56 protein-coding genes and 1 tRNA gene (2 of these 57 cut by a window edge) are annotated in these 57,671 nt (G+C 49.8%); 4 read left to right on the forward strand and 53 right to left on the reverse strand.

The features are described from left to right. Positions 1-195: the 5' portion of a DNA polymerase I gene (gene polA, locus AC9UFE_RS00560; protein WP_509544628.1), read on the reverse strand. 2,484 nt of this gene lie to the left of the window's left edge; only the first 195 of its 2,679 coding nucleotides appear in the window; it begins with the start codon at positions 193-195; its stop codon lies off the left edge, out of view. Positions 196-245: 50 nt separating this feature from the next. Here polA and AC9UFE_RS00565 point away from each other — a divergent pair, with 50 nt between their 5' ends. Next, complete coding sequence (locus AC9UFE_RS00565) at positions 246-692, forward strand: PaaI family thioesterase (protein ID WP_509544631.1); 447 nt, start codon at positions 246-248, stop codon at positions 690-692. On the opposite strand, the gene AC9UFE_RS00570 is transcribed toward AC9UFE_RS00565, so the two are convergent. Beyond that, positions 667-1,248, reverse strand: a complete 582-nt coding sequence (locus AC9UFE_RS00570; RefSeq protein ID WP_509544634.1) for an ANTAR domain-containing response regulator — start codon at positions 1,246-1,248, stop codon at positions 667-669. The two genes, AC9UFE_RS00565 and AC9UFE_RS00570, sit on opposite strands and share 26 nt — an antisense overlap. A gap of 70 nt (positions 1,249-1,318) precedes the next feature. Here AC9UFE_RS00570 and AC9UFE_RS00575 point away from each other — a divergent pair. Further along, positions 1,319-1,404 (forward strand) — tRNA-Leu (locus AC9UFE_RS00575). 7 nt (positions 1,405-1,411) lie between these two features. Here AC9UFE_RS00575 and pyk read toward each other — a convergent pair. The 39 genes from pyk to AC9UFE_RS00770 all read right to left on the reverse strand — a co-directional run bounded on the left by pyk (position 1,412) and on the right by AC9UFE_RS00770 (position 43,723). Beyond that, positions 1,412-2,833: a pyruvate kinase gene (pyk, locus tag AC9UFE_RS00580; RefSeq protein ID WP_509544637.1), complete on the reverse strand. Its 1,422-nt coding sequence runs from the start codon at positions 2,831-2,833 to the stop codon at positions 1,412-1,414. 27 nt (positions 2,834-2,860) lie between these two features. Continuing rightward, on the reverse strand, positions 2,861-4,321 hold the full coding sequence (locus AC9UFE_RS00585; protein ID WP_509544640.1) for a glutamate synthase subunit beta: 1,461 nt from the start codon (positions 4,319-4,321) through the stop codon (positions 2,861-2,863). Further along, on the reverse strand, positions 4,314-8,867 hold the full coding sequence (gene gltB / locus AC9UFE_RS00590; RefSeq protein WP_509544642.1) for a glutamate synthase large subunit: 4,554 nt from the start codon (positions 8,865-8,867) through the stop codon (positions 4,314-4,316). The genes AC9UFE_RS00585 and gltB overlap by 8 nt, the downstream gene beginning before the upstream one ends. Positions 8,868-8,971: 104 nt before the next feature. Beyond that, a complete protein-coding gene (gene lgt, locus AC9UFE_RS00595) occupies positions 8,972-9,880 on the reverse strand; it encodes a prolipoprotein diacylglyceryl transferase (RefSeq protein ID WP_509544644.1) in 909 nt (302 codons plus the stop codon). 1 nt (position 9,881) lies between these two features. After that, entirely contained in the window at positions 9,882-10,661 is a 780-nt protein-coding gene (gene trpA / locus AC9UFE_RS00600; protein WP_509544646.1) for a tryptophan synthase subunit alpha, read from the reverse strand. Beyond that, a complete protein-coding gene (gene trpB / locus AC9UFE_RS00605) occupies positions 10,662-11,855 on the reverse strand; it encodes a tryptophan synthase subunit beta (protein ID WP_509544648.1) in 1,194 nt (397 codons plus the stop codon). It abuts the gene before it with no gap. A gap of 9 nt (positions 11,856-11,864) precedes the next feature. Beyond that, the gene (locus AC9UFE_RS00610) at positions 11,865-12,644 is read right to left on the reverse strand and encodes an indole-3-glycerol phosphate synthase TrpC (RefSeq protein WP_509544650.1); all 780 of its coding nucleotides are present in this window, start codon (positions 12,642-12,644) and stop codon (positions 11,865-11,867) included. Next, positions 12,645-12,866: a DUF6704 family protein gene (locus AC9UFE_RS00615; RefSeq protein ID WP_509544653.1), complete on the reverse strand. Its 222-nt coding sequence runs from the start codon at positions 12,864-12,866 to the stop codon at positions 12,645-12,647. Between the two features lie 38 nt (positions 12,867-12,904). Next, the gene (locus AC9UFE_RS00620; RefSeq protein WP_509544656.1) at positions 12,905-13,435 is read right to left on the reverse strand and encodes a hypothetical protein; all 531 of its coding nucleotides are present in this window, start codon (positions 13,433-13,435) and stop codon (positions 12,905-12,907) included. Further along, positions 13,432-14,943, reverse strand: a complete 1,512-nt coding sequence (locus AC9UFE_RS00625; RefSeq protein WP_509544659.1) for a chorismate-binding protein — start codon at positions 14,941-14,943, stop codon at positions 13,432-13,434. The genes AC9UFE_RS00620 and AC9UFE_RS00625 overlap by 4 nt, the downstream gene beginning before the upstream one ends. 49 nt (positions 14,944-14,992) lie before the next feature. Then, positions 14,993-15,643: a ribulose-phosphate 3-epimerase gene (gene rpe, locus AC9UFE_RS00630; RefSeq protein ID WP_509544662.1), complete on the reverse strand. Its 651-nt coding sequence runs from the start codon at positions 15,641-15,643 to the stop codon at positions 14,993-14,995. A gap of 7 nt (positions 15,644-15,650) precedes the next feature. After that, complete coding sequence (locus tag AC9UFE_RS00635) at positions 15,651-17,000, reverse strand: RsmB/NOP family class I SAM-dependent RNA methyltransferase (RefSeq protein ID WP_509544665.1); 1,350 nt, start codon at positions 16,998-17,000, stop codon at positions 15,651-15,653. Continuing rightward, a complete protein-coding gene (fmt, locus tag AC9UFE_RS00640; protein WP_509544668.1) occupies positions 17,000-17,929 on the reverse strand; it encodes a methionyl-tRNA formyltransferase in 930 nt (309 codons plus the stop codon). Before fmt ends, AC9UFE_RS00635 begins: the two co-directional genes overlap by 1 nt. Position 17,930: 1 nt before the next feature. Next, positions 17,931-19,856, reverse strand: coding sequence for a primosomal protein N' family DNA-binding protein (locus AC9UFE_RS00645; RefSeq protein ID WP_509544671.1), 1,926 nt, complete (start codon positions 19,854-19,856; stop codon positions 17,931-17,933). A 2-nt stretch (positions 19,857-19,858) separates the two neighbouring features. Next, on the reverse strand, positions 19,859-21,052 hold the full coding sequence (gene metK / locus AC9UFE_RS00650; RefSeq protein WP_509544674.1) for a methionine adenosyltransferase: 1,194 nt from the start codon (positions 21,050-21,052) through the stop codon (positions 19,859-19,861). Further along, complete coding sequence (coaBC, locus tag AC9UFE_RS00655; RefSeq protein WP_509544677.1) at positions 21,049-22,269, reverse strand: bifunctional phosphopantothenoylcysteine decarboxylase/phosphopantothenate--cysteine ligase CoaBC; 1,221 nt, start codon at positions 22,267-22,269, stop codon at positions 21,049-21,051. The genes metK and coaBC overlap by 4 nt, the downstream gene beginning before the upstream one ends. A 14-nt stretch (positions 22,270-22,283) precedes the next feature. Then, entirely contained in the window at positions 22,284-22,538 is a 255-nt protein-coding gene (gene rpoZ, locus AC9UFE_RS00660) for a DNA-directed RNA polymerase subunit omega (RefSeq protein WP_509524188.1), read from the reverse strand. Positions 22,539-22,555: 17 nt separating this feature from the next. Continuing rightward, entirely contained in the window at positions 22,556-23,110 is a 555-nt protein-coding gene (gmk, locus tag AC9UFE_RS00665; protein WP_509544680.1) for a guanylate kinase, read from the reverse strand. After that, complete coding sequence (gene pyrF / locus AC9UFE_RS00670) at positions 23,107-23,940, reverse strand: orotidine-5'-phosphate decarboxylase (RefSeq protein WP_509544683.1); 834 nt, start codon at positions 23,938-23,940, stop codon at positions 23,107-23,109. The genes gmk and pyrF overlap by 4 nt, the downstream gene beginning before the upstream one ends. Then, positions 23,930-27,229, reverse strand: coding sequence for a carbamoyl-phosphate synthase large subunit (carB, locus tag AC9UFE_RS00675; protein ID WP_509544687.1), 3,300 nt, complete (start codon positions 27,227-27,229; stop codon positions 23,930-23,932). Before carB ends, pyrF begins: the two co-directional genes overlap by 11 nt. Next, positions 27,229-28,368: a glutamine-hydrolyzing carbamoyl-phosphate synthase small subunit gene (gene carA / locus AC9UFE_RS00680; protein WP_509544690.1), complete on the reverse strand. Its 1,140-nt coding sequence runs from the start codon at positions 28,366-28,368 to the stop codon at positions 27,229-27,231. The genes carB and carA overlap by 1 nt, the downstream gene beginning before the upstream one ends. Continuing rightward, positions 28,365-28,853, reverse strand: a complete 489-nt coding sequence (locus AC9UFE_RS00685) for a PH-like domain-containing protein (RefSeq protein ID WP_509544693.1) — start codon at positions 28,851-28,853, stop codon at positions 28,365-28,367. The genes carA and AC9UFE_RS00685 overlap by 4 nt, the downstream gene beginning before the upstream one ends. After that, the gene (locus AC9UFE_RS00690; protein ID WP_509544695.1) at positions 28,846-30,138 is read right to left on the reverse strand and encodes a dihydroorotase; all 1,293 of its coding nucleotides are present in this window, start codon (positions 30,136-30,138) and stop codon (positions 28,846-28,848) included. The genes AC9UFE_RS00685 and AC9UFE_RS00690 overlap by 8 nt, the downstream gene beginning before the upstream one ends. Next, on the reverse strand, positions 30,135-31,085 hold the full coding sequence (locus tag AC9UFE_RS00695) for an aspartate carbamoyltransferase catalytic subunit (protein WP_509544698.1): 951 nt from the start codon (positions 31,083-31,085) through the stop codon (positions 30,135-30,137). The genes AC9UFE_RS00690 and AC9UFE_RS00695 overlap by 4 nt, the downstream gene beginning before the upstream one ends. Then, on the reverse strand, positions 31,082-31,612 hold the full coding sequence (pyrR, locus tag AC9UFE_RS00700; RefSeq protein ID WP_509544701.1) for a bifunctional pyr operon transcriptional regulator/uracil phosphoribosyltransferase PyrR: 531 nt from the start codon (positions 31,610-31,612) through the stop codon (positions 31,082-31,084). The genes AC9UFE_RS00695 and pyrR overlap by 4 nt, the downstream gene beginning before the upstream one ends. Before the next feature lie 64 nt (positions 31,613-31,676). Beyond that, positions 31,677-32,096 carry a transcription antitermination factor NusB gene (gene nusB / locus AC9UFE_RS00705; protein WP_509544703.1) on the reverse strand — a complete coding sequence of 140 codons (420 nt, stop codon included), beginning with the start codon at positions 32,094-32,096 and terminating at the stop codon, positions 31,677-31,679. 3 nt (positions 32,097-32,099) lie between these two features. Then, a complete protein-coding gene (gene efp, locus AC9UFE_RS00710) occupies positions 32,100-32,663 on the reverse strand; it encodes an elongation factor P (protein WP_509526324.1) in 564 nt (187 codons plus the stop codon). A gap of 53 nt (positions 32,664-32,716) precedes the next feature. Then, on the reverse strand, positions 32,717-33,151 hold the full coding sequence (locus AC9UFE_RS00715; protein ID WP_509544706.1) for a type II 3-dehydroquinate dehydratase: 435 nt from the start codon (positions 33,149-33,151) through the stop codon (positions 32,717-32,719). A 9-nt stretch (positions 33,152-33,160) separates the two neighbouring features. Next, entirely contained in the window at positions 33,161-34,237 is a 1,077-nt protein-coding gene (gene aroB, locus AC9UFE_RS00720) for a 3-dehydroquinate synthase (protein WP_509544709.1), read from the reverse strand. Continuing rightward, on the reverse strand, positions 34,234-34,728 hold the full coding sequence (locus AC9UFE_RS00725; RefSeq protein WP_509544714.1) for a shikimate kinase: 495 nt from the start codon (positions 34,726-34,728) through the stop codon (positions 34,234-34,236). The genes aroB and AC9UFE_RS00725 overlap by 4 nt, the downstream gene beginning before the upstream one ends. Continuing rightward, positions 34,728-35,921, reverse strand: coding sequence for a chorismate synthase (gene aroC, locus AC9UFE_RS00730; RefSeq protein ID WP_509544718.1), 1,194 nt, complete (start codon positions 35,919-35,921; stop codon positions 34,728-34,730). Before aroC ends, AC9UFE_RS00725 begins: the two co-directional genes overlap by 1 nt. 24 nt (positions 35,922-35,945) lie before the next feature. Continuing rightward, a complete protein-coding gene (locus AC9UFE_RS00735) occupies positions 35,946-36,776 on the reverse strand; it encodes a shikimate dehydrogenase (protein ID WP_509544721.1) in 831 nt (276 codons plus the stop codon). Next, positions 36,766-37,740 (reverse strand): endolytic transglycosylase MltG, encoded by a 975-nt coding sequence (mltG, locus tag AC9UFE_RS00740; protein WP_509544724.1) that lies wholly within the window; start codon positions 37,738-37,740, stop codon positions 36,766-36,768. Before mltG ends, AC9UFE_RS00735 begins: the two co-directional genes overlap by 11 nt. Before the next feature lie 82 nt (positions 37,741-37,822). Further along, on the reverse strand, positions 37,823-38,293 hold the full coding sequence (ruvX, locus tag AC9UFE_RS00745) for a Holliday junction resolvase RuvX (RefSeq protein ID WP_509544727.1): 471 nt from the start codon (positions 38,291-38,293) through the stop codon (positions 37,823-37,825). After that, complete coding sequence (gene alaS / locus AC9UFE_RS00750) at positions 38,294-40,951, reverse strand: alanine--tRNA ligase (protein ID WP_509544730.1); 2,658 nt, start codon at positions 40,949-40,951, stop codon at positions 38,294-38,296. Between the two features lie 6 nt (positions 40,952-40,957). Continuing rightward, the gene (locus tag AC9UFE_RS00755; RefSeq protein ID WP_509544733.1) at positions 40,958-41,239 is read right to left on the reverse strand and encodes a hypothetical protein; all 282 of its coding nucleotides are present in this window, start codon (positions 41,237-41,239) and stop codon (positions 40,958-40,960) included. Positions 41,240-41,241: 2 nt separating this feature from the next. After that, on the reverse strand, positions 41,242-41,589 hold the full coding sequence (locus AC9UFE_RS00760) for a DUF948 domain-containing protein (RefSeq protein ID WP_509544736.1): 348 nt from the start codon (positions 41,587-41,589) through the stop codon (positions 41,242-41,244). 26 nt (positions 41,590-41,615) lie between these two features. Then, complete coding sequence (gene rpsD, locus AC9UFE_RS00765) at positions 41,616-42,245, reverse strand: 30S ribosomal protein S4 (RefSeq protein ID WP_509544739.1); 630 nt, start codon at positions 42,243-42,245, stop codon at positions 41,616-41,618. A 167-nt stretch (positions 42,246-42,412) separates the two neighbouring features. Then, a complete protein-coding gene (locus AC9UFE_RS00770) occupies positions 42,413-43,723 on the reverse strand; it encodes a replication-associated recombination protein A (protein ID WP_509544742.1) in 1,311 nt (436 codons plus the stop codon). A 78-nt stretch (positions 43,724-43,801) separates the two neighbouring features. Here AC9UFE_RS00770 and AC9UFE_RS00775 point away from each other — a divergent pair, with 78 nt between their 5' ends. Both AC9UFE_RS00775 and AC9UFE_RS00780 read left to right on the forward strand, forming a co-directional pair. After that, a complete protein-coding gene (locus tag AC9UFE_RS00775) occupies positions 43,802-44,587 on the forward strand; it encodes a peptidylprolyl isomerase (RefSeq protein WP_509544745.1) in 786 nt (261 codons plus the stop codon). A gap of 31 nt (positions 44,588-44,618) precedes the next feature. Then, positions 44,619-45,857 (forward strand): DUF349 domain-containing protein, encoded by a 1,239-nt coding sequence (locus AC9UFE_RS00780; protein WP_509544748.1) that lies wholly within the window; start codon positions 44,619-44,621, stop codon positions 45,855-45,857. On the opposite strand, the gene AC9UFE_RS00785 is transcribed toward AC9UFE_RS00780, so the two are convergent. The 12 genes from AC9UFE_RS00785 to thrS form a co-directional block, all read right to left on the reverse strand. Then, positions 45,858-48,089 carry a RelA/SpoT family protein gene (locus AC9UFE_RS00785; RefSeq protein WP_509544751.1) on the reverse strand — a complete coding sequence of 744 codons (2,232 nt, stop codon included), beginning with the start codon at positions 48,087-48,089 and terminating at the stop codon, positions 45,858-45,860. A gap of 47 nt (positions 48,090-48,136) precedes the next feature. Beyond that, positions 48,137-49,087, reverse strand: coding sequence for a protein translocase subunit SecF (gene secF / locus AC9UFE_RS00790; protein WP_509544753.1), 951 nt, complete (start codon positions 49,085-49,087; stop codon positions 48,137-48,139). Next, complete coding sequence (gene secD, locus AC9UFE_RS00795) at positions 49,087-50,820, reverse strand: protein translocase subunit SecD (RefSeq protein ID WP_509544756.1); 1,734 nt, start codon at positions 50,818-50,820, stop codon at positions 49,087-49,089. Before secD ends, secF begins: the two co-directional genes overlap by 1 nt. Positions 50,821-50,835: 15 nt before the next feature. Further along, positions 50,836-51,183 carry a preprotein translocase subunit YajC gene (yajC, locus tag AC9UFE_RS00800; RefSeq protein ID WP_509544758.1) on the reverse strand — a complete coding sequence of 116 codons (348 nt, stop codon included), beginning with the start codon at positions 51,181-51,183 and terminating at the stop codon, positions 50,836-50,838. Between the two features lie 69 nt (positions 51,184-51,252). Further along, complete coding sequence (gene ruvB / locus AC9UFE_RS00805) at positions 51,253-52,248, reverse strand: Holliday junction branch migration DNA helicase RuvB (RefSeq protein ID WP_509544761.1); 996 nt, start codon at positions 52,246-52,248, stop codon at positions 51,253-51,255. Beyond that, complete coding sequence (gene ruvA, locus AC9UFE_RS00810; RefSeq protein ID WP_509544764.1) at positions 52,245-52,820, reverse strand: Holliday junction branch migration protein RuvA; 576 nt, start codon at positions 52,818-52,820, stop codon at positions 52,245-52,247. The genes ruvB and ruvA overlap by 4 nt, the downstream gene beginning before the upstream one ends. Before the next feature lie 13 nt (positions 52,821-52,833). Then, on the reverse strand, positions 52,834-53,388 hold the full coding sequence (gene ruvC, locus AC9UFE_RS00815) for a crossover junction endodeoxyribonuclease RuvC (protein ID WP_509544767.1): 555 nt from the start codon (positions 53,386-53,388) through the stop codon (positions 52,834-52,836). A 2-nt stretch (positions 53,389-53,390) separates the two neighbouring features. Further along, a complete protein-coding gene (locus AC9UFE_RS00820; RefSeq protein WP_509544770.1) occupies positions 53,391-54,146 on the reverse strand; it encodes a YebC/PmpR family DNA-binding transcriptional regulator in 756 nt (251 codons plus the stop codon). A 41-nt stretch (positions 54,147-54,187) separates the two neighbouring features. Continuing rightward, entirely contained in the window at positions 54,188-54,763 is a 576-nt protein-coding gene (pdxT, locus tag AC9UFE_RS00825) for a pyridoxal 5'-phosphate synthase glutaminase subunit PdxT (protein ID WP_509544772.1), read from the reverse strand. Then, positions 54,764-55,657, reverse strand: a complete 894-nt coding sequence (pdxS, locus tag AC9UFE_RS00830) for a pyridoxal 5'-phosphate synthase lyase subunit PdxS (RefSeq protein ID WP_509544775.1) — start codon at positions 55,655-55,657, stop codon at positions 54,764-54,766. A 30-nt stretch (positions 55,658-55,687) separates the two neighbouring features. After that, positions 55,688-56,215, reverse strand: a complete 528-nt coding sequence (locus AC9UFE_RS00835; protein ID WP_509544778.1) for an HIT family protein — start codon at positions 56,213-56,215, stop codon at positions 55,688-55,690. Next, positions 56,216-57,671, reverse strand: partial view of a threonine--tRNA ligase gene (gene thrS / locus AC9UFE_RS00840; protein WP_509545101.1) — the 3' portion only. The gene runs 449 nt beyond the window's last position; only the last 1,456 of its 1,905 coding nucleotides appear in the window; its start codon lies off the right edge, out of view — the gene reads right to left on this strand; its stop codon occupies positions 56,216-56,218. It abuts the gene before it with no gap.

Genomic DNA, 57,671 nt, shown 5'->3' on the forward strand with positions numbered 1-57,671 from the left:
CGAAATGTCAAATGCGACCGCCAGATGACTGGGTTTTTCACCCTCAAGTAAGTTCAGCAACATCGAGATGAATCCATGTACGGCGTTGGTGTGTTGGCCGTCCGGTGTCTTGAAGTTTGATGGATTTAGCGCATAGAACGCTCGAAAAGCCAAAGAATGCCCGTCAATAAGCATCAAGGTAGGCTTAGGATTCATGATTGCAAGCCTACTTTGCTTGTAGGTGAAACCAATGAGAGGGAAGTTGCATGTCAAGCCAAGACCCAATTTTGAGCGACGTTGCGAAGCAAGTTTCCGCGCAAAGAGGTGTTGGGGCTCTTGCAGAAAAAATGGGAATACAAATTCTGGAACTTGGTGCCGAGCGAGCGGTTGCCACTATGCCTGTCGAGGGAAACACTCAACCGATTGGTTTGCTTCACGGCGGCGCCTATCTTGTGCTCGGCGAGACTCTAGGATCTTTTGCCGCTAATGTCTGGGCACATCCAGGCGGTCATGCGGTTGGAATCGAGATTTCTGCGTCGCATACCAAGTCAGCCACAAAAGGAACAGTTACGGGAACCGCTACTGCCCTTTCGTTAGGAAAAACACTTACTGTTCATGAGATAGTAGTTACAAACGAAGCTGGTGAGAGACTTTCGACAGTGCGGATAACTAATCTGATAAGAAAATCTACTTCTCCAGCTGATCAAGAATAGTCTTTGCAACATCGACCATGCCGATACGGCGGTCCATGGCTGCTTTCTGAATCCACCTAAAGGCGTCTGGCTCGGATAGACCCATTTGAACACCAAGAACCCCTTTAGCTCTTTCAACAAGCTTTCTGGTCTCCAGCCTTTCAGTTAAATCAGATACTTCCATCTCTAACTGGGTAAGTTGCTGATGCCGCGAAATCGCCACCTCTATGGCGGGAAGAAGATCGTCAGGGGAAAAAGGTTTAACTAAAAATGCCATTGCACCGACCTCGGATGCCCTTGAGACTAACTCCTGCTGATTAAAAGCTGTTAGAAACACAACTGGAATACGCAGCTGGGCGATTTGCTCTGCAGCCGAAAGACCATCCATGTCTGGCATCTTGATGTCCATAACCATAAGATCCGGCTTGAGTTGTTTTGCAAGCTCGATGGCCTTTAGGCCGTCTCCTGCTTCACCAACAACATCAAATCCTTGATCCTTCAAGGTTTCGACGATGTCCATCCTGATTAATGATTCGTCCTCAGCAACTACTATCCGCCGCTTAGAGATCTGTTCCATGTCGCTTACTTTATGGCACTTTGGGGTGCTGACGCCAAAACAAATCGGTTAGAGTTATTGACGTGGTACTGCCGGAATGGCGGAACGGCAGACGCGGAGCACTCAAAATGCTTTGTTCGAAAGGACGTGTGGGTTCGAATCCCACTTCCGGCACCACGAAATCCTAACTGTTGGCCCCAGTTCCAACCTTGTGAACTCTTAGGGTGTTAGTCGAGCCTGGGACTCCAGGAGGAGTTCCGGCGACAACTACCACCTCATCGCCAACCTTGCACATTCCCTGGTCCAAGACAGAAATGTCAACCTGCTCGAACATTGCGTCCGTATGGGTCACTTTTGGAACGATGAATGTCTTCGATCCCCACACCAATGAGAGCTCACGAGCGGTTTGAACATTCGGCGTGAACGAAAGAACGGGTACGGCCGATCTCAACCTAGATATTCTTCTAAGTGAATCTCCACCTTCTGTGAACACACAAACAAACTTTGAACCAAGAAGCTCTGCAATTTCCATAGCAGCGAAGGAAACAGCTCCTCCTTGAGTGTGTGGTTTTGTTCCTAAGTCTGGAATCCTCGAAAGACCATTTTCCTCAGTGGACTTGATGATTCTTGCCATGGTCGAAACGGTTTCAACGGGAAATGAACCAACGCTGGTTTCACCAGAAAGCATCAGGGCGTCAGCGCCATCTAGGACAGCATTGGCAACGTCGCTTGTCTCGGCACGAGTTGGGATGCTTGAGGAGATCATTGATTCAAGCATCTGGGTGGCAACTATTACTGGCTTTGCCCAGCGCCTTGCGAGCTCAACAGCGCGCTTCTGGACTATTGGAACCTGCTCAAGCGGAAGTTCAACACCAAGGTCGCCTCGCGCAACCATGATCGCATCAAAGGCATCAATGATTTCTTCAAGATTCTCAACGGCTTGCGGTTTCTCAATTTTTGCGATTACTGGAACCTTGCGGCCCTCCTCGCGCATAATCTCTTGCACCCGTTCGATGTCGGAGGCGTTTCTGACAAAGGAAAGAGCGACCATGTCTACACCCAACTTCAGCGCCCACCGCAGATCTTCCTCGTCCTTTTCTGAAAGAGCTGGAACATTGACTGCAACACCTGGAAGATTAATACCCTTATTGTTTGAAACCTGCCCGGGTATCTCAACGATGGTCGTAACAGTGGTGTCTGAAACTTCTACCGCACGAAGTTTTACTTTTCCATCGTCAATTAGAAGGAAATCACCGACATTCACATCCCCTGGTAAACCCTTGAAGGTTGTCCCGCAGATGTTGACATCACCTTCGATTTCGTCGGTAGTGATCTTGAAGGTTGCTCCCTTTTCCAGCATCACTGGGCCCTCTTTGAACTTTGTCAAGCGGATCTTTGGACCCTGCAAATCGACAAACACTCCAACTGGCTTGTCTAAATCGCTAGCCGCTTTTCGAACATCGCGATAGATCTGTTCGTGCACGTCGTAGCTGCCGTGACTAAGGTTCATTCTGGCAACGTCGACGCCTGCTTCGATAATCGCTCGAAGTTGGTCGTAACTAGAGCTGGCAGGCCCTAGAGTCGCAACAATTTTTGCCCGTCTCATTTGATTCCTCTTCTTTGTTTGGAACGTTTAGGTGTAAACAGATATTGGTTGGTCTGAGGCCCGCACCGGTGAGGGCAAATCCGTGGTTCCTTCTAGATAACGATCGATCGTGGCAGCAACTGCCCGCCCCTCAGCTATCGCCCAAACAATTAGAGACTGGCCTCTCCCCGCATCTCCGGCTACAAAAAGTCCTGGAACATCGGTTGAGAAATCATCCGCTCTTGCAAAGGTACTCTCCAATTCTAATCCAAGGTCGAGTCCCTTTGAGGGACCGACTGTTTCTGGACCCACAAAGCCAAGCGCCAAAAGCACCAAGTCTGCTTCAATTATCCGCTCTGTTCCGGCGGTGGGAACACGCTTACCAGCAACTATTTGGGTATTGGCAACACGGATGCCCTTAACGACACCCTCCTCCCCTAGGAACTCAATTGTTGAAGATAGGAACTCCCGCTCGCCGAATTCCTCGTGCGCGCTAGAAACTTCGTACAGGTTCGGAAATGTCGGCCACGGCTGCTCCGCTGATCTTGCTTCAGGCGGCTTCATTCCAATAGCCAGAGTGGTAACCGACTTTGCTCCTTGCCTAGTGGCTGTTCCTAGGCAATCCGCTCCAGTGTCACCGCCACCAAGGATAACCACATGCTTTCCTTCGGCGGATACTTGATTCTCAGTGCCTAGGCCAGCAACAACTCGGTTTGCCTGAGTAAGGAAGGGCATCGCGAAATGAATCCCCTCAAGATCTCGACCGGAAACTGGCAAATCCTTAGGCACCGATGCGCCGGTGGCGACCAGAACTGCGTCGTATCTTCGCAGTAGATCTTCCCAGCTGATCTGCTTGCCGATTTCTACACCGGTTCTAAACCTCACACCTTCGGCCTCAAGCTGTGCGAGCCTACGATCTATGTGACGCTTTTCCATCTTGAAATCAGGAATCCCATAGCGCAGTAGGCCACCTATTCGATCATCTCTTTCAAAAACCGCAACAGTGTGACCAGCTCTGGCAAGCTGCTGTGCGGCCGCTAAACCTGCTGGCCCTGAACCCACCACCGCAACAGTCTTGCCGGTAAGCCTCTCCGGAGGATGGGCGGAAACGAAACCGTTATCGAAAGCGTCATCAATGATTGACACCTCAATTTCTTTAATCGTGACAGCTGGCTGATTGATGGCCAGCACACAACTCGACTCGCATGGCGCCGGGCAAAGTCGTCCTGTGAACTCCGGAAAGTTATTTGTTGAATGCAAACGCTCAATGGCCGAAGAACCATCTTCTCGCCAAACGGCGTCATTCCATTCAGGAATCAAGTTCCCCAATGGACAGCCCTGATGGCAAAATGGGACTCCGCAATCCATGCATCTTCCGGCCTGCGCCCTTACAACCCCCGACTCACGACGTTCATAAACTTCCTTCCAGTCCATGATTCGAACGTCAACCGGTCGGCGTTTGGCTACCTCGCGATCAGTGATCTTTAGAAAACCTCTTGGATCAGCCATTGGTTGCCTCCAGAATCTTGCCCCAAACTTCCGCCCCATCTGGATCTATGCCTGCTGACTCTGCATCAGCGAGTATCTCTCTAACGCTTGCGAAGTCAGTGGGCATAACCACCGTGAAATTCGCGAGTTCAGATTCGAAGTTCTCAAGAATCAACCGTGCAATTCTTGACCCGGTTTCAGACTCATGAAGCCCAATCAATTCCCGTAGTTCGGATGCTTGATCAGCTGAGGGGCTTAGCAGTCTGAGCTCGTCCCCGCGAAGCGCTTCTGCATTAACACTTGAATCCCTTAGTTTGTAAACGTAGGCGTAGCCCCCGCTCATTCCGGCCCCAAGGTTTCTTCCAACAGCCCCAAGTATCACCACTCGACCACCGGTCATGTATTCAAGAGCGTGATCTCCTGCCCCCTCTACTACGGCTGTGGCACCGGAATTTCGGACCATGAATCTTTCCCCAACAACACCTGATAGAAAAAGCTTTCCAGAAGTGGCGCCATATCCGATAACGTTTCCAGCAATAATGTTCTCGTTTGACGGAAAGCTTGCGTTCTCGTCTGGCCGGACAACAATCGTGCCACCGCTCAGACCTTTACCAACATGATCGTTGGCTTCACCAAAGAGCTCGAGCTTGATTCCGCTTGGAATAAAGGCTCCGAAGGACTGACCAGCGGTGCCTCGTAGGCGGACATGAATCGTTGCCTCTGGCAATCCCACCTCACCAAACGCGACGGTGACATGATGACCCAAAAGTGTTCCCGCGGCTTGCTCGGTATTGCGAATCGCCTCTTCGATGAACACTGGCTGAGAATCCAGCAAGGCCCTACTTGCTTGGGTGATTAGCTTTTGATCGAAGTGCTTCTCAAGTTCGTGATTCTGATCAACCTTTTTTGACCTAGGCGCAGAATCGTCCATACCTGAACCTTGAAGAATTGGTGACAGATCAAGACCATCGGCCTTCCAGTGAGAAATTGCGCTATCCACATCAAGCAACTCTGTGTGGCCAACAGCTTCTTCTATTGATCTGAAGCCAAGAGCTGCCAAGATCTCACGGATCTCTTCGGCAAGAAATTCAAAGAAGTTGACAACAAACTCAGGTTTACCAGTAAATCGCTCTCTCAATAATGGGTTCTGAGTCGCGACACCAACAGGACAGGTGTCCAAATGGCATACCCTCATCAGGATGCAGCCCGAAACCACAAGTGGTGCGGTTGCAAAACCAAATTCCTCTGCGCCAAGCAGTGCGGCTATAACTACATCGCGTCCAGTTTTCATCTGCCCGTCCACCTGAACCGACACACGATCACGAAGGCCGTTAAGCATTAGGGTTTGCTGCGTCTCGGCAAGACCTAACTCCCAGGGGGTTCCAGCGTGTTTTAGGGAGTTCAAGGGAGAAGCGCCGGTTCCCCCATCGTGACCTGACACTAAGACAACATCTGCCTTTGCTTTCACAACTCCAGCGGCAACTGTTCCTATCCCTACTTGACTAACCAGCTTTACATGAACGCGAGCAACCGGGTTTGATCTTTTTAGATCGAAGATCAGCTGTTTCAGGTCTTCGATCGAATAGATATCGTGATGCGGTGGCGGCGAGATAAGACCAACGCCTGGCGTGGAGTGTCTTGTCTTGGCTATCCATGGATAGATTTTGTTTGCCGCTAGTTGACCACCTTCACCGGGCTTTGCACCCTGTGCCATTTTGATTTGTAGATCATCGGCGTGCGTAAGGTACATGCTAGTAACACCGAATCTGCCCGAAGCCACCTGCTTTATCGCGCTTCTTCGGGCTGGATCCAGAAGGCGATCATTGTCCTCGCCACCTTCACCGGTGTTCGATCGCGCGCCGATGCTATTCATGGCAACGGCCAGTGTTTCGTGTGCTTCCTTCGAGATTGATCCGTAGCTCATTGCCCCGGTTGAGAATCTTTTTACGATTGCACTGACTGGCTCAACTTGGTCGATAGATATCGGTGGACGAACTCCATCCTTGAATTTGAACAATCCCCTAAGGGTCATCAACCGGGAAGACTGATCGTCAATTAGCTTGGTGTATTGCCTAAAAATGTCAAAACGCTTCTCACGGGTTGCATGCTGAAGTTTGAAAACAGTTTCGGGGTTAAACAGGTGAGGTGGGCCTTCTCTTCGCCACTGATACTCCCCTCCAACATCTAACGACTGGTGCACATTCACAGCTCGCTCCACTGGATAAGCGCTTGCATGCCTAGCTGCAATCTCTTGGTGTAAAACATCCATGCCGATGCCACCAAGTTGGGATGTGGTGCCGTAGAAGTACCTCTCAACAACATCTTGATTCAGACCTATGACTTCGAAGCACTGTGCCCCGCTATATGAGGACACCGCAGAGATTCCCATTTTGGACATGATCTTAAGAACACCCTTACCCAAGGAGGAAATGAGATTCTTGGCTGCTTGCTCGAGGCTTATTCCTTGAATACGACCCTCTCGGATCATTAGCTCAACCGACTCAAGAGCAAGATATGGGTTCACTGCCGCTGCACCGTAACCGACCAGCGCTGCAACATGATGCACCTCGCGAACATCCCCGGCTTCAACCACCAGCCCGACCATGGTGCGTCGTCCAGTCCTAATCAGATGGTGATGAACGGCAGATGTTAGAAGAAGCGATGGTATTGGAGCAAGGTCACGATTGGAATCCCGATCCGAGAGAACCAAATAGGTAATACCATCGTCAATGGCCTGATCAACTTCGGCATATATCTGGATAAGACGCTCTTCAAGGCCTTTGTTCCCTTCCGAGAGTCGGTAGAGACCTCGGACAACAAATGCCTCCCCTCCACCTGGCATCTCATCAATATGCTTGATCTTGGCAAGCTCATCGTTGCTGAGCGCTGGAAAATCTATGATCACCTGCTGTGCATGGTTTGGACCTGCGCTCAAAAGATTTCTTTCTGGACCAATACCGGTAGCCAGAGATGTAACCACCTGCTCGCGAATCGCATCTAGAGGAGGGTTTGTTACTTGAGCAAACTGCTGAACAAAATAGTCAAAGAGCAAACGTGGACGATCTGAGATTGCCGCAATTGGAGTATCTGAGCCCATGGCTCCAAGTGGTTCTGTTCCATTTTTTGCCATGGGCATAAGTAGTACCCGTAGCTCTTCGTCGGTGAAACCGAAAGTTCTCTGACGGCGATTCACCGAGGATGAAGTGTGCGCGATGTGCTCTCTTTCAGGCAAATCCCTCAAATTGATTCTGTTGTCCGATAACCAGCTATCCCAAGGATCCGAGGACGCAACCTGAGACTTGATCTCTTCGTCTTCGATTATTCGACCCTCTAGGGTGTCAACGAGAAACATCTTGCCTGGCTGCAGTTTTCCCTTACGAACAACCTTTGCAGGGTCAATGTCAACAACGCCTGCCTCGGAGGCCAAGACAACTAGACCATCCTCCGTCACCAGGTATCGACCGGGTCTTAGACCATTACGGTCAAGTGTCGCGCCAACCAAATCACCGTCTGTGAATATCACGGCTGCCGGACCATCCCATGGCTCCATCATCAGGGAGTGATACTCGTAAAAGCTTTTTCTCTCAGGATCAATTCCTTGCTGCGACTCCCAGGCCTCTGGAATCATCATCATCATGGCGTGAGGTAGCGACCTGCCTGCTAAATACAGAAGCTCTAACACTTCATCAAACGATGCGCTGTCACTAGCGCCCTTGGTGATAACTGGCTTTAGAGACTCGATATCACCAAGCACCTCAGATTGCAACTGGGCCTCTCGAGCCTTCATCCAATTTCGATTTCCTCGAATGGTGTTGATTTCTCCGTTGTGAGCAATCATGCGATAAGGGTGGGCAAGTGGCCAAGACGGAAAGGTGTTTGTCGAGAACCTGGAGTGAACGAGCGCTAGCTTTGAAACCATTCGCGGGTCACTTAGCTCTGGAAAGAACGGTTCAAGCTGCAAAGTTGTAACCATGCCCTTGTAAACGACTGTTTTGCTAGATAGCGAAGGGTGGTAAACGCCAATGGTTTTCTCACTAGCTCTTCTCAGACGATAAAGTTTTCGCTCTAGCTCAATACCAGTCAGACCCAAAGTACTCTTGACGAATACTTGACCAATAAAGGGCATTGCCTCTCTTGCCAGGTTTCCAAGAACATCTGGATTTGTTGGCACATCCCGCCACTGCAAAACCTCAAGGTCTTCACTTTGAGCCAAGTAAGCAAAGTGCTCACGTTCTTTCTGGCGGGTACTTGATTCAGAAGACTCGAAAACCAATCCCGCACCGTATTCGCCTATTGCAGGAAGATCGGTACCAAGTACATCTCTAAAGTAAGCGTCTGGGATTTGTATTAGGATTCCCGCGCCATCGCCGGTGCCAGCGTCGGACCCGATGGCACCACGGTGCTCAAGGTTTCTGAGTGCGTCAAGTGCGGTTTTGATAATATCGTGGCCTGGAGTGCCCCTTAGGGTCGCAACCAGCGCAAGCCCGCAGGCGTCCTTCTCGGAATCCTGCTGATACAAACCAGAGCTTGGCCAATTGCCATATCGCTCAAAGGGTGACATCGGCATTACGCGTTTTCTCCATTCAAAAATATGAAGGGACAACGCTGGCCCGCAAAAACAGTTAGAAAACTGGAACCAGGCACTTGTGATGCCAAATTAGCCCTGTAGGGCTACTTCTCAGATACTAGCTTATCCTCAGGCTCGGCTGCCGGATCATCCATGCCTTTTGGCTCGCGGCCCTTTAGATACGCAGAAATCTCGATACCTGTGTGCTTGCGGTAGGAAATAATCATCACAGCTAGACCCACAACAATTCCAACAATGGCCGACCAAATGTTGATACGTAAGCCAAGAACAATCTCGCTAGGGTCTATCCGGATAGCCTCGACCCAAACTCTGCCTACTGAGTAATAGATAAAGTAAAGACCAATCATTCGACCCCAGCGCAGGTTGAAGCGCTTATCGGCTGCAAGCAGAAGGGCAACACCAATTAGAGACCAAATTGACTCGTACAAAAATGTTGGATGAAAAAGAACACCCTCGGGTAGCCCTGTAGGGATAGCAGCATTTGGGATCGGAATCTCCAACCCCCATGGCAGGTCAGTGGGTAACCCAAAAAGTTCCTTGTTGAAGTAGTTACCCCAACGACCAATAGCCTGAGCCAGCAAGATTCCAGGGGCTACGGCGTCAAGATAAGAAGTGAACTTGATTCCTGATTTTCTTGAGCCTATGTAGGCCCCGAGCGCGCCAAACAACAGAGCTCCGTAGATTGCTAGGCCACCTTCCCATATACGAAAAGGTGCTAGAAGGTCAGCGCCCTGATAAAAGTAATCATTGGGGTGTGTGATTACGTGGAAAAATCTGCCACCAAGGATTCCGAAAGGAATGGCCCAGAAGGAAACGTCCAATGCAACCCCAGCCTCTACTCCCCTGGCCTTGAGTCTCGACTCGGTAAGTAGCAGCGCAAGAATGATTCCAGTGAGGATAAAAAGTGCGTAGAAATGGATTCTTAGAGGTCCGAGTTCAATGTAGCTCACATCTGGTGATGGGATTGAAGTTACGATGTTGAACAGATTCATTTCAGCTCTTTCCTTTTGCCAATTCTCTTACTTTAGCTGTAAGTCCACTGAGTCCCGAGCTTGCATAGGCCGCGATAAGGGATGAACCAACGATTGCTCCATCCGCGTAGCTGTTTACCTGTCTTACCTGGTCCTCGCTTGAGATTCCGATGCCAACAGCGGTGACCGATTCCGGAGAGTTTTTTCGGACTTTAGAAACAACAGACTTCGCCTGGGAATCAAGGTCCTCGCGTGCACCAGTGATGCCCATCGTAGAAACCGCATAGACGAAACCGCGTGAGCGTAAGCTCGCGTTTCCAACTCTCGAGTCACTCGACGAGGGAGTCGCTAGGAACACGCGATCAAGATTGTGAGCATCGGTCGCAGCGATCCACTTGGCCGCCTCATCTGGGATCAAATCAGGAGTTATGGCCCCAGCTGCTCCAGAATCTGCAAGATCGGAGGCAAAACGTTCCACACCGTAAGAAAGAACAGGATTCCAGTAGGTCATGACCAAAACTGGAGTCTGAACCCTAGAAGTTATCTTTCTGATTGCATCGAAAGCATCCGCTAACCGGAAGCCATTTTCTAGAGCTTGTTCAGTTGCCTTTTGAATCACCAGTCCATCCATTACTGGATCACTGTAAGGGATGCCTAATTCGAGAATGTCGACTCCAGACTCACACATTGCCACTGCTGCCTCGATTGAATCATCGATCGTTGGATAGCCAATTGGAAAATAGCCAATCAGGGAACCACCAGAATTCTTATTGGCTCGAAGTGTTGCCTCAGTTCTACTCATCTAGACCAACCCAAAATACTTAGCGGCAGTTTCCATGTCCTTATCCCCTCGGCCGCTGAGGTTTACAAGAACTTTACTGCCTGGCTTCAAGGTTGGAATTAGTTGTGCAATACCGGCAAGGGCATGAGCAGTTTCAATGGCGGGGATAATTCCCTCAGTTCTGCTAAGAGTTCTGAGCGCTTCCATAGCTTCTGAGTCGGTGACTGGTATGTACTCCGCGCGACCGATATCTTTCAACCACGAATGCTCGGGGCCAACGCCTGGGTAATCAAGACCAGCGGAAATGGAATGTGATTCGAGGGTTTGACCATCCTCATCTTGTAACAGATAACTCATCGCCCCATGTAGTACCCCAGGACGTCCGGCACTTAGTGTGGCCGCGTGCCTTCCAGTGGCAACCCCATCTCCAGCAGCTTCCATGCCAACAAGTCGGACATTGTCATCTAGGAAAGCATGAAAAATTCCAATTGCATTGGATCCTCCACCCACGCAAGCAACTACCGCGTCTGGCAGTGACCCTGTTTCTAGAAGCATCTGCTGCCTAGCCTCAGTTCCAATCACAGAATGGAAATCGCGAACCATTGTTGGAAAAGGATGTGGGCCTGCAACTGTGCCAAGAAGATAATGAGTACCACTGACGTTGGCTACCCAATCACGCAAAGCCTCATTGATTGCATCCTTGAGAGTTCGACTTCCCGTTTTGACAGCAACAACCTCAGCCCCAAGAAGTCGCATTCTGGCAACATTCAGCGACTGCCTGACGGTGTCGACCTCTCCCATGTAAACAACACAGTCCAGCCCAAGCAGTGCAGCGGCTGTTGCGCTAGCAACTCCGTGCTGCCCAGCACCAGTTTCAGCAATAATTCTTCTCTTGCCCATTCTTTTGGCAAGTAGCGCCTGACCCAGAACGTTGTTGATCTTGTGCGAGCCAGTGTGGTTTAGGTCCTCGCGCTTTAGAAAGACTCTTATGTCTCCAATGGTGGCGGCAAACTTTGGGGCCTCGGTAAGTATTGAAGGACGACCGGTATAGGTTTTGTGCAGATGTGCTAGCTCAGCAATAAAAGTAGGATCGCTCTTTGCTTCCTGATAGGTCTTATCAAGTTCGTCCAACGCGGCAATTAGCGACTCAGGAACAAAACGACCACCAAACTCGCCAAAATATGGCCCGACTTGATCCGCGAGTTTCTCCGACATGTAATAAGCCTAAGGCTTTGCGACTTCGCTAAAAGAGCTAACCAATTCAGACGCGTTACCGATTACAAGCGCCTCGCCCACTAAGACGCAATCAGCACCGTAGGACGCATACTCTTGAACATCAGATACGTTCCTAACTGCCGATTCTGCGATCTTGATGGCACCAGAGGGAGCCAAAGAAGCCAACCTGCCGAACAAGGTTCGATCTGTCTCAAAAGAATCCAGGTCTCTGGCGTTGATTCCGATGAGTCTCGAATCGATCTCGCAAGCACGCAGAACCTCCTGTTCGGAGTGAGTTTCAACAAGCGCCGCCATTCCCAACTGTTCTATAAGGAGTTTTAGTCTCAACAGAGTCTTTTGATCCAAGCCGGCAACTATCAAGAGCACTAGATCTGCTCCGTGAGCGCGAGCCTCGAGTACCTGATACTCGTTTGCGATGAAGTCTTTGCGCAAAACCGGGACACTAGTGGCTTTTCGAACTTCGTCGAGATCATGCAAAGTGCCAAGGAAACTTATTCTCTCGGTTAAGACACTTACTGCCCCCGCACCCGCAACCTCGTAGGATTTGGCAAGCGCCGCAGGATCTTCGATCGTGGCGATACTTCCGCGCGATGGGCTAGCTCGCTTAATCTCCGCGATCACTCGGATATTTGAAGGGCTCAGTAGATGCTGCTCGTATGAGATTGCTGTTGCAGCCTGTAGAGCCAATTTCTCAAGCTGTTTAACTGGGACTAGTTCTTCGCGTTCAGCGGCGTCCTTAATTGCCCCAGCGAATAAATCTTGGAGCAATTAGTTCTTAGACTTCGATCCGCCAACGCCATAACCTGCGCGTTTCAAATACCAGCCAGCAATTAATCCGAATCCAGCTAATCCGGCGCTAGCCCAGACCAAAAGGGCCTGGTCTAGCCAGAAAAACAGTGTTCCGAGGGAGAAGGCAACGATAATTACGGTTACTGTAGCCCATGCAGCAATTGAGTCTCCGTGGCCTGGTTCGGCACTATTTGTAGTCATAATCTCTCCTCTTTCACTATAACTTTATCAGTTCAATTTCAGTTCTGACTGCTCCAAAGATTCTCGGGAAGCTGACTCTTTTCCTTTCTCGATTTGATGGCCGGACTCCTGAGTCCTACGAGTGCAAGATATGCCAAAGCCATTCCATTTAGGGCTAGCGCCAAGAGATACGCGCCGGTGAAACCGGCGTCTGAGCTGGACACTAAGAATTCCGAAGTGGAAACTTCTTCAATTACACCGGTCTGATCAGCAAGCACCCTCATAACGGTGCTCTGGATCTGATCAAGTGAATTTAGCAATACATCAATAAAGTTCCATACCAGAAGTGGCAATACAGAACCCGCCAAGATTCTTGTGATCAATGGTTTGACAAGAAAGCTAATCAAAATAGTGACAACCTGTAAAGAGATAAGCGTTCCAATGACCGGGAAAGCTAGGAAACCACTGATGTGGATATCGCCTCCTCCAGCGCTTTCTGAAACCTCAAAGCTTTGCCAGCTCTGTCCCGCCGTTATCGCAAGCAAAGCTAAACAAGCTAGCCAACCGAGGGACGCTTGAACAGTTGTCACGATAGTTTCCTCATGGAGTTTGCCATTGCAATCGCCTTGAGCGGTGCTGAGGCTTTTGAGATTGTCTCTTGGTTCTCTGATTCTGGTATGGAGTCAAGCACGACACCTGCTCCCGCTTGGACGTAACCCTTACCATCACGCAAGACGACTGTGCGAATTGCTATTGCCAAGTCCGCATTGCCGGAAAAATCGAAGTATCCAACCACTCCACCAAAGAGACCTCTGTTCATGGGTTCAAGTTCGTGTATAACCGAAAGCGCCATTGGCTTAGGCGCGCCTGATAATGTTCCAGCAGGAAAAGTTGCCCGAACGACATCAACTGCAGAGCGACCGGAGGAGATTCTCCCCTCAACTGTTGAAACTAGATGCATGATGTGGCTGTACTTCTCCACCGACATAAACTCCGTAACAGATACAGAGTCCGGAACACAAACCTTTAGCAGATCATTTCGAGCGAGATCAACAAGCATGAGATGCTCAGCTTGCTCTTTGTTGTCGGCTAGCAAGCTCTCGGCGAACATCGAATCTTCTTCACCAGTTGCACCTCTGGGTCTTGAACCCGCGATTGGGTGCAGCACCGCGGAGTCCTGATTAACCTTCACTAAGGCCTCAGGTGAAGATCCCACCAAGGAAAAGACGCCGTTAGAGTCGGCGAGATTCAGTAGATACATATACGGACTTGGGTTTAGCGCTCTCAGCCTTCTGTAGACATCAAGGGCGGATGCAGTGACTTCCATTTCAAAGCGCTGCGATACGACAACTTGGAAGACATCCCCTAGCTCCACACGGGACTTGGCCTGCTCGACCATCTCGATAAATTCCTGATCACTTGTGCTTCTTCTGTAGTCGAGAGGCGCATTAGTGTCAATTTCCGCAATGAATGGTGGCTGTGTCGACAGGAGCTCGGATTTCAGTTTCTCGATCCTAGCTACTGATTTTGCATACTCCTGACCAATGTCAACACCGTCAGTTAGGTACAAGTTAGAAATAAGTTTCAGTGTTGAATCTGAGTGATCCACCACGACCAAGTCTCGCAATAAAGAAAACGCCATCTCAGGAATCTCGTAGGAGCCGGCTTTTGGACTTGGCACAGCTTCGATCTCGTTGACTACTGCCCAGCTTAGAAACCCGACCATCCCAGACACCAGTGGAGGAAGTCCTGGCGTTGGTGCAGCCCTGAAGAATCTCTGGATCGATTCGATTGCATCTAGTCCATTGCATCCTGCGATCAAGGTTGAAACGACGTCACTGGTTTCGCTTGGCTCTGATTCGATCCAGCGCACTTCCGACGCTTGCTTTAGAAGCATCCCTAGGTTAGACACCCCAATAAATGAATACCTAGACCAAACACCTTGCTCGGCTGACTCTAGAAGGAAGCAGCCAGTGGAGTCGCCGGCTAGTTTCTCAAAGATGGAAAGGGGGGTCTCGCTACCCGAGAACAAAGTCGTGACCAGGGGTATGACGCGAAAATTTTCCGAAAGCTTCCTGGCTTCGTCGAGTGAGATCATAAAGCAAACACCTTGACGCAAGAAAGGCAAAGGCTAGCTGTTGACAGCATTAGATCGACTCAGCAAGTAGCCGGAGTTCACTTATTCGTTCGTTTCGGTTCGCCTCGGAAAACACCGCGCTGCCCGCTACAAAAGTGTCTGCACCAGCACGTGCTAAATCGGCGATGTTAGATAGCCCTACTCCTCCATCAACCTGCACCGACACTTCGAGGCCACGATTTGTTATGAAATCCCGAGCTTGCGAAATCTTAGGTATCACTGACTCAATCAGCCCTTGTCCTCCAAAACCGGGCTCAACTGTCATGACTAATAACATGTTGGCGTGCTCAAGCAAGTCGGCAACTTTCTCGAAAGCCGTTCCCGGTTTGATCGCGATTCCCACTTTCGCGCCCGAGCTACGAATCTGAGAAATTGCTTCTTTTGGGTCTGAGGCAGCTTCGAGGTGAAAGGTGACCGAGGAAGCTCCAGTTTCCGCGTATTTTCCAGCCCATCGTTCCGGATTCTCAATCATGAGATGGACATCGAGCGGCACAGTAGTGATCTCCTGTAGTCGCGCCACGACAGGAACCCCGATAGTTAGATTAGGGACAAAATGGTTGTCCATTACGTCAACGTGTATCAGGTCTGATCCAGATATCGTTCTTAGCTCAGCCTCTAGGTTGGCAAAATCAGCACTTAGTATGCTTGGCGCGATTCTCATCTTCACCCTACAACTTTACCTTTTTGCGAAACAGGGCAATGAACATGGCGTCCGTTCCATGGATGTGTGGCCACAACTGTGCGGTTCTAAATCCTGTATCAAGACCGAGATCCGGGGTGATCTCGTTAAGAATGTCGTTTGCGGGAAGTAGTTCAATGTTGTCCCGGAACTTAGATTCCGCCCAAGTCACCAACGCGGTGGTTTCACTTAGATGCGGTGAACAGGTGACGTAACCTAGCACGCCACCTGGTAACAAAGCGTCCCAAGAAGCTTCGAAGAGATCCTTTTGGAGCTTCGATAGCTCAGGAATGTCAGTTGGCTTCTTCCGCCAGCGCGATTCAGGTCGTCTCCTAAGTGCCCCCAGTCCAGTGCAGGGAGCGTCTAGTAGCACACGAGTGTATCTTTCCCCTGAAGCACCGATTCTTCGACCATCGCCAATACTCACTTTGATATTTGAGATTGGCTTTAGTGCTTGCTCAACCAGCTTCGCTCGATGCAAAGAGACTTCATTAGCTTCGAACAACACCGATCTCTGTGTGGCAACAGCTGACATTAAAGCCGCTTTGCCACCTGGACCTGCGCAAAGATCTAGCCATCTAGTGTCTTCAATTGATATCTCGGCCGCTAATAGCGCTAGAACAGCAAGCTGTGAGCCCTGATCTTGGACGCGGACGTGACCAGCTTGAATCTGAGGGACTCGAGACGGTGGAACACTAAGTTCCATACCAATCGGACTCGCGCTTCCTTGGGTTCCAATATCAGAAAGTTCCCCGACATTTGCAAAGCCAGGAAGCGCTGCAACTGATACTTTTGCCGCTGTGTTGTCTGCAACTAAGAGTCCCTCAATTGACTCTCCAATCCCCCGACTCTCAAGAGCAGCTCTCAAGGATTTCACGATCCACAACGGGTGCGAATAGATCAATGAGAGTCTTTCGTCCTGTGACCCTTCAAGATCTGCAACTTTGGTTATCCACTGATCTCGAGATTTTTCAGAGATCCTCCGAAGAACAGCGTTTACAAATCCAACCGCAGACTTTGATGCTTTCTCTTTGGCTAGGTTTACAGACTCGTTTATTGCGGCATGGGCCGGAACCCGCATTCCAAGAATCTGGTGAGCACCTAGCAACAGCACGATAAGAGCGTAAGCGTCAATTGATTTGATGTCACGAGAAGAAGCTATCTCGATAATTTTCTCATAGAACAACCTGTTTCTAAGTGTTCCAAAAGAGAGCTCTTGAATAAATCCGGCATCTCTGGAATCAACTTTCGCATCTTCAAGGAGCTTTGGTAAGAGCAGGTTTGCATAGGAGTCATCCTCCTCGACGCGCCTGAGTAGCTCAAATGCTAAAGCACGCATCAGGAGAATCGAAGATTCTCAACGCGCAGGCCTCTAAACCAATCAGCGCCTAACATCTGGGATTTACCTGCTGGTTGAACCAGCTCTAGAACCAAGGAGCCCTCTTTGCATCCCACGACGAGTTCCTTATCCACGACCCTCGCCACTGCTTGATCGGATGAAAACGACAATTGCCTTGCTCGAATAACCCGAACAGATGTTTCATTGAATTCGAACCAAGCCATGGGTTCTGGATTCATTGCCCTGATCTTGTTTAGTTGCGTGGTAGCGTCGCCGCTGAAATCCAACTTCGCAAGTTCTCGAGTTGGCTTCGAGGCAGTTGCTGTCTTTTCTGCGATGCTCTGCTCTTGTGCACTCGATAACTTTGACTCGTCAGCCAAAAGCACATCGGTAAGCAGACCTGAACCGATTACTGTCAACCTGGCGAGAAGTTCGCCAGCCGTGTCTGTGTCCTTGATCTCTAATTCAGCGCTTGAGACTATTGGTCCAGTGTCGATGCCAGTGTCGAGCCGAAATACTGTCACACCGGTATTTTTTCTTCCTTGCAAAATTGCGTGCTGAACTGGAGCGGGGCCAGGTAGCTCTGGAAGAAGAGAATAGTGAAGATTCAGCCAGCCCAACCTTGGCACCTCCAATACGGGTAGCTTGAAGATTGTTCCGTATGCAACTACAGCTCCAATGTCAGCGCTAAGTGCCTTTAACCACGCAAGAGCTAAGTTGTCTATGGTGTTTGACTTGAAGACTTCTATCCCTAGCTCCTGAGCCTTCATAGATACTGGCGATGGTGCGAGTTCCCTCGAGCGTCCAGCAGGAGCATCTTTTCTGGTGAGAACGCCAACAATGTGGACGCCTTGTTTCACAAGAGTCTCTAGAGTAAAAGCGGCGTTGTGCGGCGTGCCCGCAAACACCACTCTCAAACTATTTGACATGCTAAACAACATCTCCGTCACTCATCCGGACCTTCAAGGCTCTGACTGCCCTGCCTGAGGAGGCAAGAACGGACTTGCCACGAGACAATCGAATGGCTTCACCGCGAAGGTGCTTTGCTACCTCAACGGTATCCGAATAGCTGTACTTAACTATTAGTCGCCACTCAGTTGTGTCATTTCCCTTGAAGTGTGGCGCCGGCCCAAGTACCTTTACCGTTCCGAAGGATGTCAGCGATTGGGCCAACTCCACAAGTAAAGCCTGGGTCCCAGCAATGCTTCCTAGTCGAAGAGCAGGTGGCAACATAAGCTCTCTCCGAGATGAAAGCTCGTCAGCAGCAATCTCGATTTGTTGCCAAAGACAGAACTTCTGTGACAGTGCTCCCGACACACCAACAAGAACGGCTTCGCCGTCTACTGCAAGTTTCGAAACTGCGTTAGACCAAAGCCTCACCGCATCTTCGGTCGCCCTGAGGTTCTGTCTAGACAGGAGGGCTTGAGCATCAAGCATCACCACTGATCTATAGCCACTATCAACAAAAGGTTCAGCCCCAGCAGTTGCAATAACTAGTGTTCTGCCCTGGTTGACTCTGAGAATTCTGTTGTCGCCTGTTGACTCCACAACTTTCGCACCTGGAAATGCCCGTCCTAGCTCGGCAGCCGTCCTTGATGCCCCAGCTCTTCCCTTGCTGATCTCGAGGGATCCGCATTGGCAGGCACCAGCTGGTGAAAATGCGTTACACCAGCGACACTTTCTAGCTCCGGAACCATCAACCCAAACCGGACCAGAGCACACTTGACAAAAAATCTTCTTGTCGCAGGAGGCGCAAAACAGCGCAGTGGACTCTCCCCTGGATGCAACTTGAACTAGAACTGAGCCTGCATCCAAACCCTTTTTGATTGCTTTGTATGCATGAGAGTCGACTCGAAAGCCTGGTTCAGAAACAGCTATTTTTGGTTTTGGAAAGGATTCAGAGGATTCAGTAAGGTAACCGGTTTCAACAAGCCGCTGAATATCGGTGGATCTGGAGTGCGACAGGAATATTAGGGAACACTTCTGAATGCTTTGTCTTAGCAAAGCGCTATCACGGGTATTCAGATACGGAGCTGATTGATCAGTGAAGCTATGATCCCCGTCATCAAAAATTGCTATAGATCCAAGTTGGTAAGCTGGCGCAAGGATGACCGATCTCGAACCAACAATGACACGCGGTGTTTCATCTAATGCGCCTAGATATGCCTCATATGTCTTGGATTTGGTTTGCTCCTGAGAGAAGTTTGCAATGAAAACTTGTAGATTACAAAAGTCAAGTGCCTCAAGAAGTATTTCCTGATCTCGAAAATCCGGAACAGCGAGAATTGCTGACTTTCCAGCCAGAATGTTTATTGCAGCTATCGAGCACATTGTTTGCACCCAACTAGGGAAGCTGCGACTATCTGCTCCAATCGTCACAGAGGAAATTCCTGGCCTGGCAAGAACGGCATGTCTAGATCCTTGGACTACAAGCTCTTGAACCTGACCCTGGTTAATCAATGAGGGTTCTATCTGGGGAATCTGTGACGCAACTGTCGCGCCACTGTGAGATTTGAATGCTCTTGGCATGTGCGGTGGAACAGCTAGTTTTAGAATCTCGCCCAAAGAGGATGCGGAACGGATCGCAAGTTCCTGGAGAAACTCAATGAGCTCGGAGGAAAGAGAGGGTTTGGAACCTATTACTTCTTGGATGCTTGTAAGCTGTCCTGCAAAGTTCGATGTGGAATCGATTTCAATAACAAACCCATCGTAGATCTTTAACCCTTTACCAAAAGGAACTTTTACCCTCGATCCAACATGCGTTTGATAAGCAAGCTCATCTGGCACCAGATAATCAAAGAGTTTGTCCAGCTGTGGAAGATTTGAAACTACGGCAACCCTTGCAACTGCTGGCATGCTTACAGCTTCAGGGCAGAACGAAGTTCCTCTACTCGATTCAACTTCTCCCAAGTGAATTCAGGCAGTTCGCGTCCAAAGTGTCCGTAGGCGGCAGTCTGTCTATAAATGGGTCTTAGTAGATCCAGTGACTCAACGATTGCGCGCGGTCGAAGGTCGAAGATCTCCCTGATTGCTTTCTCAATTAATTGAGTGTCCACCTTCTCGGTCCCGAAAGTTTCCAAGTAAATACCTACAGGATTAGCGACACCAATTGCGTAAGCCACTTGCACTTCGGCTCGATCGGCAGCTCCAGATGCCACAACATTCTTCGCTACCCACCTCATAGCGTAGGCAGCAGAGCGGTCAACCTTCGATGGGTCTTTACCGCTGAAGGCACCGCCGCCGTGGCGTGACGCTCCACCATATGTATCGACGATAATTTTTCGCCCTGTAAGACCGGCATCTCCTTGTGGTCCACCAATAACAAAATTTCCTGTGGGGTTTATGAAGAGCTTTGCTTTTGAAAAATCAAGGCCGGAATCGGAAAGGATCGGATTGACAACCTGATCGCGTATGGCATCGTGGATTTGCGCTTGAGAAACTTTATCGTTGTGCTGAGAGGACACCACAATGGCTTCAACCGTGCGTGGTGTAACGCCCTCGTAACCGATTGTCACCTGAGTCTTTCCATCAGGTCTTAAAAAGTCCACCTGGCCACTTTTTCTAACCATAGCTAATCTCTCAGAGAGCCTGTGCGCGAGAGCAATTGCGGTTGGCATGTAATTGCTGGTTTCATTGCTCGCGTAGCCAAACATCAGGCCCTGGTCTCCTGCACCCTGAAGCTCATAGGGGTCGGACGATCCGCCGTCACGTACTTCGAGACCTGAATCAACACCCTGAGCGATGTCGGGGGACTGCTGTCCTATTGAAACTGACACTCCGCAACTTGCGCCATCGAAGCCGATACTCGAAGAGTTGTAACCAATGTCAAGAACAGTCTTTCGAACGATTGCTGGAATCTCTACGTAACCAGAGGTTGAAACCTCACCCGCAACATGAACCAAACCGGTAGTAACCATTGTCTCCACAGCAACACGAGCGTTTGGGTCCTCAGCAAGCATTGCATCAAGAATGGCGTCGGAAATCTGGTCACAGATTTTATCTGGATGGCCCTCGGTGACCGACTCGGATGTGAAGTGACGTAGCTTACTCAAATGGAATCCCCTTTTAGTGTCCTAACAACTTTACTGGAAACGATCTCAAGAACAGCCCTTGCGACCTCCGTCTTTGAGCCTGAGAACCTTGATGATCCGTCCTTTGAGACCAACACAACAGAGTTCTCATCTGAATTGAACACCTCGCCAGAACTAATGCTATTTGCAACAACAAAGTCACACTTTTTTGATCCCAATTTCGTCCTTGCCAGAGACTCAAGCTCTTCCCCTGATTCGGCGGCAAATGCCACAACGACCGCGCCCGAACCCGAGCTTGAAAGTTTGGCAGAGACAGCTGCAACGATGTCGGGGTTTGCAGTAAGTGAGATCTCAATGTTCTCGCCGGCGACAATCTTTTTGATTTTCTCACTAGCCACACTCGTTGGTCTGTAGTCCGCGACAGCTGCTGCCATGACCAGCAAGTCAAAACTTCCTATTGCTTGATTAACGCTCTTCTCAAGCTCTTTGGCGCTGACCACATTTTCAATCTCTAGTCCCATCAGTAGAGTTTGGTCGACATTTGCAGCAATCACATTCACACGAGCGCCCATCTCAAGTGCGGCTCTCGCAAACGCCAGACCTTGTTTACCTGAAGAATAATTTCCAACGTAGCGAGCTGGATCAATTCTCTCTCTTGTGCCACCGGTTGTAACAAGAACCCGAACCCCAGCGAGAATTTTTTCACCAAGAATCGCATTTGCCGCAGCCAGAATGCTCTCTGGCTCCGCCAAGCGACCGACACCACTATCCTCCCCCGTCAGCCTTCCAACCCCTGGATCGACGATGATTACACCTCGATCCTTGAGCGTCGAAATGTTTTGCCGAGTCGCACGGTTTTCCCACATTTCAGTGTGCATAGCGGGAGCAATAATCACCGGGCAGGTTGCTGTAAGTACTGTGGTGGTCAAAAGATCATCAGCAATACCTGCGGTAACTTTCGCTAAGAACGAAGCTGTTGCGGGTGCTACCACTATTAGATCAGCTGATTTAGCAAGAGCAACATGCTTTACACTCTCAACGTCTGTAAACAGATCTGGATCAACAATTTGAACTTTGTTGCGCGAAAGGGCTTCCAAGGTTACGGTACCGATGAACCTGGTGGCATTAGCGGTTGCTACAACCTGAACGCTATGACCGGCTTCAGTGAAGAGTCGCACTAGAGCGGCAGACTTGTAAGCTGCGATACCGCCTGTAACACCAATGACTACGTTAGCCAATTGATTAATGCCGTTTAGTCTAGATTTTTCTTGGTCAGAAGACCCTGATCAACTTCGTTGAGGGCAATCGTTAGAGGCTTTTCGTCTATGGTGACATCAACTAGCGGTCCAACGTTGCTAAAGAGAGATCCTTCGTGGAGCGAAGAGTAGTAATCGTTAATCTGACGTGCCCGCTTGGCAGCGAACATGACAAGCTCATACTTTGAGTCAACGCGGTCCATTAGGTTGTCGATGGACGGAGAGACAATACCTTCAAGCTTTTCTGACATGACAAACTTCCCTGCAATTAGTTGGATTTAACCAAGTCTACGACTTCTTGCGCACATCTGGCTACCTCGTCATTTATCACCTGGAAATCAAAGAATTCAGCTTCTAATAGCTCAGATTGAGCTGTTTCCAGCCTTTGGCGCTTATCTTCTGGGGTTTCTGTGCCTCTGTTGTTCATCCTCGACTCCAAATCCTGAAAGCTAGGCGGGCTAACAAAAACTAAAAGCGCGGTAGGGAAGGCTTTCTTGACTTGCAATGCGCCTTGAACGTCTATCTCAAGAACCACATTCCTACCCTTAGCTAGAGCATTCTCTACCGGGAGCCTTGGAGTTCCGTACCTGTGCTTCCCGTGAACGGTGGCCCACTCCAGAAGCTCGCTGGACTCGATTAGCCTCGAAAACTCTTCATCGGTGACAAACAAATATGACTCTCCTGCCACTTCCCCGGACCGTGCGCTTCTCGTGGTTGCCGAAACCGATAACTCAAAATCTTCATTATTCGCGATGATGAAGCTTGCCAAAGTACCTTTACCCACCGCCGACGGACCAGAAAGAACAATTAGTTTTGCGCTCATGCTGAGAGGCCGATCTCTAGTTCGGCTTTCGCGCTTTGAATTCTCACAAGTAGCCCGAGTGGTGAATCCCCCGCAACCGACCTAGCGACGTTGAAAATCGTAACATCGGCAAGTTCTCCGAAGATTGATCTTGCTTGCGAGAGCTTTGCGCCCTGAGATCCAAATCCCGGCGCGAGTATGGGTGTAAGACCAAGCTTCGTTGTATCAATTGCCATGTCAACAAGATTAGCCTGAGCACCAATTACCAACCCGACTGAACCCAAAGGTTCATTATTCAAGCCGGCTGCGTATGAGGCAACATGACCTGCGACGCTCTGATGATTAGTAGCTAGTGAAGCTTGCAAAGCCTTAGCCTCAGGGTTAGATGTCGCTGCAAGAATAAAGATTCCTTTTGAATTGCTCGAGGCAAAAGAGATCGTTTCATCCAGGGATTTCGGACCCAAATACGGGGAAATAGTTACAGCATCCACAGGAAATGGCCCTTCGCTTGCGAGCCATGCTCTAGCGTAACCATCCATAGTGCTTCCTATGTCACCGCGTTTCGCATCGGCAATGACCAAGAAACCGGCATCGGAAGCTCGTGAAAGAACTCGCTCTAAAACCGCAAAACCCTCAGAGCCAAACTGTTCAAAGAACGCAATCTGCGGTTTCAGAATTCCAATTTCGTCGTGACAGCACTCCATAATCTTCATGCAAAACTGCTCTGCTCCTGAAGCGGTTGCTGGAAGACCCCACTTGGAAAGCTGATCCGAACTTGGATCTACCCCCACGCAAAGCTGACCACGGAGCTCGAACTTCTTGAGTAAACGTTCCCCGAAACTATTTACCAAGAGCAGTCCTTCTATCTAGTGCATACTCCTGCAAAGATCTAACTGAGAAGGGGCCTGCGATCACAGATTCAAATGAACCAATCGCGGAGCTCAGTTGAGCGATTGTCGTGAAGATAGGCTTGTCGGCAGCCGTAGTGGCTGCACGGATCTCGTAACCATCGCGCCTGGCGGCTGCACCAGTTGGAGTGTTCACGACGACGTCAACTTTCCCTGCTGTTATCAATTCAACAATCGTTGGGCCCAGAGTCTCGGAAGGACCTTGACTGTGCTTGCGCACAGAAGTCGCCGAGACACCATGTCTTTGAAGAATCTGCGCCGTTCCCTCGGTGGCAAGAATTTCGAAACCTAACTGAGCCAATCTTCTAATTGGCAACAGCATCTGTGGCTTATCGCGATCGGCAACAGAAACAAAGATTTTTCCAGACTTTGGAAGAGCGCTTCCAGCTGCTGCCTGAGACTTCGCAAATGCGGTTGGGAAGTCTACGTCGATACCCATAACCTCACCAGTGGATCGCATCTCTGGACCTAGCAGTGAGTCGACGTACTTTCCATCTGGCGTTGCAAATCGTTTGAATGGCAGCACCGCTTCCTTTACTGATATCGGATCTCCGGCCAACGAGACTACTCCGTCAACAGCTGGAAGATGTCCTTCCGCTTTTAGCTCACGGATAGATTTTCCAACCATGACTAAAGAGGCAGCTTTCGCCAGGGTTATGCCAAGAGCCTTGGAGACAAAGGGTACAGTTCGCGACGCTCGGGGGTTAGCTTCTAAAACATAAAGAACATCTGCTGCGAGTCCGAACTGAACATTGATTAAGCCCCTAACTCCCACACCCTTGGCAATCAATTCAGTTGCGTCCCTGACGCGTCTTATCTGCGAATCGCTAAGAGTTATTGGAGGAAGTGTGCAACTCGAGTCACCGGAATGAATTCCAGCTTCTTCGATGTGCTCCATAACTCCACCGACATACAGTTCAACGCCGTCATAGAGAGCGTCAATGTCTATCTCTATAGCGTCATCGAGGAACCGGTCCACCAGAAGTGGGTGCTCCATACCAACTATTGCCTGGCCCTCAATTCGGCCAAAGTAACCAACCATGCCCTCAGGCTCGTAGACAATCTCCATGCCGCGACCACCGAGAACGTGGGACGGTCTAACCAATACTGGATAGCCAATCCGTTGAGCTACATCTTTTGCCTCTTCAAGGTTTATTGCGGTTCCATTGGCTGGACTAAGCAGTCCTGCCTGTTCCAGGATTTTAGAAAACGCACCTCTGTCCTCGGCCAAATCCAAAGATTCCGGCGTGGTGCCAAGAATAGGAACCCCGGCGTCTTTTAGCCCTTGAGCTAATCCAAGGGCAGTTTGACCTCCGAGCTGCACAATAACCCCGATGATCTCGCCGAATGCCGACTCGGCGTGAATAACCTCCAGCACGTCTTCAAGTGTCATCGGTTCAAAATACAGGCGATCTGAAGTGTCGTAATCAGTCGAAACAGTTTCTGGATTGCAATTGATCATGACAGTTTCATAACCTGCTTCAGAGAGTGCGAAGCAAGCGTGCACGCACGAGTAGTCAAACTCGACTCCCTGACCAATCCTGTTAGGACCAGATCCTAGGATGACGACTTTTCTTCTGTCGCTGGCGACAACTTCTGTTTCCTGCTCATAGGTTGAGTAGTGGTAAGGGGTGAGCGCCGGAAACTCCCCCGCGCAGGTGTCAACTGTTTTGAAGACTGGCCTAAGCCCAAGCTCATGCCTAATATTTCTTACGTCAAACTCACTCAATCTTCGAAGTTGGGCTATCTGCTGATCACTAAAGCCATGCATCTTCGCATTGCGGATTGTCTCGAAGTCCAAGTCCTTGGCCGACCTAACCTGTTCTGCAACCTCATTTATCAGCACAATCTGATCTAAAAACCATGGGTCAATCTTTGTTGCCTCGAACACTTCATCAATAGACGCACCCTTCAAAAGTGCCTGCTGAACATCGACAATGCGGCCATCTGTTGGCCTTCTGATAATCTCCACAAGATCTTTCAGTGGCGTGGTGTTAGGACCCCAGTGAAAAGAAGAACCCCTCTTTTCTAGAGAGCGAAGAGCCTTCTGCAGGGCCTGACTATAGGTTCTTCCAATAGCCATGGCTTCACCAACGGATTTCATGGTTGTTGTAAGGGTGGAATCAGCTGCCGGGAACTTCTCGAAGGCGAATCTTGGAACCTTTACTGCCACATAATCAAGGGTTGGCTCAAAACTCGCGGGTGTCACTCCGGTAATGTCGTTTGGAATTTCATCAAGGGTGTACCCGAGTGCTAGCTTTGCCGCAATCTTCGCTATAGGAAACCCTGTCGCCTTAGAGGCGAGAGCGGAAGATCTCGACACCCGAGGATTCATTTCGATAACAATGACACGTCCATTTAGTGGGTTTACCGCAAACTGAATGTTACATCCCCCGGTGTCAACGCCTACCGCTCGGATGATCTGAATTGATATGTCCCGCAGATTCTGAAACTCCCGATCTGTAAGAGTGAGGGCGGGAGCCACTGTAATTGAATCTCCCGTATGTACTCCAACAGGATCAACGTTCTCGATCGAACAAACAACAACTGCGTTGTCGTTCTTATCTCGCATCAGCTCAAGCTCGTACTCTTTCCAGCCGAGGATAGATTCCTCAAGCAAAACTTCACTTGTTGGGCTGGCATGCAGTCCAGCACCTGCGATTCGGACTAGATCTTCCTTGTTATAGGCAAAACCGGAACCCAAGCCGCCCATCGTAAATGACGGGCGAACAACCACCGGGTAACCCAAACTATTCGCGCCTGCTAAAGCCTCATCAATGTCATGAGCGATCACCGACTTGGCAACATCAGCACCGGAGTCCAGAACGATTTGCTTGAACTCACTTCGATCTTCACCAGCACGAATTGCAGCTACGTTCGCTCCGATTAGTTCAACCGAGTACTTCTCTAATACGCCCATCTCATGAAGCTTCATCGCCGCGTTTAGAGCTGTCTGACCTCCAAGTGTTGGAAGAATTGCGTCTGGTCGCTCTTTTGCGATGATTGCCTCAATAACCTCCGGGGTAATTGGCTCCACATAAGTGGCGTCAGCAAAGTCAGGATCAGTCATGATGGTTGCCGGATTGGAGTTGACGAGAATAACGCGAACTCCCTCTTCCCTAAGAACACGGCATGCCTGGGTTCCGGAATAGTCGAATTCACAAGCCTGACCAATAACAATCGGTCCGCTCCCAATTACAAGAACACTTTTAAGATCATCTCTTTTTGGCATCAGTTCAACGCCTTCCGACTAGAGATAGTCTCAACCAGGCGATCAAACAGGTGATGTGAATCATGTGGGCCCGCTGCCGCCTCCGGATGGAACTGAACTGAGTAAGCGCTAAGCTCCAAACACTCGAGACCCTCAACGCAGTCATCGTTTAGATTGACGTGAGAAACTCGCACTTTGCCAAAACCAGCCGGAGAGTCAACGATTTCACCGTTCTCACCACCGGGAACTGAAACCGCAAACCCGTGGTTGTGAGAGGAAACTTCTACCTTGCCCGTTGTTCTATCAAGAATTGGCTGGTTGATACCTCGATGTCCAAAAGGGAGCTTATAGGTTTCAAAACCAAGTGCCCGACCAAGTAATTGATTACCAAAACAGATTCCAAAGAATGGAATTCTGCGCCTAAGAATCTCTTGCAGGAGAGCTACCTGTCCTGCGGATGCGCTTGGGTCTCCAGGTCCATTCGAGTAAAAAACAGCATCGGGGCTAGTTGCCAATACTTGATCAAGATCGGAAGACGCAGGCAACACGGACACCACAAGACCTCTGTTGATCATTTGGGCAATTGTTGTGCGCTTGATTCCAAGATCGAGAATGGTAACTCGACCAACATACTGACCCATGTGTGGGACTTCATAAGCATCCGGGGTTGTTACTACAGAGCTCAGCGAGAGACCCTTCATTTCGGGGGTCTCGCGAACTATCTCAAGCAATCTCTCTAGGCTTTGCTCCGATCTTGGACCCGAGAATATTCCTGCCCGCATAGCGCCAAGTGAGCGAATGTGTCTAGTTAGAGCTCTGGTGTCTATTCCGCTGATTCCGACGATGAAGTTGCTCTCAAGCTCCTCATCAAGGGATTTTTCTGAGCGATAATTCGAGACGATCCTAGAAGGTTCGCGCACCACGTATCCGGAGACCCAGATTCGGTTGGATTCCTCATCCATGCTGTTCACACCGGTGTTGCCAATGTGCGGAGCTGTTTGCACAACGATCTGACCAGCATACGAAGGATCGGTTAGCGTCTCCTGGTATCCAGTCATGCCGGTGGCAAAAACAATCTCTCCCAATGCTTGCCCAACTGCCCCGTATGAACTACCGTGAAAAACTTTCCCGTCCTCTAGTACCAACAATGCCGGAATCATTTAGCACCAACAATCAGCTGAGAGACCTTCAGGGCAATTTCATCCCTTGCTTGAGAGCTTGCAAACCTGAAATGCGATTCAAGCTCCGCATCCCCAAGTTGCCAGCGAAGCGACAACAGTCCATCCTTCTCGACAACTTTGTCGATCACTCCCGATGTTCTGGAAAGATCCACCAGAGCCGAGGAGCTGATCGTGAAACTTCGCTCACCGCTTCGGAAAACCTGAACTTCGCTATCTGATACGTGCACATTGGCTTTGCCGGCGAAGCCCAGACCGTGAGCGGAAACACGCTCTAGTGGGCGGCCCGCAAAGGTTGTGGCGACATACAAACCGCTACTTCCAACATCGCTGAAATCGGTGAAATCCGGAGTCGCCAGCTGGCGACCTTGGGCTTTCGATCTGTTCCTCCAAGTCACCCCCGCCCAAACGATGAGACCAAAAAGAGCAGCTACGAAGGCTAGGCCAACTTGATAAAGCTCAAACATCGGCCTCACTCTCCCTTATTTTTTTGTTGCTCAAAGTAAATTCTCCGTCATAAATCGTGTGGACTACACGCCCCTTGAATTCCATTCCCCGATAAGGGTTATTTGCGCTTTTCGAATGGGTTTCTGCTTCGCCCACCCAAGCTTGCCCCAAATCAACCAAAGTGAGATTCGCGCGACTTTCTGGAAGTAAATAGCTACCCTGACCCTCGAGGCCGGCAATTCTTGCAGCAGTAGTGGACATAACCTGTGCCAAACGCTCAAGATTTGACGCTCCTGAATCGATCAGAACTTGTTGAGCGACGGTATAAGCAAACTCAAGCCCAATCATTCCAAAAGCAGCGCTTGCCCAGTCGGTGTCTTTAGATTCTTTTGGATGCGGTGCGTGATCGGTAGCGATAACATCTATCGTCCCATCGACCAGCGCCTCGCGGAGGGCTATCACATCATCAGCTTCTCTTAGAGGAGGGTTCACTTTGAAGAGTGGATCGTAACTTTCAGCCAGATCCTCTGTTAGTAACAAATGGTGAGCAGTAACCTCAGCAGTTACCTGAATGCCCTTGGCCTTAGCTTGTCGAATAAGTTCAACCGATCCCCTGGTGGACACGTGGCATACGTGCAATCGTGATTCGGTAAGTTCAGTGAGCATGATGTCTCGCGCGATAATCGACTCCTCGGCCAATGCCGGCCATCCGGCTAAGCCCAGACGCGAAGAAAGACTCCCTTCGTTCATCTGAGCGTTTTTTGTAAGCCTAGGGTCTTGAGCGTGCTGAGCAACTATGCCACCAAAACCTTTCACATACTCCAGCGCTCTGCGCATCAGCAGTGGGTCATGCACACAGTTACCGTCGTCACTAAAGATTCTTACATTGGCAGCAGAATCATGCATCGCCCCAAGCTCAGCAAGCTGTTCACCGGCAAGACCAACAGTAACGGCCCCTATTGGTTGAACATGGACTAAACCGACTTCCCTACCGATGCGAAACACTTGTTCAACAACGCCGGCGGTGTCAGCTACTGGAAAGGTATTTGCCATTGCATGAACTGCGGTGTAACCGCCGGCAGCAGCCGCCATTGAACCAGATCTAATAGTTTCGCTATTTTCAAATCCAGGTTCGCGAAGATGAGTGTGCAGATCAACAAAACCTGGCAAAACGTGGAGCCCAGAGCAATCCACTATCTCGTGATTAATACCATTAGTTTTTGAACTCGCTATCCGACCACTCTCGACTACAACGTCAACTGGATTTCCGCTGGTGTCTAAAGCATTTTGTAAAATGAAGTTCATCGCGTCTCGCCCTTCTCGCCAGCCAGTAAATGAAATAGAACTGCCATACGAACTGCAACCCCGTTTTCAACCTGATCGAGGATTCTAGATTTTGAACTGTCAGCACTTGCGGCATCTATCTCAAGCCCACGATTCATGGGCCCTGGATGCAAAACAACCGAGGCATCGCCGAGCCTTGAAAGCCTTACCGAATTCATTCCCCAAATCCTTGAGTACTCTCGCTCGGTAGGAAAAAAAGATGCTTCCATGCGCTCAGATTGGATTCGCAGCATTATCACTGCATCAGGCGCAAATTCGTCAATGGCCCTATCAAGGGAGTAGTAAATTCCGCCGCTTGGCTCTAACGATCTAGGCACCAAGGTGGCTGGACCACAGGTTGCTACTGTGGCGCCAAGGGCTGTAAGAAGTATCAAATTCGAACGCGCGACCCTTGAGTGTGAAATGTCGCCAACGATAAGAACTCTCTTTCCAGAAAGATCATTTCCAATTGGCTCGCTCACTAGCGCTTGCCTTATAGTCATGGCATCTAATAGGGCCTGTGTCGGATGTTCGTGCGAACCATCGCCGGCATTAATCACAGCCGATTGAACCCACCCCGAATGCGCTAATCGATGGGCTGACCCGCTGGCACCATGTCGCAAAACAATAGCGTCTGCGCCCATTGCCTCCAGTGTCTGCGCCGTGTCCTTCAAAGATTCCCCCTTGGAAACCGAAGATCCCTTTGCGGCAAAATTGATCACGTCGGCAGACAGGCGCTTTGCGGCTAGTTCAAAAGAAATCCTGGTACGAGTTGAGTCTTCGAAGAACAGGTTTACAACGGTCTTACCTCTAAGGGTTGGCAACTTCTTAATGTCTCGCTCATTTACGTCTGACATTTCGTGCGCGAGATCCAGAATCTGAATTATCTGTGGCCTTTTCAGATCAGCGGCTGATAGCAAGTTCTTCAATCCTCAATCACCACTTCGTCGCTACCGTCTACCTCTTGCAGCTTTACCGAGATTCTTTCGGTCAAGGCTGTTGGGAGGTTCTTGCCGACGTAGTCAGCTCTTATTGGTAATTGACGGTGTCCTCTATCTACTAGAACGGCAAGACGAACAGCAGCCGGACGCCCATGATCATTCAGAGCATCGAGAGCCGAGCGAATGGTTCGCCCGCTGAATAGAACATCGTCTACCAGGACAACGGCTTTGCCGGAAACACCAGAGGTAGGGATGTTGGTGGTTCCTACTACTCTTGTTGGCTGATCTGATAGATCATCTCGGTACATCGTGACATCAAGAGATCCGACCGATACGTCGGAGGACGAGTGTTCCTTGATAACCTCGGCTATTCGATTAGCTAGCTGTACACCTCTGGTAGGAATACCCAGCAACAGTAAGTTTTCTACACCGCGATTTTGCTCAAGAATCTCGTGTGAGATACGAGTTATAGCCCGACGAATATCGTCCGAACTTAAGACAGTGCGCTTTGACAACGCCTACCTCCTTCTTCGCCTCACAGGACGATCTTTAAAGGATGTTTACAACAGTTACATTACATCATCTTGCAGATTTTGTGCTAGCAATTGCGCCTAAGAGCCCATTCACGAAAGTGCTGGAATCCTCTGTCGATAGCTCAGCAGCTAATTGAACCGCCTCAGAGATTGCGACACCGTCAGGGACTTTTTCATTGAACAGGATTTCCCAGCAGGCAACCCGCAGAATGGCCCTGTCAACTGCGGGCATCCGCTCCACAGACCACTTGTGAGAGAAGGCCTCAATTCGATCGTCAATCTCAGCGAAATTCGCTGTCACTCCCTCGACAATTTGCCTCGCGTAGCCAACGATCTCCTCCTGATTCTGGCGATCAAGCTGCTCTCCAGCAGAGACATCAAGAAGAATCTCAGGATTAATTTTTCTAAGATCGGCTGCGAAAACGGCATCTAGGGCCATTTTGCGAGATTTTGTCCGCGAGCTCAATTGCTAATCGGTAACTCGACCGAGGTACTCGCCGGTCCGGGTGTCAACTCTTACCTTGGTGTTCTGCTCGATAAAGAGCGGCACTTGAATCTGCAAGCCCGTTTCAACCGTTGCAGGTTTTGTTCCACCACTCGAGCGGTCACCCTGCAACCCAGGCTCAGTGAAAGTTATCTCTAGCACCACAGATGCAGGAAGTTCAACATAGATGGGGTTACCCTCATAAACAGCGACAATAGCGCCTTGATTCTCGAGCAAGTAGTCCTTGGCCTCACCAACGATTTCATTTGTCAGGCTCATCTGTTCGTAATTCTGATTGTCCATAAACACGTAGCCCGAGCCATCGTTATAGAGATAGTTCATCTCACGCTTATCAACATTTGCCGTCTCAACCTTTACACCAGCGTTAAAAGTTCTTTCAACAACCTTGCCGGTCAGAACGTTCTTGAGCTTCGAGCGAACGAATGCGGGGCCCTTTCCGGGCTTTACGTGCTGGAACTCGATAACGGTCCAAAGCTGTCCGTCAATGTTTAGAACTAGGCCGTTCTTTAGATCATTTGATGTTGCCATGGTCGTGCTCGCTCAATCCTTTTTTTTGTTGGGTTACCTATGGAGTCTAGCGTTTAGGAAGTTAGCTGTCTAAGCGCTAACAGATAGGAATCAAACCCAAAACCGGCAATGACTCCCGTCGCCGCTGGCGAAACAACGCTGGTCCTTCGAAACTCTTCTCTAGCGTGTGGATTGGAAATGTGAACCTCGATTAGTTTGGCTCCAGATTCGGTGTGAATCTTGCAAGCGTCAGCAATGGCGTAAGAATAGTGAGTGAAAGCGGCAGGGTTGAAAATTATGTCAGCGCCATCGTCGGTAGCCTCGTGAAGCCACGAAATCAGCTCACTCTCGCTGTCTGACTGTTTGACGGTCAAGGATACGCCAAGTTCAGACGCGTGCTTTTCCAAAATCTTTACAAGGCTGTCGTAATCCAAAGTTCCGTAAATGTCAGGTTCTCTTGAGCCAAGGCGTTGCAGGTTTGGGCCGTTCAGTACCACGATGGATTTCATGGGTCTAGCCTACTCAGCAATTTCTTGAAAGGCTGTGAACAAAATTTCATCCGTGGGCGCGTGCATAATTCTTGGTCTCCCGATTTCGTCTAGAACTATGAACCGCAAATTGCCAGATCTCGCCTTCTTGTCGATACGCATGTTGGCAAGAAGCTGAGGCCACTTATCCGCTGGGTAGGACACCGGAAGGCCAAGGCCCACGAGGATTTCTCGATGTCTTTGAACCTCCGCCATGGATAAGCGGCCATTAAGGCGAGCTAGCTCCGCAGCGAAGACCATTCCAATTGAAACCGCCGCTCCGTGGCGCCATTTGTAGCGCTCCGCCAATTCGATGGCGTGACCAAGGGTATGTCCGTAGTTCAGCGTCTCACGTAACCCCTGCTCACGGAAATCTTCTGCGACAACAAGCGCCTTGACCTTTATTGCGCGGATTACCAGTTCGAGAAATAACTCTGAGGACGAATCAGTCGCGTCCTGAATGTTGTTTTCAACCAGATCAAGTATCTGGGTATCACTAATGAAACCGCACTTGATGATCTCTGCAAATCCCGCAACCAGCTCGTTACGCGCCAAAGTAGCTAAGGTCTCTAGGTCTACCAAAACACCCTTTGGTGAATGGAAAACTCCAACCAAGTTCTTACCTTCGGCAGTGTTTACTCCGGTCTTGCCTCCAATTGCTGCATCAACCATCGCCAATACAGTAGTAGGAATCTGAATAATTCCAACGCCTCTTAGCCAAGTTGCTGCCACAAAACCAGCAAGGTCGGTGATGGCACCGCCCCCAAACCCAATAATCATGTCTGTTCTGGAGAACTCAGATTTTCCAAGAATTCCCCAACAGAAAGCTGCCACTTCGATTCGCTTAGCGTCCTCACTATCGGGAACGCCAGCTAGAACGACTTCGAACCCGGCATCAATAAGAGAATCCCTTAGCGCCTCGGCGCTTACAGATAGTCCAACTGGATGAACAATCATCACTTTCGTTGCACCCATAAGCATCGAGGGAACTTGATCTAGTAAGTTCCTGCCAATTACAACTTCGTATGGGGTGACTCCCCCAACAGTTACAGTTTTCAGCTCAGTCACTTTTGCCCCACAAGTTTTGAAATCTCCGAAACGATGGCAGATAGCGATTTGCCACTAGTGTCAACCTCGTGGGTTGCGACCTCCAGGTATAGCGGTTTTCTTGATTCGTAGATACTGCTCCAACTTTCTGTGCCACCGCTAAGAAGAGGGCGATTCCTTGTGCTAATTCTGGAAGCTATGTGCTTGCCGTCGGTTGACAGGTAAATAACGCTATGAGACTTAAGAAGTTTCCGGTTTGACTCGGTCGTTACAACACCGCCACCGGTTGCTACCACTCCCTGTGCTTCTAGACACTGAGCCAACACGGCGCTCTCGATCTCTCTAAAGCCAGGTTCTCCGAGTCGCTCGAAGACTGCGGATATCGCACCGTGTTTAGACGCAATGATCTTGTCAGTATCGATAAAGGCAGTGTTCAGGTCCTTAGCAAGCTTCTTCCCAACGGTTGTCTTACCCACGCCCATGGGTCCAACCAAAACCAATGGTTGCTTCATCAGCTACCAGAGGACTTCAAGACATCAGGAATGGATTCAAGATACGAAACCAGGTTCCGCTTTGTCTCAGCCATAGAGTCCCCGCCGAATTTTTCCAAGACGGCATTTGCGACAACAAGGGCAACCATGGCCTCAGCTACTATTCCCGCTGCAGGTACGGCGCACACGTCAGAGCGCTGATGGTGAGCCTTGCTAGCCTCACCGGTTTGTACATCGATGGTGGCCAGAGCTTTTGGAACAGTTGAGATGGGTTTCATTGCCGCGCGCACACGAAGCACTTCGCCGGTAGACATTCCGCCTTCGATCCCTCCGGCTCTCCCCGTTGCTCTTTTAACAAGGCCGCCGTCATCTCTAACAATTTCATCGTGGGCAGCGGAACCGCGTCTGGCCGCGGTAGCAAAACCGTCGCCGATCTCGACACCCTTGATCGCCTGTATGCCCATTAGCGCACCGGCAAGCTGCGAGTCTAGCTTCCGGTCCCAGTGGACGTAGCTTCCCAATCCTGGTGGCAGGCCATATACGAGCGTCTCCACTACTCCCCCGAGTGTGTCGCCACTTTTCTGACAGTCCTCAATTTCTGAAACCATCGCCTCAGAAACTTTTTCGCTGAAGCAACGCACAGGATTCTCGTCAAGCGAAGCTACATCGCCAGGGGTTGGAAGTTGATCACCTTCGGACTTGACGGTGCCAATGGCAACAGTGTGGGTGACTAAATTGATTCCCAGTTGGGAAAGAAACCTTGAGGCAACCTCACCTAGTGCAACTCTTGCGGCGGTTTCTCTGGCAGACGCTCTCTCTAACACTGGGCGGGAATCTAGGAAGCCGTACTTTTGCATGCCTGTGAAGTCCGCATGTCCAGGTCGAGGTCTAGTCAGTGGCTCGGCGCGGGCTCCTGATAAGTCTTCTTGACTTACGGGGTCTGCTGACATCACCTTTTCCCACTTAGGCCACTCGGTGTTTTGGATAGTTATAGCGATTGGTCCGCCTTGAGATAGACCGTGCCTCACGCCGCCACTAAGTTGAACTTGATCTTCTTCAAATTTCATGCGCGCGCCGCGGCCGTAGCCAAGTCTTCTCCTGGCAAGTGCGTCCTGGACATCGCTAGTGGTTATTTCAATCCCTGCGGGCATACCCTCAACGATCGCAACGAGCTCAGGCCCATGCGATTCTCCAGCGGTTAACCAGCGCAACATAGTTTTGATTCTCTCACAATTGGCCTAATTGAACCCAGTTTGTTCAGCAGCAGCTGCTTTCATGGCCAGGTATAGCTCTTGATCATGCATCTCAACAGCCTCGCCATTGGATTCTGCAAACAACTTCACTTGCTCAATAGCTTGCCAAATAAGCAACTCGAGACCAGCAATGCTGTTGTCTCCCCAGGCTTTTGATGCCGGAGATGGCCAGGGGTCGTAGGCTACGTCAAACAAGAACCCTCGATTAGTTTGAGCAGTTGAGCCAACCGACTCCCACAGTTCAGCGAAGGCGTTGCTTGGGACAGTGGAGATAACCAGATCAACGTCAACAACAGAAGATGGGTCGGCAGGGGCTACTGAAGCCTCGACTCCAAAGCCAGCAATATTCTCAACATAGTCGGTCACCGATTGCAAGGTTCTGCCTACAACAAAGAGTCTCGCTTTAGGAAAAGCTCGTGATATTGCTAGAGCTGCAGACCTTGCTGTGGCACCAGAGCCGAGTATGGTTATGGATTGAGCCGCTGGAATCAACTGCAAAACCTTTTCGAATCCATGGACATCAGTGTTATGACCAATCCATCCATCGGAAGACCTCACAAGGGTATTAACCACTCCGGTCTTGGTGGCCTCAGAAGTACATCGCTTAGCTAGCTCGAAAGCTTCGTACTTCAAAGGCATAGTCACACTAAGCCCTGAGATTGACTCGTCCTCCAAAACTTTCCCGAGCTCACCACTTGGAACCTCGAGCTTGTCGTAGCTAAAGTTCAGTCCCAGTAGAGAGTAAGCAGCTCGATGTATTACAGGCGAGAGGCTGTGTTGAATTGGAGAACCAACGACACAGAAATTAGTCGTCATACCAGTCCGGATTTTCTCTTTCCCATTGCCTAAGGAATGGAATCCAAGATTCGTGCTCAGCTATGGTTCTAGAGAACTTGGTCTCACCGGTTGCAAGGTTGATGGTTACGAAGAACAACCAATCTCCGGCGACCGGATTCAAGGTCGCGTCAATCGCGAGTTCGCCAGGAGAGCTAATTGGACCTGGAGGTAAGCCTCCGACGAGATAGGTGTTGTAGCCATAGTCGATCTGCTCCTGCCTTGAAGCTTTAGACATGTCAGTCCCGTCATAGCTATAGGTAATAGTCGGATCAGTTTCCAATGGCATGTCAATTGCAACCCGGTTGGCAAATACCCTGGCCACTTTATAAAAGTCTGGCTCCTGCATTGCCTCACGCTGAGTTATTGATGCAAGAGTTAGCACTTGGTGCCAATCCTCCTTGGCAACGCCAGCATCTGTAAGGGCCTTCTCCATACGAGTGACCATTATCGAGATCACTTCTTCAGCGGTTACTTCGAGATCAAAACTGTATGTGTCAGGGAACATGTAACCCTCAATAGTTGGCGCTTCCTCGGGTATCCCATAAGCCGACAAATCTTCGGCAGCTGACCACAGGTCTTCAATTGGGATGCTGGTGATTCTAGATACTTCCTCAAAGATTTGAATCACTCGATAGCCTTCAGGAATTGTGACCTGATAACTGAGAATGTTGGCCTGGTTTGTAACTGCAGCAAGCGCCGCTTCATTACTCATTTGAAGCTTCAGGGTGAAACTTCCTGGGTAGAAGATTGGATTGCGCTCAAGAAGCAGACGGTAAAAAGAATCAACATCTCTTACTACGCCAGCTTCAAAAAGCTTGTTCGCAACAATGAGACCATCTTCACCAGACTCTATCCGCACCACGACTTCGCCCACGCCGGGACCTTCATAATCCAAAGCGGTTAGCTTTTGGTACTGACCTCGTATCCAATCGAAGTTTGCCACTACAGCGATCCCGCCTAATAGTGATAAAACAACAATGCCTATAAGTAGTTTTGAACCCCTTGAACCTCCTCGAGACAATGATCTACGCCCCAACAGAATCACCAACTAACACTCCAGGAGCCACACCTGAACGCTTTTCGATTCTTAGAGCGCTCTCAAGAATCTCGACAGCGCTAGCGCTGTCGATGATCGACTTGCTGTCTTTCGCGCTAATTCCTGAAGCCCGGAGTTTTGTTGCAGCAGTAACAGTAGTCAATCTCTCATCTATCAGGCGGACTGGAATAGAAATGGATTGTGAGAGTTCAGCGGCAACGGATCTTGCGTCACTTGTGGAATCAGTCTCTTTACCACTTAGAGAAAGTGGGTCACCGACATAAACTTCAATAACACCATGGGTTTCTAACAGGTTTGCAAGTGATGAAATGGTTTCCGACAACTCGGCAGATCTAGTTACCGCATCCAATGGCGATGCCAAAATACCTTCTTGGTCACACAGCGCTATTCCTAGCCGAACCCGCCCCACGTCAACTGCCAATCTCCGGCCAATACGCATCTAGGAGTTCAACTCCTTCTCTATAGCGATAATCGCTTCACTTAGCTTTGAAGTTGATGGACCGCCACCTTGTGCGACGTTGTCCTTGCCTCCGCCACCGCCACCAAGAATCCCCGAGGCGAGCTTCACAAGTTCACCGCTGGAGATACCAAGCTCCCTCGCCTTGGATGAGGTAGCAACGATTAATACAACCTTTTTTTCAATTGTTGCGGTCACCGCAACAACAGAAGCTTTGCCCTCCAGGGCCTGAGAAAGAGTGGTTGCCATGTCGCGCACTTGATCAACGGCAACATCCCCCGTAATCGGGAAATGTAAAAAGTCAGTTTTTCCAACCGCTTTGACGGATTTGATAATGACTGGAACCTGAGAGCGCAAACCCTCGAGGGTAATGGCAGCGAGCTTCTTCTCAGCCTGCTTGAGCTGCTCAATTGTTTGCGCAACCTTCGCTGCAATATCCTGCTTCGGGACTTTTAGGGACTCATACAACTGAGCAACAATAAGGGCCTCCGCGGAAAGAGCTTGAAATGCCTCAAACCCCACAAGTGCTTCAAGACGACGAGAACCAGAGCCAACCGATGCCTCACCAAGAATTGAAACCAGTCCCACTTGGGACGATCGAGACACGTGAGTACCACCGCAAAGCTCTCTCGACCAAGGCCCGCCAATTTGAATTACTCTTACAAGCTCTTCATAGCTTTCCCCAAACAATGCAATCGCACCGCTTGCCTTAGCCTGATCAACGCTCATGTAGTCAGCAGACACCGCAAGATCTTGGCGGATAGCCAAATTAGCAACCTCTTCAATTTCAGTCTTTACTGATTGGCTCAGAGATTCATTCCAGGAAAAATCGAGTCGCATGTAACCTGGCTTGTTGTAAGAACCGGACTGAAGTGCACTTGGACCAAGCACCTGACGCAACGCGGCATGCATTACGTGAGTTGCGGAGTGCGCTTGAGCAGCTCCCAGTCTCCAGTCTGCCGAAACCTCTGCCGAAACTCTTGCACCAACACCCACTTCTCCGCTACGCACCGTAACGCTGTGAGAAACAAGACCCTTCACTGGTTTTTGAACATCTAAGACCTCGAGAGATAGCCCTTCAGCGAAAATGAAACCTGAATCGCTATCTTGACCGCCAGATTCAGCATAGAAAGATGTCTCGTCAAGAATCACTTCGGCAACATCGCCTTGTTTGATGCTTGACACTACCGCTCCGTCGCGAATAAGACCCACAACTTTTGCGCTTGTCACTAATTCTTCGTAGCCGGTGAACTTGGTAGACCCAAGGGCACGGAACTCACCGTACACAGAAAGATCGGCGTTCCCAGAACGCTTCATCTTCGCATCATCCTTAGCGCGCTGACGCTGAACGTTCATAAGAACATTAAATTCTTCCCGGTCAAGTGATAGGCCTTGCTCTTGGGCTATTTCGAAAGTTAGATCAACTGGGAAACCGTAAGTGTCGTGCAAAAGAAAGGAGCTTTCGCCGCTGAGACTACTCTTGCCGGATTTCTTGGCCTTTGCAATTTCCTCATCCAAAACCAAAAGACCAGCGTTTAGGGTTCGAAGGAAAGCCTCCTCTTCGGCAACAGCGATTCGAAGAATACGAGCAAAGTCGGTGTCTAACTCTGGGTAGCTAGCTTTCATGGAGTCTTTAGAACGAGTAAACAGCTCTGCAAAAACTGGCTTTTCAACGCCCAGTAGACGCATTGCGCGAACAACTCTTCGAAGCAGTCTCCGAACCACGTAGCCGCGGGCATCGTTTGCTGGTACTACGCCATCCCCAATTAGCATCAAAGCGGAACGAACGTGGTCTGCGACTACCCTGAGGCGAACATCGTCTGACTCTTTAGCACCATAGGTTTTTCCCGAAAGCTTCGCCGCTAGATCTAGGACGGGTTTTACTTCGTCAATTTCGTATAAGTTGTCAACGCCTTGCATTATGAAGGCAACGCGCTCGAGCCCCATTCCTGTGTCGATATTCTTAGAAGGCAGCTCACCCAGAATCTCAAAACCATCTTTGCCATCACCCTGACCGCGCTGATACTGCATAAAAACTAGATTCCAGATTTCGATGAAGCGGTTTTCGTCCGCTTCTGGTCCGCCATCCACGCCATACTCAGGTCCACGATCAAAATAGATCTCAGAACATGGTCCGGCTGGTCCAGGCTGACCGGTCGACCAGTAGTTATCCTTCATTCCACGTTTTTGAATACGCTCCAAAGGAATGTCAGCTTCCTCGCGCCATAACTTAATGGACTCATCATCATCTTTGTAAACAGTTACCCAGAGCTTCTCTGGTTCAAAGCCCAAGCCACCCTTGGACTGGGGGGACGTTAGAAACTCCCAGGCGTAGGAGATAGCTTCGCGCTTGAAGTAATCACCAAAGGAAAAGTTTCCATTCATCTGGAAAAATGTTCCGTGCCTGGTTGTCTTACCAACTTCATCGATGTCTAGAGTTCGAACACACTTCTGAACGCTTGTTGCACGCTTGTATGGAGCGGGAACCAATCCGGTCATGTAGGGAATGAATGGCACCATTCCAGCAACGGTGAACATTAGGGTCGGATCTTCAGAAATCAAGGATGCAGATGGCACAATCTCATGATCTTTACTGGCGAAGTAATCGAGCCAGCGGCGACGTATCTCGGCCGTAAGCAAGATTACCTACTTGCCAGCGGGCTTTGACTTAGCTGCAGGCTTCTTTGCAGTAGAGCGTACTGAGGCCTTGGCGCTTGACTTGCGAGAAGTACTTGCTGCGGGCTTACGTCTTGGCTTTGCAAGCTCGGTCTCGCGCTCTTTGTAACCTTCTGCTACCGCGTCAGCGAATTCTTGCAACGAAGCCTTAGCTTCTTCGTAAGCTTTGCGGGCTTGAGGGTTTTCATTAATCTGTCTAGCAGCGACCGCGCCAATGGCAACACCGGCTAGTAACCAGAAAAGTTTGTTCATTCTTACTTCCTCTTTCCGAATAACTTGCGCACAATTTCAGCAAATCCGGCAAACTTTGCCAATGGACCGCCGACTGAAGCCGAGAAGACAGCAACCATTGAAGCGATGCTCTTAGTGACCTGAGCAACATCAGCCGAAATTCCATCAAATTTCTTAAGCTGCTTGTTAGTTTCTTCCAAGGTTACGGTTAGCTCGCTAACCATAGGCGTTAGCTCTTCAGTCACTTGAACCAAAGATTCACTGCTTCGATCTATTAGCTTTCCGAGCTTCAAAATTGGAACTGCTAGGAATAAAACAAGCAATACGAACCCACCCGCAGCTACTAGGCTCGCGATTTCTGATGGTGACATGGCGACCTCCTTGAGTGACGCTAAATCTATCTTGCGGCGTAGTACTCGACAACCAGCTGCACTTCACAAGTGACTGGCACTTCTGAACGCAATGGTCGTCTGTTTAGTGTGATTTGTAGCTTCTCTAGTTCAACAGTTAGATAGCCCGGAAGAGTAGGAAGAACATCAACGTGTCCCCCAGCAGCTGCAACCTGGAAAGGCTCAGTTTTCTCGCTCTTCTCTGCTACGTGCACTAATTGCCCAGGCTTTACCCTGAAAGATGGTCTGTCAACGCGCTGTCCATCTACGAGAATGTGGCGGTGAACTACCAACTGACGTGACTGAGCGATTGTGCGGGCAAAACCAGCACGAAGGATTATCGCGTCAAGTCTCATCTCAAGAAGCTCTACTAGGTTTTCACCGGTTAGACCAGCTGCACGCTTGGCTTCTTCGAAAGTCTTCTTTAGCTGAGCCTCGCGAATACCGTATTGAGCCCTTAGTCTCTGCTTTTCGCGAAGACGAACGGCAAAGTCGCTGTCAGCTTTTCTTTTGGTCCGTCCGTGCTCGCCTGGAGCATAAGGACGCTTTTCAAGATACTTGGCGGCTTTTGGAGTTAGCGCTAGTCCTAGTGCTCGGGACAGACGAGTTTTACTGCGAGTACGCGATGTCTTAGACACAGCTTCCTTTCAAGTTATGCAAACAAAGAATGAAACGACAGAGGTTCGTTCCCGTGTGCCCAGAAAGGTCCGCTAAATGACTCTTGTCCATTTGGTTAATCCCTTGCAGCCGCGCTCGGGATTCAAATTGGCAACCTTGGTAGTTTAGCACCGCAACTAGCGGGCCATCAAGCCCTATTGCCTCGAATAATGCGCTTCAGGGCTGGCCAGCGATCTACGAAACCCTTTTCAAATCCATAGCTCTTAGGCGTGAAGTAGTCAGGCACGGCCTCAACGTAGACCTGGTTGACCACTGAATTCGGGTCATCGTGGGGGTACTTGTAACCCTCCGCCGCTTCGGACTTGGAAAGATAGTTGCTTCGAAGACTGGCTGGAATAGTCGGGTTGAAGCCATTTTTGACATCAGCGATGGCTTCATTGATTGCTAAATACGCAGAGTTCGACTTTGGGGCAAGAGCAAGATAAATCGTTGCCTCTGCCAAAGGAATTCGACCCTCTGGCATTCCTATGAGGGCGACGCTCTCGTGTGCCGCCACAGCGATTGATAGTGCAGTGGGATCTGCCAGGCCAATGTCTTCAGAGGCCAAAAGTATAAGCCTCCTGGCAATAAACCTTGGATCCTCCCCGCCTTCGATCATTCGAGCAAGATAGTGAATCGCGGCATCGGCGTCGGATCCACGTACAGATTTGATAAACGCACTTATGGTGTCGTAATGCTGATCACCGTCGCGGTCATATCTGACCAGAGCGGATTCTAAACTCGCACCTACGTCCTCAAGACCAATAACTCGTTCGGTGGAAGCGGACAATTCCATAACCCTAGAAGCTGCTGCCTCTAGAATTGTGAGTGCTCTCCTGGCGTCCCCACCAGAAATCTCAACGATCCGGCTCAAAGCAGCCTCATCAATCCCCACTTTTGAATCCAGCCCACGGGGCTCCACTAGTGCGTTTTGTATAAGTGCAGAAATTGCTTCCTGGGACAGCGGATCAAAGCGCACCAGTAATGATCTAGAAAGTAGTGGTGCGATAACGGCGAAGGAAGGATTTTCGGTGGTGGCTGCAATGAGCAAGATTCCGCCACTTTCAACAGAGGGCAGCAAAGCATCTTGTTGGGCCTTTGAGAATCGATGAATTTCATCGAGAAAAACAATCGTTGTGACTCCGTATAGTTCTTGGTCAACACGGGCTTTCTCAATAACCTCGCGAAGCTCCTTCACACCTGTAGATACAGCAGATAGCTCAACAAATCTTCGCCCAGAAGAGCTCGCGACCGCTTTAGCGATTGATGTCTTGCCTGTACCGGGTGGGCCCCAGAGCAAGATAGAAGTATGTGAAGAATTTGCCGATTCGGCTTTAGCGAGAATCTGCAAGGGAGAACCAGCCAGTAATGCCTTCTCCTGGCCAATAACCTCCTCCAGGGACCTGGGTCGCATCCGAGCAGCCAACGGCGCTCCACCTGAAAACAGCGATTGGCTCATAACCACAAGGCTATTAGAAAGCACTCAAAAAGCTTTGTAAACTCTCTAAGGAACCCCAACACAGGAAGTTGAACAACTTTGACGAGATCACCAATTGGAAAGTCTTCAGACCGAGAAAGGCTTGCAAGATTTTCTGCCAAGCAAGAACTCGAAGCTAGCAAAGCTAAAAGAAGAAAAAAAGACAACCGACTTGCGATTGTCGTTTCTGTTTTAGCTATCGCGATCGCCATTGGCTCTCAACTCACCTATTCGGCACTCACGCCAAAAGTTGAAGCAGTTGCACCATCACCAGAACCGACTCCTGCACAGCCAACTGGACCTATCCCCGACATCGCGATCGCGGAAGGCAGGTCCTGGAGCGGATCCATGCAAGTGGGCAATGCGACCCTAGAGATTGAACTTGACGGCGTATTGGCCCCGCAGGCGGTGGCAAGTTTTATTGATCTTACGAACAAGGACTTCTTCAGCGGAATCACCTGCCACCGATTGACTACAAGTGGAATATTTGTCCTGCAGTGCGGGCAGTCCTCGGTCACACCAGACGGTGGACCCGGCTACACCTTTGGGCCGATTGAGAATGCACCAGTAGACGACTTCTACACCAAGGGAACCATTGCAATGGCCAGAGTTAGCTCAAATGCTCTAGGGGCAGAGGGAGCCGCTTCAAGCATGAACAGCCAATTCTTTATTGTTTACGAAGACTCAACAATTCCTTCGGACGAGGCAGGTGGATACACCGTTTTCGGCAAAATCAACAGCGGTCTTGAGGATCTGCAGTCAGTAATTGACGCCGGAGTTGAAGGAGGTGGGGTCGATGGAGCCCCTGCCCTGGAAACTACGCTTGGCGCAATCGAACTAAGATGATTACTTACCACTAGCCCGCAGGAGCCAACCGGTGACACAAACAGTGAACAGCTACGGTCGAGTAGACGAAGAGAACAACGTCTACGTATTCGACAATGGCTCTGAGCGCAAGGTTGGGCAGTATCCGGGTGTCTCTATGGCAGAAGCCCTTGCTTACTTCGAGCGAAAATTTGCCGAGCTTGAATCTAACGTCAGGATTCTAGAACAGCGCGTAAAGGGTAAAGCGGATGCAGCCAGCATTTCGAAGGCTGCTCAAAAACTATCTGCTGATCTTTTGGAGCCTGGCGCTGTAGGGAACATTCAAGATCTAAGAGATCGTGTCGCCAACGTCACTCCAAGCATCGAACAAATGAAAAAAGACAGGAGTGAGGCTACCGAGAAAGCAGCCGCGCAGGTCCTAGTCACTCGACGCGACATTGCTGCCAAAGCCCAGGAGTTAGCGGAAAAAGATCCGAAGAAAACGCAGTGGAAAGCTGCCTCTGCGCAGATGAACGAGCTCTTCGAGAAATGGCAGCAATCCCAGAAAGACGCCCCAAGAATCCCTCGCAAGGACTCAGAACCGATCTGGAAACTGTTTTCTCAGGCTAGAACCAAGTTTGAAGCAAATAAACGTGCGTTCTTCTCAGCCCTTTCGGCCGAAAGCAAGAATGTTAGAGCCAAGAAAACCACCTTGGTTACGCAAGCAGAAGCCCTGGTTACAAAAGGTGCGGACTCGGCATCCGAGTATCGCAAGCTGTTGGATCAGTGGAAGCTCGCTGGCCGCTCTCAAGGAGCACAAGACGACCAACTCTGGGACCGGTTCAAAGCAGCTGGAGACAGCATCTACGCCGTTCGCAAGGAAGTTTTCGCTAAAGAGTCAGTTGAGTTCAAGGCTAACTATGAAGCCAAGCTGCTAATCATTGCGGAGGCAGAGAGGCTTGACCCACTAGTAAATCTTGCAGAGGCCAAGAAGCTGCTGCTGTTGATTCAGAATCGTTACGAGAAGGCCGGAAAGGTACCCAAGGACAAGATTCGCGAAACTGATGACCGAATGCGCGCTGTTGAGAAGAAGATTAAGGACGCCGAGCAAGAAAATTGGCGCAAATCAGACCCAGCCGCAATCGAGCGCACTAACGGAGTTCTATCGCAGCTCGAGCAGTCAATAGCAAAACTCGAACAAGAGCTAAAAGCTGCCGAAGCAGCAAACGACAGTTCAAAGATTCAAAAAGCCAAAGAGGCATTAGAGGCAAGAAGAAGCTGGCTGACAGTTGTCAAGCAGAACGCAAACTAGTTACTGCGACACTCTGTACACATCGTAAACGGCTTCAATCCTTTTCACAGCAGCCAGCAAATGGTCCAAGGCCGCGGGGTCTCCCATTTCAAAAACAAACCTACTAAGGGCGACCCGGTCAGTTCTAGTGGAAACTGATGCTGACAAAATATTAACGTGATGCTCGCTAAGTACCCGTGTTACATCGCTGAGTAGACCAGATCGGTCCAGGGCTTCAACTTGAATTTGAACTAGGAACAATCTCTTTGACGAAGGTGCCCAGGAAACATCGACTAGGCGTTCTGGCTCCAGTTTCAATGATGTCGCGTTCTTGCAGTCATCACGGTGGATCGAAACACCGCTACCTCTGGTAACAAAACCCATAATCCTGTCTCCAGGAACCGGTGTGCAGCAGCGGGCCAGCTTCACCATCACGGAGCCATCACCTTTAACCAAGACACCGGAGTCGCCTACATTTACCCTGCGAAGTGACTTCGGCGCAAGTGGAAGCTCAAATTCAACTTCACTTTCTTGCTCGGAGCTGGAGCTTGCCGTCAAACGATCGATGACAGACTGAGCAGAAATCTGTCCCTCTCCAACAGCCGCGAATAGAGCGCTGACATCCTGCAATCCCAAGTCGCCAACTAGCTTCGAGAGCGAGTCGGGAGACATTAACTGTTGCAGCGGCAAGCCAAGCTTCCGCATCCCTTTGGTTAGGGTTTCCTTGCCAATCTCGATAGCGTCCTCACGTCGCTCTTGCGAGAAATGGTGCTTAATCTTTGCACGAGCTCGGGGTGAGGCAACGAAATTCAACCAGTCCTTGGAAGGTGACGCGTCCAAAGATTTGGATGTGAAAACTTCGACAACGTCACCAGAATTCAACGTGCTATCAAGTGGAATGATTCGTCCGTTTACCTTTGCACCGATCGTCCGATGCCCCACTTCGGTGTGAACAGCGTAGGCGAAGTCAACTGCGGTTGCACCTGCAGGTAAGCCGATAACTTTACCTTTTGGTGTGAAGACATACACTTCCTTGGCGCCGATTTCAAAACGCAGCGCGTCGAGGAACTCCCCCGGATCCTGGGTTTCGGCTTGCCAGTCCGAAAGGTGTTTCAGCCAAACTAGATCATCTTGAGTTGTTGCCTGAGACTTACCGGCCTGCTCTTTGTACATCCAGTGAGCTGCAACACCGTACTGGGCCCGCTGATCCATTTCGGAGGTTCGAATCTGGATCTCAACCGCTCTGCCAGATGGACCGATCACCGTGGTGTGCAGCGATTGGTAAAGATTGAACTTCGGCATTGCTATGTAATCCTTAAATCTGCCCGAAACTGGATTCCACCTGGCGTGAATGGCACCAAGAACTGCGTAGCAATCTCTTACAGACTGAACTAGAACTCGAATGCCGACAAGATCATAGATCTCATCAAACTCTCGACCACGCACCACCATTTTTTGGTAGATGCTGTAATACTGCTTTGGCCTACCCGCGACCTTGCCCTTCACCTTTTCGGCCTTGAGATCCGCCTCAATTGCGCCTATGACTTCATCTAAATACTGCTCACGCATAGGCGTGCGTTGAGTCACCAAGTTAACAATCTCTTCGTATACCTTTGGGTACAAAATCTCAAAAGAAAGATCCTCTAATTCAAGCTTGACTGTGCTGATTCCTAAACGGTGTGCCAAAGGAGCGTAGATCTCAAGCGTCTCCTGTGCTTTTCGCTTAGCAGATTCCTCGGAAACAAACTTCCAAGTTCTGGCATTGTGCAATCGATCCGCGAGTTTTATTACGAGCACTCTTATGTCCTTAGACATCGCGACAACCATTTTGCGAACGGTCTCTGCTTGGGCACTGTCTCCAAACTTAATCTTGTCCAATTTGGTAACCCCATCGACCAACATGGCCACCTCGTCCCCGAAGTCACTTCTTAGTTTTTCTAGGGAATAGGGGGTGTCCTCAACGGTGTCATGGAGCAAGGCGGCGGCAATGGTTGTGGCACCGATTCCAAGGTCCGCAAGAATCTGTGAGACCGCAACAGGGTGGGAAATGTAAGGCTCGCCAGATTTGCGCAACTGCTCTGAGTGGGCTTTCTCGGCAGCAACAAAGGCCTTCTCGACAAGCGCCACGTCGGCCTTAGGGTGATTTGCCTTTAGCGACTTGATTACTTGCTGGAGCTCTTGAGTATAGGAAGGCTGTTTTGAGAAAATGCGCGGCAAACGCGCCCTGATAGAACTGGAGTCTAAATCAGTCATGCTCTTGCCCTTCCAGGCTCAAGCCTACTCTTGAGACGACTTTGGTTCTATGACTTGTTGGCGAATCTCGTCTCATTCTCCCGGAGGTGAACATACACCGGAGAGGCGATAAAGATCGATGAGTATGTTCCAACAATCATTCCGATGAACAATGCAAGTGCAATATCCCTAAGGGTTCCGACACCAAGAATGAAGGCTCCGATGAACAAAATCGCGGCCACTGGCAAAACCGCAACGACAGAAGTGTTTATAGACCTGACAAGCGTCTGATTCACAGCAAGGTTCACTTGAGAAGCAAATGTTGTTTCTTCCGAGAACTCAACCCCAAGAGTGTTCTCACGCACCTTGTCGAAGACGACCACGGTGTCATACAACGAGTAACCAAGAATAGTTAGAAGTCCAATAACTGCGGCCGGGGTGACTTCAAAGCCGGTTAGCGCGTAGATGCCAGCAGTGATCACAACATCGTGAGCTAAAGCAGCCAGAGCCGCAATGGACATCTTGAAGGTTCTAAAGTACAAAGCCATAAGTACCGAAACCAAGATAAGGAACACAATTAGGCCATTTATGGCTTTGGAGGTTACGTCAGCACCCCAGTTTGCACCAATGAATGACGAAGTTACCGACCCCGAGGGTAGATCATATGCATTTGCCAAGGCAATTCGAATCTCTTCGGTTGTCACATCATCTAATTGCTCGGTTTGGATTCTTACAGAGTCAACACCAACCGAAGTGACAATGGGCTGAGTTTCTGGATCAACTGATTGGACAGCGTCTCTAGCTACCTGCTGAGAAGTGTTTCCCACTCCATCGATACGGAACTCGCTGCCACCTCGAAACTCGATACCAAAATTGAATCCCCCGCGGGCCACTGGAGCGACTATCGCAATGATCACCAAGACAATTGCGATTGCATACCAAAGCTTGCGACGCCCAACAATGTCCATCGACACGCGGCCGCTGTATAGGTCATTACCGAGATCTCTAAACTTGGACATTAGTTACCGCCTGTCTTGTCAGCTTCTTGAATGGCAGCTTGAGCTTTTCGTTCAGCGATGGTCTGCCTGGTAGCGGCTTCCTTGGAAACTTTCAGAATTTTTCCTGAACTCAACCTTGGTGCAACCCTGAACTGACCACGACCGACATAACCAGACGCCTTTAGCGATTTGGAGTCAAAGCCTGACCAAGGATGACCCGAACTGAAGAACTTGGTTCGAGCTAACAGTGTTAACAGCGGGTGGGTGAACAACAGCACCACAATCAGGTCGACGATTGTTGTTAGACCAAGAGTAAAGGCAAAGCCACGGACGTTGCCCACCGTCAAAAGGAAAAGTGTTGCAGCTGCAGTGAAGCTAACGGCATCGGAAGCAAGAATCGTTCTAATCGATCTCCGCCACGCGTTTTCTACCGCCACCTCAAGGTTTCTACCTTCTCGGATCTCGTCACGCACACGCTCAAAATAAACAATGAAAGAGTCAACCGTAATACCGATAGCAACGATTAGTCCTGCAACACCCGCCATCGACAATCGGTAACCCTGTCTCCAAGAGAGGAAAGCAATAAGTAAGTAAACCAAAACACCGGCCACAAGAAGTGAACCAACTGTGACAATTGCCAATCCTCGGTACTGGAAAGCAGAGTAGATAACAACAAGGATTAGACCGATCAGACCGGCCAACAGACCGCTCGTGAGCTGATCCTGGCCAAGGGTTGCCGATATGTTCTCTTGACTCTGCACTTCAAAACCGATTGGCAAAGATCCGTACTTGAGTTGATCAGCAAGAACTTTAGAGGAATCTCGATCAAAGCTTCCAGTAATTTGAGCGGATCCATTAGTTATTACAGCTTGTGTTGTTGGCGCGGTAATGACATAGCCATCGAGAGTGATTGCAAACTGATTTCTTGGAATCTCTAGCGGAAACAATCTTTGGGTAACTGTCGAGAATCCCGCCGTGCCGACTTCGTCAAACTCAAGATTCACGGCCCATGTGTTGGTTGAAGCTCCTGTAGAAGATGTGACCGTTCCGTTGGAAGCATCGGAAATGTTTGCGCCGTCTACTTCGACTGGACCGAGAATAAACTTCGTTAGCCCGTTAACATCGCAAGTCACCAGCGGAACGCTAGGGTCATCAATCTGGCCAGGCTCTCTAAAAGACGAAGCGCAGTCCAGTTCATCAAACGCTTTTTGAATTTCTGGTGTGATCCAGTTCAAATCGCTACCATCGACTGGCGCGGCAGCTGGCGGCTCAGCGGCGGGAGATTCTTCCGGTGCTGGGGTTTCTGAAGCCTCTGGGTCTTCAGACTCTGTTCCGTCAACGCTGGAGGTTGGTGTACCTGCACTGGTGATGAGAACAGGTCGAAACTCAAGTTTGGCAGAGGCCTTAATTAGAGCCAGAGTGTTTTCGTCAGGGACTCCCGGAATGGAAACAATAATGTTTGTGTCACCTTGAGTAGTAACCTGCGATTCACTAACTCCGCTTGCGTCTACACGTTGACGAATAATTGAAACCGCCTGGTCCAATTGCTCGGTAGTTACCGCTTGGCCGTCGAGTAAAAGCGGGGAAAGAATTACTTGGGTACCGCCCTGCAAGTCAAGAGCCAATTTTGGAGTAAAGCTAGCGTTCTCGTCAGTGGTAGAACCAAACCCGATAAGGCCAGCTAATCCGAAGATAATAACCAATAGCCAAATCAGAGATTTGCGTGCCGACTTTACGGTGTTGCTAGCTGCCAATTCTTTACTCCCCTATTACTTTCCAGAATCGGCTTTGGGAGCCTTTGGCTTGGGCTTACTTGCGGTTGTGCTCGAAGTCTTGCTTTGAGTTTTTGCCGTTGCTGCAGGCTTTGCAGTCGGGTCGGTCCTGCTTACGGCACCGATTGCGACCGTTAGCTTTTGACCGGGGGCTGTTTCGAGCACTATGCGATCGTCCTTGACGCTTGCGATCTTTCCAAAGATCCCGCTGGTCAGCATCACGGTTGCACCCTTCACAACTTCGGACCGAAGTTTCTCAGCAGCCTTCTTGCGATTGCGACCAGAAACAAAAATCCAGAATCCCAGAAAAGTCAGGGCAAGCAAGAAAAATAAAGTGTCCGTCATGAGGGCCTAACGTCAAAAAAACGCGCTTTTGCGCGTATCTAAATTATAACTGAACCCCCAATGTCCGAGCTAACTAGGTTCGGCTACTCCCAAGTGCCTATAGGCCAAATGGGTGGCCTGTCGACCTTTTGTGGTCCTTTGAATAAGGCCCTCCCTTAGCAGATAGGGTTCAACGACCGACTCGATGGTGTCAGGCTCTTCGCCAATTGCTACTGAAAGAGTCGAAAGGCCCACTGGCTTTCCTTGGAACTTCACAACCAAAGCCTCGAGGATCTGCTTGTCCAAACGATCTAACCCGAGAGAATCAACTTCGTAAAGGTGCAGTGCCTTCTTCGCAACTTCAGAAGTTATAGTTCCTGCGCCATCGACAAGCGCAAAGTCTCTGACTCTTCTAAGAAGTCGATTTGCAACTCTTGGAGTTCCTCTAGACCTTGAAGCAATCAATTCGATTGCCTCTTTGTCAACTCGCAGCGATAACTGCTTAGAGGCACGAACCAAAACCGTAGCAAGGTCTTCCTTTCCATAGAACTCCAAGTTAGCGGTGTAGCCAAAACGATCTCGGAGCGGATTAGGTAACATCCCAGACCTAGTTGTCGCGCCAACCAAAGTAAACGGTTCCAAATCTAGAGATATCGAAGAAGCCCCAACACCTTTTCCGACCATCACGTCCACCCGGAAATCCTCCATCGCGAGATAAAGCAGTTCCTCGGCAGGTCTAGCCATTCGATGAATTTCATCAATAAACAAAACCTCACCGGCAGATAGAGAAGAAAGAATTGCAGCAAGATCTCCCGCGTGCTGAATTGTTGGACCGCTAGTGATACGAAGCCCCGAGCCGATTTCAGAGGCCACAATCATTGCCAGAGTTGTTTTACCCAATCCTGGAGGACCCGCAAGCAAGATGTGATCCGGAGCCCGATTTTGCAAGGCTGCAGCTTTTAGAAGCAGTCCCAATTGGTTTGAGACGTTTGACTGACCTACAAATTCTTCAAGGCTGGTAGGCCTAAGGGCGGACTCAAACGCCAAATCACTTTCTGAAAGAGCGGGACTCAAAATATCGTTCAATTCATTCCCGCTTTAGCTAGATGTTGTAATGCAAGTTTCAAAACTTCCTGATCCGAAAGATTAGGGCTAGAAACTTTTCGCACTGCAATAGTTGCCTCTTTCTCGCTATACCCAAGACCAATTAGTGCATCCACGCTTGCGCGAGCAGATCCAGAGCTAACGGAACCAAGTCCGCCGGAAATCTTTCCAGCCAACGAAAGTGCAATCAGCTTGGCAGTTTTTACGCCAACTCCAGACACTGATCTAAAGACTGCGTCGGATTCGCTTGCCACGGCGTCAGCAATCTCCTGAACGGAAAGGGAACTCAGAATTGAAAGTGCTGATTTTGGACCAACCCCATTTACGGACCTTAGTAAATCGAAGGTTTCGAGCTCGAGGGCATCCAGAAATCCATAGAGAGTAAGAGAGTCTTCGCGGACAACAAGCACTGTCATTAAGGTTGCGGGATGCCCAAGATTTAGCTGTGTTGCGATTCGGTTGGTGGTGTGAACAACGAGGCCAACGCCACCTACTTCGATGGTGACCGCGCCTAGCGTGCTTGCTAACACTTTTCCAGACACTGAGGCAATCACGAACTTAGCCTAACTAGCGATTCGATTTGCCTCGTGCTGATTTCACTGCAGAGTGCCACTTCTGCTGAGCCTTCGTGTAGGTCGTGGAGCTATTCGATCCTCTGAAGCCCTGACAGATAGCGATAGCAAGAGCGTCCGCGGCATCCGCCGGCTTAGGAATCTCGTCAAGGCCTAAAAGCTTTGAAACCATTTCTCCAACCTGAGCCTTGCCCGCGCGACCAGAGCCAGTTACCGCGGCCTTTACTTCGGTGGGGGTATGCATCGCTATCGGAATCTTGTGTTTGTGAGCCAGGAAGATTGCAACCCCAGCAACCTGGGCTGTACCCATAACTGAAGACAGGTTCTGTTGCGAAAAAACTCGTTCAATGGCAATCACATCGGGCTTGAACTTAGAAATCAAAGTCTCGAGCTCGGTTCCAATCGCGCCAATTCTTGAGTCAAGCTCGGCTGTTTTCAAAGACTGTATTACCCCCACAAACACCAATGTGGTCTTTCGGGACTTACCCAAATCAATAACGCCAACACCACATCGAGTGAGGCCAGGGTCAACTCCCAGGATCCTCGTCACGCTTAGGCTTCTAGCTCCGCTAGCACTTCTGGGGACATATCGAAGTTCGAATACACGCTTTGAACTTCGTCGGAATCTTCTAGCGCTTCTATCAGCTTTATCACGGTGCGCGCAGTATCTGCGTCCACTTGAATTGACGCCGCAGGGACGAACTCGACATCGGCACTTTCGTAGTCCAACCCGGCGTTCTGCAAAGCGGACCTAACTGAAACCATCGCTGAAGGGTCGGTTGTTAGCACAAAACTTGCGTCTCTAGCTTCGATGTCTTCCAGTCCGTGCTCCAAACCCGCCTCCAAGATTTGGTCCTCGCTGACTGAATCCGTGCGCTCAATAGTGATTACACCCTTACGACTAAAAAGATAGGAAACGCTTCCTGGGTCAGCCATTGTTCCACCGTTACGGCTTACGGCCAATCGAACATCGGCTGCTGCGCGATTTTTATTGTCGGTCAAACACTCAATAAGAATAGCAATTCCATTTGGGCCATAGCCTTCGTAGAAAATTGTCTGATATTCAACGGCGTCAGCATCTTGACCAGATCCGCGCTTGATTGCGCGCTCGATATTGTCGTTAGGTAGGGAGCTCTTTCGCCCCTTCTGCACAGCGTCATACAGAGTGGGGTTACCGTCCATGTCGGGACCACCCGTTCGAGTGGCAACCTCAATGTTCTTGATCAGCTTGGCGAAAAGTTTTGCACGGCGCGAGTCAATGATTGCCTTTTTGTGCTTGGTGGTGGCCCACTTGGAATGACCGGACATTTTTCTCCTTGAATACTTTCGCTTTGAATTCTAAATCAGAACTATTGGGGTGAACTTGCCATCTTCAAAAAGTACTCGTGGACAAAGGTTTCGCCAGTGATCTCGGGGTGAAACGATGTTGCCAACATGTTCTGCTGCCTAACTGCAACCACTCTCCCATCGCTTAGCTTCGAGAGGACCTTTACGGCCTCCCCCACTCTTTCAACGATTGGGGCTCTGATGAACGCAACGTTCAGATTTGTACCATCAAAATCGATGACCTGCTCAAATGAATCAAGCTGTGAGCCAAAGGCATTTCTACGGACAGAAATGTCCATCAAGCCCAAACTTTGCTGACCAGAAGCGCTGTCTAGCACTTCGTTTGCCAAAGAGATCATCCCGGCGCAGGTTCCAAAGATTGCCTTGCCGGATCTAATGAATTCCAGAATTGGTTGCCTTAGGGAGAAGATATCCATGAGTTTCGAAATCGTAGTCGACTCTCCGCCAGGCAAAATCAATCCCGAGAGATCATTTAGATCTTCGCTCTTGCGAACCTCGACTGTTTCACAAGCTAGTTTGGTGAGCGTTTCAATGTGCTCTCTTACGTCACCTTGAAGAGCTAGTACTCCGATACGCAATTACCAACCGCGCTCCGAAAGTCGATGAGGTGCTGGAAGATCCTTGACGTTAATACCAACCATGGCTTCGCCAAGACCTCGAGAGGCCTCTGCAATAACCGAAGGATCGTTGAATGCGGCAACCGCCTTAACAATTGCTGCAGCACGCTTAGCAGGTTCACCCGATTTGAAGACTCCAGAGCCGACGAATACTCCGTCCGCACCAAGTTGCATCATCATTGCAGCGTCTGCTGGAGTGGCAACACCACCGGCGACAAACAAAACAACAGGAAGCTTCTTTGTTCTTGCTACTTCACGAACGAGATCGTAAGGAGCCTGAAGTTCCTTTGCGGCCACGTACAGTTCGTCCTCGGTCTTTGATGCCAGAACGTTAATTTCACCCAAAATGGTTCGGATGTGCTTGGTGGCTTCCGAGACATCTCCGGTGCCCGCTTCACCCTTGGAGCGAATCATTGCGGCACCTTCAGTAATTCTTCGTAGTGCCTCTCCCAAATTGGTCGCGCCGCAAACAAATGGGACGTCGAACTTCCACTTGTCAATGTGGTTGACATAGTCCGCCGGGGAAAGCACCTCAGACTCATCGATGTAGTCAACTTTTAAAGACTCTAGAACCTGGGCTTCAACAAAGTGACCAATACGAGCCTTCGCCATAACAGGAATTGAAACTGTTGCAATAATCTGCTCGATCAGTTCTGGATCGCTCATTCTTGCAACGCCACCCTGAGCGCGAATGTCAGCAGGAACACGCTCTAGAGCCATAACGGCTACCGCACCAGCGTCCTCAGCAATCTTGGCCTGTTCAGCGTTTACAACATCCATAATCACGCCACCTTTAAGCATTTCTGCTAGGCCGCGCTTAACTAGGGGTGTTGACTCATTTTTTGATGGGTTCATGCAGATATTCTAACCCGCCAAAACGGGTATTTAGTTTTCCAGCCACGCCTTTTGAATCTCGGCTCGAACTTCACCCAATAGCCTTGGCATCGCCTTGGTTTGAGCAATTATTGGAAAGAAGTTCGAGTCATTACTCCAGCGCGGAACTATGTGCTGGTGAAGGTGCTCCGCAATCCCAGCCCCAGCTAGCTCCCCCTGGTTCATACCCAGATTGAACCCCTGAGCCCTGGAAACTTTTCGAAGGACCTCCATGCCGCGCTTGCTAAGAGACGCCATTTCGGCAGCCTCTTCTAGGGTTGTGTCCTCGTAGGAAGCAAAGTGGCGATAAGTGCACACCAGCAGGTGGCCGGAGTTGTAAGGGAACAGATTTAAAAGAACGAAGCAGGTTTCTCCTCTGAAAACAATTAGCCCGTCCTCATCTGAACCTTGAGGCGCGAGGCAAAACGGGCACTCCTCTTTCTTGGGCTGCTGGCCGTTTTGAATATAAACCAAGCGATGCGGAGTCCAGAGCCTTTGATAGTTATCTGGCACCCCTGGCAGAAACTCTGGTCCGCTCAACTAAACCTGCTTCTTCGATTCAATGGCTTCAATGATAAGAGCAACCGCATCATCAACCGCCACACCGTTTACCTGCTCACCCGATCGATACCTGAAGCTCACCGAATTCGATTGCTGATCCTCAGCACCAGCTATCAATTGGAAAGGGATCTTATCTTTGGTGTGATTGCGAATCTTCTTTTGCATCCGATCATCGCCTAGGTCAATTTCTGCTCTAACACCGTGAGATTTAAGTTTGGCGATAACGCCTGATAGGTATGGGGCAAACTCATCGGCAACCGGAATACCCATCACTTGCACCGGAGCAAGCCAGGGTGGAAAGTGTCCGGCGTAGTGCTCGGTAAGTACGGCAAAGAACCTTTCAATCGATCCAAACAAGGCTCTATGGATCATTACGGGTCTCTTCTTTATTCCATCATTTGCCGTGTACTCAATTTCAAATCTTTCTGGCAAGTTAAAGTCAAGCTGGATTGTCGACATCTGCCAGGTTCTTCCAATTGCATCGCGTGCCTGTACCGAAATCTTTGGTCCGTAGAATGCAGCTCCGCCTGGATCAGGAACCAACTCCAAACCAGAGTCAGTTGCTACCTTCGCCAGGGTTGAAGTTGCCTTATCCCAGAGATCGTCATTTCCAACGAATTTCTCGTTGTCTGGATCGCGAGTGGACAACTCAAGATAGAAATCGGTAAGGCCATAGTCGCGAAGGAGGTCAAGCACAAAATTCAATACCGATGTGAGCTCTGACTCCATATCCTCTAAAGTGACAAACAAGTGAGCATCATCTTGAGTCATTCCGCGCACCCTGGTTAGGCCATGAACAACGCCAGATTTTTCGTAACGATACACAGAACCGAACTCAAACATGCGAAGCGGCAAGTCGCGGTAGGAGCGAGCCTGTGACTTGTAGATCAAGATGTGGAATGGGCAGTTCATTGGCTTTAGGTAATAGTCCTGGCCTTGCTTGCGAACAAGGCCCTGCTCGTCAACTTCTTCATCAAGCTTCATTGGCGGGAACATGCCCTCTGAATACCAAGCCAAGTGACCGGAAGTCTCAAACAGGTGTGATTTTGTTATGTGCGGTGAATAGACAAAATCATATCCGGCTTGCTCGTGACGCTTTCTTGAGTAATCCTCCATAACGCGACGAATAGTTCCACCTTTAGGGTGGAAAACCGCCAGGCCTGATCCAATTTCCTCTGGGAAGGAAAACAAGTCGAGCTCTTGACCCAGGCGACGATGATCTCGCTTGGCCGCCTCTTCCAGTCTTTCGAGGTGAGCCTTGAGTTCGTCTTTGGAAGCCCAAGCAGTTCCATAAATCCTTTGCAGCTGTTTGTTCTTTTCATTGCCTCGCCAGTAAGCGGCGGCAAGCCTTGTCAGGCTAAAGCCATTGCCGATCATCCGAGTGTTTGGTAGATGCGGGCCTCGGCATAGATCCTTCCAAATTGTTTCACCTGAT

It is taken from the genome of Rhodoluna sp. (assembly GCF_044239955.1).
Taxonomy (GTDB): Bacteria; Actinomycetota; Actinomycetes; order Actinomycetales; family Microbacteriaceae; genus Rhodoluna.

Bases quoted from the DNA above. Each gene is read 5' to 3' on its own strand.
- AC9UFE_RS00565 (WP_509544631.1), top strand. From the start codon at position 246: ATGTCAAGCCAAGACCCAATTTTGAGCGACGTTGCGAAGCAAGTTTCC.
- AC9UFE_RS00570 (WP_509544634.1), bottom strand. From the start codon at position 1,248: ATGGAACAGATCTCTAAGCGGCGGATAGTAGTTGCTGAGGACGAATCA.
- pyk (WP_509544637.1), bottom strand. From the start codon at position 2,833: ATGAGACGGGCAAAAATTGTTGCGACTCTAGGGCCTGCCAGCTCTAGT.
- AC9UFE_RS00585 (WP_509544640.1), bottom strand. From the start codon at position 4,321: ATGGCTGATCCAAGAGGTTTTCTAAAGATCACTGATCGCGAGGTAGCC.
- gltB (WP_509544642.1), bottom strand. From the start codon at position 8,867: ATGCCGATGTCACCCTTTGAGCGATATGGCAATTGGCCAAGCTCTGGT.
- lgt (WP_509544644.1), bottom strand. From the start codon at position 9,880: ATGAATCTGTTCAACATCGTAACTTCAATCCCATCACCAGATGTGAGC.
- trpA (WP_509544646.1), bottom strand. From the start codon at position 10,661: ATGAGTAGAACTGAGGCAACACTTCGAGCCAATAAGAATTCTGGTGGT.
- trpB (WP_509544648.1), bottom strand. From the start codon at position 11,855: ATGTCGGAGAAACTCGCGGATCAAGTCGGGCCATATTTTGGCGAGTTT.
- AC9UFE_RS00615 (WP_509544653.1), bottom strand. From the start codon at position 12,866: ATGACTACAAATAGTGCCGAACCAGGCCACGGAGACTCAATTGCTGCA.
- AC9UFE_RS00625 (WP_509544659.1), bottom strand. From the start codon at position 14,943: ATGATCTCACTCGACGAAGCCAGGAAGCTTTCGGAAAATTTTCGCGTC.
- rpe (WP_509544662.1), bottom strand. From the start codon at position 15,643: ATGAGAATCGCGCCAAGCATACTAAGTGCTGATTTTGCCAACCTAGAG.
- AC9UFE_RS00635 (WP_509544665.1), bottom strand. From the start codon at position 17,000: ATGCGTGCTTTAGCATTTGAGCTACTCAGGCGCGTCGAGGAGGATGAC.
- fmt (WP_509544668.1), bottom strand. From the start codon at position 17,929: ATGTCAAATAGTTTGAGAGTGGTGTTTGCGGGCACGCCGCACAACGCC.
- AC9UFE_RS00645 (WP_509544671.1), bottom strand. From the start codon at position 19,856: ATGCCAGCAGTTGCAAGGGTTGCCGTAGTTTCAAATCTTCCACAGCTG.
- rpoZ (WP_509524188.1), bottom strand. From the start codon at position 22,538: ATGTCAGAAAAGCTTGAAGGTATTGTCTCTCCGTCCATCGACAACCTA.
- gmk (WP_509544680.1), bottom strand. From the start codon at position 23,110: ATGAGCGCAAAACTAATTGTTCTTTCTGGTCCGTCGGCGGTGGGTAAA.
- carB (WP_509544687.1), bottom strand. From the start codon at position 27,229: ATGCCAAAAAGAGATGATCTTAAAAGTGTTCTTGTAATTGGGAGCGGA.
- carA (WP_509544690.1), bottom strand. From the start codon at position 28,368: ATGATTCCGGCATTGTTGGTACTAGAGGACGGGAAAGTTTTTCACGGT.
- AC9UFE_RS00685 (WP_509544693.1), bottom strand. From the start codon at position 28,853: ATGTTTGAGCTTTATCAAGTTGGCCTAGCCTTCGTAGCTGCTCTTTTT.
- AC9UFE_RS00690 (WP_509544695.1), bottom strand. From the start codon at position 30,138: ATGAACTTCATTTTACAAAATGCTTTAGACACCAGCGGAAATCCAGTT.
- efp (WP_509526324.1), bottom strand. From the start codon at position 32,663: ATGGCAACATCAAATGATCTAAAGAACGGCCTAGTTCTAAACATTGAC.
- AC9UFE_RS00715 (WP_509544706.1), bottom strand. From the start codon at position 33,151: ATGAAATCCATCGTGGTACTGAACGGCCCAAACCTGCAACGCCTTGGC.
- AC9UFE_RS00725 (WP_509544714.1), bottom strand. From the start codon at position 34,728: ATGAAGCAACCATTGGTTTTGGTTGGACCCATGGGCGTGGGTAAGACA.
- aroC (WP_509544718.1), bottom strand. From the start codon at position 35,921: ATGTTGCGCTGGTTAACCGCTGGAGAATCGCATGGGCCTGAGCTCGTT.
- AC9UFE_RS00735 (WP_509544721.1), bottom strand. From the start codon at position 36,776: ATGACGACTAATTTCTGTGTCGTTGGTTCTCCAATTCAACACAGCCTC.
- ruvX (WP_509544727.1), bottom strand. From the start codon at position 38,293: ATGCGTATTGGCCGGAGATTGGCAGTTGACGTGGGGCGGGTTCGGCTA.
- AC9UFE_RS00755 (WP_509544733.1), bottom strand. From the start codon at position 41,239: ATGAACAAACTTTTCTGGTTACTAGCCGGTGTTGCCATTGGCGCGGTC.
- AC9UFE_RS00760 (WP_509544736.1), bottom strand. From the start codon at position 41,589: ATGTCACCATCAGAAATCGCGAGCCTAGTAGCTGCGGGTGGGTTCGTA.
- AC9UFE_RS00770 (WP_509544742.1), bottom strand. From the start codon at position 43,723: ATGAGCCAATCGCTGTTTTCAGGTGGAGCGCCGTTGGCTGCTCGGATG.
- AC9UFE_RS00785 (WP_509544751.1), bottom strand. From the start codon at position 48,089: ATGACTGATTTAGACTCCAGTTCTATCAGGGCGCGTTTGCCGCGCATT.
- secF (WP_509544753.1), bottom strand. From the start codon at position 49,087: ATGTCCAAGTTTAGAGATCTCGGTAATGACCTATACAGCGGCCGCGTG.
- yajC (WP_509544758.1), bottom strand. From the start codon at position 51,183: ATGACGGACACTTTATTTTTCTTGCTTGCCCTGACTTTTCTGGGATTC.
- AC9UFE_RS00820 (WP_509544770.1), bottom strand. From the start codon at position 54,146: ATGTCCGGTCATTCCAAGTGGGCCACCACCAAGCACAAAAAGGCAATC.
- pdxS (WP_509544775.1), bottom strand. From the start codon at position 55,657: ATGAACCCATCAAAAAATGAGTCAACACCCCTAGTTAAGCGCGGCCTA.